Annotated in this window: 52 protein-coding genes and 1 pseudogene; 11 read left to right on the top strand and 42 right to left on the bottom strand. The window is 45.0% G+C overall.

The annotated features are described in order from the left end of the window. Positions 1 to 374: 374 nt before the first annotated feature. The 7 genes from ASL11_RS12260 to ASL11_RS12230 all read right to left on the bottom strand — a co-directional run bounded on the left by ASL11_RS12260 (position 375) and on the right by ASL11_RS12230 (position 13,166). Complete coding sequence (locus ASL11_RS12260; RefSeq protein ID WP_056614083.1) at positions 375 to 5,414, bottom strand: FN3 associated domain-containing protein; 5,040 nt, start codon at positions 5,412 to 5,414, stop codon at positions 375 to 377. 7 nt (positions 5,415 to 5,421) lie between these two features. After that, on the bottom strand, positions 5,422 to 7,683 hold the full coding sequence (locus ASL11_RS12255) for a helix-turn-helix domain-containing protein (protein WP_056614080.1): 2,262 nt from the start codon (positions 7,681 to 7,683) through the stop codon (positions 5,422 to 5,424). A 113-nt stretch (positions 7,684 to 7,796) separates the two neighbouring features. Next, the gene (locus tag ASL11_RS12250; protein WP_056614077.1) at positions 7,797 to 9,320 is read right to left on the bottom strand and encodes an extracellular solute-binding protein; all 1,524 of its coding nucleotides are present in this window, start codon (positions 9,318 to 9,320) and stop codon (positions 7,797 to 7,799) included. 35 nt (positions 9,321 to 9,355) lie between these two features. After that, a complete protein-coding gene (locus tag ASL11_RS12245; RefSeq protein WP_056614100.1) occupies positions 9,356 to 10,195 on the bottom strand; it encodes a carbohydrate ABC transporter permease in 840 nt (279 codons plus the stop codon). Positions 10,196 to 10,249: 54 nt separating this feature from the next. Next, complete coding sequence (locus ASL11_RS12240; RefSeq protein WP_442953063.1) at positions 10,250 to 11,107, bottom strand: ABC transporter permease; 858 nt, start codon at positions 11,105 to 11,107, stop codon at positions 10,250 to 10,252. Between the two features lie 194 nt (positions 11,108 to 11,301). Beyond that, positions 11,302 to 12,327, bottom strand: a complete 1,026-nt coding sequence (locus tag ASL11_RS12235; protein ID WP_056614071.1) for an alpha/beta hydrolase family protein — start codon at positions 12,325 to 12,327, stop codon at positions 11,302 to 11,304. A gap of 446 nt (positions 12,328 to 12,773) precedes the next feature. Beyond that, complete coding sequence (locus ASL11_RS12230; protein WP_056614068.1) at positions 12,774 to 13,166, bottom strand: winged helix-turn-helix transcriptional regulator; 393 nt, start codon at positions 13,164 to 13,166, stop codon at positions 12,774 to 12,776. 122 nt (positions 13,167 to 13,288) lie between these two features. Between ASL11_RS12230 and ASL11_RS12225 the strand changes: the two genes are divergently transcribed. The 4 genes from ASL11_RS12225 to pduL all read left to right on the top strand — a co-directional run bounded on the left by ASL11_RS12225 (position 13,289) and on the right by pduL (position 16,888). Further along, a complete protein-coding gene (locus ASL11_RS12225; protein WP_056614065.1) occupies positions 13,289 to 13,993 on the top strand; it encodes a metal-dependent hydrolase in 705 nt (234 codons plus the stop codon). Positions 13,994 to 14,235: 242 nt separating this feature from the next. Then, entirely contained in the window at positions 14,236 to 15,108 is an 873-nt protein-coding gene (locus tag ASL11_RS12220; RefSeq protein WP_056614062.1) for a 3-hydroxyacyl-CoA dehydrogenase family protein, read from the top strand. Then, complete coding sequence (locus tag ASL11_RS12215; RefSeq protein WP_056614059.1) at positions 15,105 to 16,310, top strand: acetate/propionate family kinase; 1,206 nt, start codon at positions 15,105 to 15,107, stop codon at positions 16,308 to 16,310. Before ASL11_RS12220 ends, ASL11_RS12215 begins: the two co-directional genes overlap by 4 nt. Then, the gene (pduL, locus tag ASL11_RS12210) at positions 16,310 to 16,888 is read left to right on the top strand and encodes a phosphate propanoyltransferase (protein ID WP_056614055.1); all 579 of its coding nucleotides are present in this window, start codon (positions 16,310 to 16,312) and stop codon (positions 16,886 to 16,888) included. Before ASL11_RS12215 ends, pduL begins: the two co-directional genes overlap by 1 nt. Before the next feature lie 84 nt (positions 16,889 to 16,972). Here the strand turns inward: pduL and ASL11_RS12205 are convergent, their stop codons facing one another. From ASL11_RS12205 to ASL11_RS12100, 21 genes are all read right to left on the bottom strand, one after another. Continuing rightward, a complete protein-coding gene (locus ASL11_RS12205; protein ID WP_056614052.1) occupies positions 16,973 to 17,671 on the bottom strand; it encodes a Crp/Fnr family transcriptional regulator in 699 nt (232 codons plus the stop codon). Between the two features lie 164 nt (positions 17,672 to 17,835). Beyond that, complete coding sequence (locus ASL11_RS12200) at positions 17,836 to 18,042, bottom strand: hypothetical protein (protein ID WP_056614048.1); 207 nt, start codon at positions 18,040 to 18,042, stop codon at positions 17,836 to 17,838. Positions 18,043 to 18,195: 153 nt separating this feature from the next. Continuing rightward, positions 18,196 to 18,564 carry a globin domain-containing protein gene (locus tag ASL11_RS12195; RefSeq protein ID WP_056614045.1) on the bottom strand — a complete coding sequence of 123 codons (369 nt, stop codon included), beginning with the start codon at positions 18,562 to 18,564 and terminating at the stop codon, positions 18,196 to 18,198. A gap of 415 nt (positions 18,565 to 18,979) precedes the next feature. Next, on the bottom strand, positions 18,980 to 19,270 hold the full coding sequence (locus tag ASL11_RS36455; protein WP_056614042.1) for a hypothetical protein: 291 nt from the start codon (positions 19,268 to 19,270) through the stop codon (positions 18,980 to 18,982). Then, positions 19,267 to 19,608 (bottom strand): hypothetical protein, encoded by a 342-nt coding sequence (locus ASL11_RS36450; protein ID WP_056614039.1) that lies wholly within the window; start codon positions 19,606 to 19,608, stop codon positions 19,267 to 19,269. Before ASL11_RS36450 ends, ASL11_RS36455 begins: the two co-directional genes overlap by 4 nt. 15 nt (positions 19,609 to 19,623) lie before the next feature. Continuing rightward, the gene (locus tag ASL11_RS12180) at positions 19,624 to 21,129 is read right to left on the bottom strand and encodes an MFS transporter (protein ID WP_056614036.1); all 1,506 of its coding nucleotides are present in this window, start codon (positions 21,127 to 21,129) and stop codon (positions 19,624 to 19,626) included. Beyond that, positions 21,126 to 21,314 carry a hypothetical protein gene (locus ASL11_RS12175; RefSeq protein WP_056614033.1) on the bottom strand — a complete coding sequence of 63 codons (189 nt, stop codon included), beginning with the start codon at positions 21,312 to 21,314 and terminating at the stop codon, positions 21,126 to 21,128. The genes ASL11_RS12180 and ASL11_RS12175 overlap by 4 nt, the downstream gene beginning before the upstream one ends. Further along, a complete protein-coding gene (locus ASL11_RS12170) occupies positions 21,304 to 21,828 on the bottom strand; it encodes a Rieske 2Fe-2S domain-containing protein (protein ID WP_056614030.1) in 525 nt (174 codons plus the stop codon). The genes ASL11_RS12175 and ASL11_RS12170 overlap by 11 nt, the downstream gene beginning before the upstream one ends. Before the next feature lie 24 nt (positions 21,829 to 21,852). Further along, positions 21,853 to 22,416 carry a 4Fe-4S dicluster domain-containing protein gene (locus ASL11_RS12165; protein WP_056614027.1) on the bottom strand — a complete coding sequence of 188 codons (564 nt, stop codon included), beginning with the start codon at positions 22,414 to 22,416 and terminating at the stop codon, positions 21,853 to 21,855. Then, positions 22,413 to 24,584, bottom strand: coding sequence for a molybdopterin oxidoreductase family protein (locus ASL11_RS12160; protein ID WP_056614024.1), 2,172 nt, complete (start codon positions 24,582 to 24,584; stop codon positions 22,413 to 22,415). The genes ASL11_RS12165 and ASL11_RS12160 overlap by 4 nt, the downstream gene beginning before the upstream one ends. Next, positions 24,571 to 25,611 carry a hypothetical protein gene (locus ASL11_RS12155; protein ID WP_056614018.1) on the bottom strand — a complete coding sequence of 347 codons (1,041 nt, stop codon included), beginning with the start codon at positions 25,609 to 25,611 and terminating at the stop codon, positions 24,571 to 24,573. The genes ASL11_RS12160 and ASL11_RS12155 overlap by 14 nt, the downstream gene beginning before the upstream one ends. A gap of 274 nt (positions 25,612 to 25,885) precedes the next feature. Next, on the bottom strand, positions 25,886 to 26,566 hold the full coding sequence (gene ric, locus ASL11_RS12145; protein ID WP_056614015.1) for an iron-sulfur cluster repair di-iron protein: 681 nt from the start codon (positions 26,564 to 26,566) through the stop codon (positions 25,886 to 25,888). Positions 26,567 to 26,667: 101 nt separating this feature from the next. Then, a complete protein-coding gene (locus tag ASL11_RS12140; protein WP_056614011.1) occupies positions 26,668 to 27,195 on the bottom strand; it encodes a hemerythrin domain-containing protein in 528 nt (175 codons plus the stop codon). Between the two features lie 181 nt (positions 27,196 to 27,376). Beyond that, positions 27,377 to 27,919 (bottom strand): hemerythrin domain-containing protein, encoded by a 543-nt coding sequence (locus ASL11_RS12135; protein ID WP_056614008.1) that lies wholly within the window; start codon positions 27,917 to 27,919, stop codon positions 27,377 to 27,379. An 88-nt stretch (positions 27,920 to 28,007) separates the two neighbouring features. Next, on the bottom strand, positions 28,008 to 29,036 hold the full coding sequence (gene moaA / locus ASL11_RS12130; RefSeq protein WP_327205098.1) for a GTP 3',8-cyclase MoaA: 1,029 nt from the start codon (positions 29,034 to 29,036) through the stop codon (positions 28,008 to 28,010). Positions 29,037 to 29,048: 12 nt separating this feature from the next. Beyond that, positions 29,049 to 30,332, bottom strand: coding sequence for a molybdopterin molybdotransferase MoeA (locus tag ASL11_RS12125; RefSeq protein ID WP_082595401.1), 1,284 nt, complete (start codon positions 30,330 to 30,332; stop codon positions 29,049 to 29,051). A 197-nt stretch (positions 30,333 to 30,529) separates the two neighbouring features. After that, positions 30,530 to 31,255 (bottom strand): pyruvate formate-lyase-activating protein, encoded by a 726-nt coding sequence (pflA, locus tag ASL11_RS12120; protein WP_056614002.1) that lies wholly within the window; start codon positions 31,253 to 31,255, stop codon positions 30,530 to 30,532. Between the two features lie 21 nt (positions 31,256 to 31,276). Continuing rightward, a complete protein-coding gene (gene pflB / locus ASL11_RS12115; protein WP_056613999.1) occupies positions 31,277 to 33,535 on the bottom strand; it encodes a formate C-acetyltransferase in 2,259 nt (752 codons plus the stop codon). 27 nt (positions 33,536 to 33,562) lie between these two features. Then, positions 33,563 to 36,169, bottom strand: a complete 2,607-nt coding sequence (adhE, locus tag ASL11_RS12110; protein ID WP_056613998.1) for a bifunctional acetaldehyde-CoA/alcohol dehydrogenase — start codon at positions 36,167 to 36,169, stop codon at positions 33,563 to 33,565. Between the two features lie 312 nt (positions 36,170 to 36,481). Then, on the bottom strand, positions 36,482 to 37,108 hold the full coding sequence (gene mobA / locus ASL11_RS12105) for a molybdenum cofactor guanylyltransferase (protein ID WP_056613992.1): 627 nt from the start codon (positions 37,106 to 37,108) through the stop codon (positions 36,482 to 36,484). 121 nt (positions 37,109 to 37,229) lie between these two features. Then, entirely contained in the window at positions 37,230 to 37,754 is a 525-nt protein-coding gene (locus ASL11_RS12100; RefSeq protein WP_056613989.1) for a DoxX family membrane protein, read from the bottom strand. 151 nt (positions 37,755 to 37,905) lie between these two features. On the opposite strand from ASL11_RS12100, the gene ASL11_RS12095 reads away from it, so the two are divergent. Next, positions 37,906 to 38,193, top strand: a complete 288-nt coding sequence (locus ASL11_RS12095; protein WP_056613987.1) for a hypothetical protein — start codon at positions 37,906 to 37,908, stop codon at positions 38,191 to 38,193. 46 nt (positions 38,194 to 38,239) lie between these two features. On the opposite strand, the gene ASL11_RS12090 is transcribed toward ASL11_RS12095, so the two are convergent. After that, positions 38,240 to 38,779, bottom strand: coding sequence for a Gfo/Idh/MocA family protein (locus ASL11_RS12090; protein WP_235550459.1), 540 nt, complete (start codon positions 38,777 to 38,779; stop codon positions 38,240 to 38,242). Further along, on the bottom strand, positions 38,740 to 38,949 hold the full coding sequence (locus ASL11_RS37445; RefSeq protein ID WP_056613981.1) for a hypothetical protein: 210 nt from the start codon (positions 38,947 to 38,949) through the stop codon (positions 38,740 to 38,742). The genes ASL11_RS12090 and ASL11_RS37445 overlap by 40 nt, the downstream gene beginning before the upstream one ends. A 23-nt stretch (positions 38,950 to 38,972) precedes the next feature. On the opposite strand from ASL11_RS37445, the gene ASL11_RS12080 reads away from it, so the two are divergent. Genes ASL11_RS12080 through ASL11_RS12070 form a run of 3 tightly spaced genes read left to right on the top strand, consistent with a single transcriptional unit; the run spans position 38,973 to position 40,954 of the window. Then, positions 38,973 to 39,332, top strand: coding sequence for a sensor histidine kinase (locus tag ASL11_RS12080; protein WP_056613978.1), 360 nt, complete (start codon positions 38,973 to 38,975; stop codon positions 39,330 to 39,332). A 14-nt stretch (positions 39,333 to 39,346) separates the two neighbouring features. Beyond that, positions 39,347 to 40,414, top strand: a complete 1,068-nt coding sequence (locus ASL11_RS12075; RefSeq protein WP_056613975.1) for a response regulator — start codon at positions 39,347 to 39,349, stop codon at positions 40,412 to 40,414. Between the two features lie 27 nt (positions 40,415 to 40,441). Further along, positions 40,442 to 40,954, top strand: a complete 513-nt coding sequence (locus ASL11_RS12070) for a helix-turn-helix domain-containing protein (RefSeq protein ID WP_056613972.1) — start codon at positions 40,442 to 40,444, stop codon at positions 40,952 to 40,954. Between the two features lie 169 nt (positions 40,955 to 41,123). On the opposite strand, the gene ASL11_RS12065 is transcribed toward ASL11_RS12070, so the two are convergent. Beyond that, positions 41,124 to 42,503, bottom strand: coding sequence for a DUF455 family protein (locus tag ASL11_RS12065; RefSeq protein ID WP_056613970.1), 1,380 nt, complete (start codon positions 42,501 to 42,503; stop codon positions 41,124 to 41,126). A 123-nt stretch (positions 42,504 to 42,626) separates the two neighbouring features. On the opposite strand from ASL11_RS12065, the gene ASL11_RS12060 reads away from it, so the two are divergent. After that, entirely contained in the window at positions 42,627 to 43,508 is an 882-nt protein-coding gene (locus tag ASL11_RS12060) for a helix-turn-helix transcriptional regulator (protein WP_056613968.1), read from the top strand. Positions 43,509 to 43,640: 132 nt separating this feature from the next. On the opposite strand, the gene ASL11_RS38130 is transcribed toward ASL11_RS12060, so the two are convergent. The 8 genes and pseudogenes from ASL11_RS38130 to ASL11_RS12020 form a co-directional block, all read right to left on the bottom strand. Next, the gene (locus ASL11_RS38130; protein ID WP_056613965.1) at positions 43,641 to 43,835 is read right to left on the bottom strand and encodes a Gfo/Idh/MocA family oxidoreductase; all 195 of its coding nucleotides are present in this window, start codon (positions 43,833 to 43,835) and stop codon (positions 43,641 to 43,643) included. 9 nt (positions 43,836 to 43,844) lie between these two features. Further along, a pseudogene (locus ASL11_RS37995) lies at positions 43,845 to 44,333 on the bottom strand (aminopeptidase P family N-terminal domain-containing protein); the annotation flags it as partial. 24 nt (positions 44,334 to 44,357) lie between these two features. Continuing rightward, positions 44,358 to 45,479: an ethanolamine utilization protein EutH gene (gene eutH / locus ASL11_RS12045; protein ID WP_056613959.1), complete on the bottom strand. Its 1,122-nt coding sequence runs from the start codon at positions 45,477 to 45,479 to the stop codon at positions 44,358 to 44,360. Between the two features lie 200 nt (positions 45,480 to 45,679). After that, positions 45,680 to 46,939, bottom strand: a complete 1,260-nt coding sequence (locus ASL11_RS12040; RefSeq protein WP_056613956.1) for a Gfo/Idh/MocA family protein — start codon at positions 46,937 to 46,939, stop codon at positions 45,680 to 45,682. A gap of 36 nt (positions 46,940 to 46,975) precedes the next feature. Next, on the bottom strand, positions 46,976 to 47,812 hold the full coding sequence (locus ASL11_RS12035; protein ID WP_056613953.1) for a carbohydrate ABC transporter permease: 837 nt from the start codon (positions 47,810 to 47,812) through the stop codon (positions 46,976 to 46,978). A 12-nt stretch (positions 47,813 to 47,824) separates the two neighbouring features. Then, on the bottom strand, positions 47,825 to 48,733 hold the full coding sequence (locus ASL11_RS12030; RefSeq protein WP_056613950.1) for a carbohydrate ABC transporter permease: 909 nt from the start codon (positions 48,731 to 48,733) through the stop codon (positions 47,825 to 47,827). A 102-nt stretch (positions 48,734 to 48,835) separates the two neighbouring features. Continuing rightward, positions 48,836 to 50,134: an ABC transporter substrate-binding protein gene (locus ASL11_RS12025; protein WP_056613946.1), complete on the bottom strand. Its 1,299-nt coding sequence runs from the start codon at positions 50,132 to 50,134 to the stop codon at positions 48,836 to 48,838. Positions 50,135 to 50,335: 201 nt separating this feature from the next. Next, positions 50,336 to 51,397: a LacI family DNA-binding transcriptional regulator gene (locus ASL11_RS12020; protein WP_056613942.1), complete on the bottom strand. Its 1,062-nt coding sequence runs from the start codon at positions 51,395 to 51,397 to the stop codon at positions 50,336 to 50,338. 244 nt (positions 51,398 to 51,641) lie between these two features. Here ASL11_RS12020 and ASL11_RS36445 point away from each other — a divergent pair, with 244 nt between their 5' ends. Next, positions 51,642 to 51,767, top strand: coding sequence for a CGNR zinc finger domain-containing protein (locus tag ASL11_RS36445; RefSeq protein ID WP_157256915.1), 126 nt, complete (start codon positions 51,642 to 51,644; stop codon positions 51,765 to 51,767). A gap of 147 nt (positions 51,768 to 51,914) precedes the next feature. Here the strand turns inward: ASL11_RS36445 and ASL11_RS12015 are convergent, their stop codons facing one another. Next, positions 51,915 to 52,415: a DUF4871 domain-containing protein gene (locus ASL11_RS12015; protein WP_056613939.1), complete on the bottom strand. Its 501-nt coding sequence runs from the start codon at positions 52,413 to 52,415 to the stop codon at positions 51,915 to 51,917. Between the two features lie 131 nt (positions 52,416 to 52,546). Next, complete coding sequence (locus ASL11_RS12010; protein WP_235550457.1) at positions 52,547 to 53,146, bottom strand: TetR/AcrR family transcriptional regulator; 600 nt, start codon at positions 53,144 to 53,146, stop codon at positions 52,547 to 52,549. A gap of 135 nt (positions 53,147 to 53,281) precedes the next feature. On the opposite strand from ASL11_RS12010, the gene ASL11_RS12005 reads away from it, so the two are divergent. Next, the gene (locus ASL11_RS12005; RefSeq protein WP_056613936.1) at positions 53,282 to 54,172 is read left to right on the top strand and encodes a ketopantoate reductase family protein; all 891 of its coding nucleotides are present in this window, start codon (positions 53,282 to 53,284) and stop codon (positions 54,170 to 54,172) included. On the opposite strand, the gene ASL11_RS12000 is transcribed toward ASL11_RS12005, so the two are convergent. Continuing rightward, on the bottom strand, positions 54,126 to 54,716 hold the full coding sequence (locus tag ASL11_RS12000; protein WP_056613933.1) for a CBM96 family carbohydrate-binding protein: 591 nt from the start codon (positions 54,714 to 54,716) through the stop codon (positions 54,126 to 54,128). The genes ASL11_RS12005 and ASL11_RS12000 overlap by 47 nt on opposite strands. Between the last annotated feature and the right edge of the window lie 281 nt (positions 54,717 to 54,997).

Here is a 54,997-nt window from a genome sequence, read left to right as displayed (position 1 = left end):
CAGTTTTCAAAGATCAATTTCTTTCGCTCACTGCCGTGTTACCGAAGCAGCGAGAAGTAATATACCATGTTTACTTTTAATGTGCAACTACTTTTTTTTGAGTTACTTTCAGTTGCTCTCACCAGCCTGTCTTGCGGCCGGATTGATAATATAGCATGGTTTCGACAAAGAATGCAATGTTTTATTTAATATTATTTTCCACACCAGTTTCGCAATCAGAAAGATAAAGAAAATTTGCCTACAGCGAACTACACCACTATTTATCTGTGAGAATACGTCCACTATAACACTTTCTTTAACGTAACGTCTTTTCTCACCGTTCAGCAAAAGGCATTCACCCGGTTAAGTGAATGCCTTTTTTGTAAGAATACAACTTACTTCCAAGTTACTGACGTGAGTCTCAGCACGGTTTCAGAACTCCCCTCAGCCACTACGCGGAGATGAATCTCCCCTAGCCCACTACCAGAACGGGCAGCGAATGAAACCATTTGAGCCGTACCTTCAACGACTGTGGCTCCGCCTATGACAGAAGTGCCTTGAACAAGTATCGTGTAGTCACCAGGCTCTTCAAAACCTAATTTAAGTTGTAGTTCATTCGTTTGAGGGGTCACTGACTTCACATCCGCCGCAGCGCTGACACGAATCTCTTTAGCGCCGAAGGTTGTTTTTACGGTCTGCGGGCTTGTTTTCGAACCAAGCAGCTTGCCAAGTAGTTCAGCGCCTTGGTAATTGGGATATAAATAATCGGACGTTTCCCATTTCAAAAGACTGGTCGCATCATATAGATGACGAGGATACTCAGCATCGGCTGCCGTTGTCTGGCGTGAGCCGCTGACGGATAGCCCCAGGCTAACTTTATGATAATCAACCCCGCCATTCTGTATATAGCTGTTCCAGCTTCCCTGCTGCTTCATCGCTGCTTCCAACTCTAACAGCGCAATCCCATAATCATGTCCTGACCACTGGACTGGACGGCCGAACCAAGTACCTGGCAGCGGCTTACCGTCGCTTCGATAAATCGACTGCCCGAAAGCGGCAAGAGCGCCATAGCGCATAAACGTATGACTCCCAAACTCCCCTCCTTCACCGTTGCTCTTACTGATTCCGTAGCTGCCATCATCCCATACATATATGAATGGCAATCCGCGATCGGCCCATTGTCTGGCGTACGCCAAGTATGCAGCAAGCCCTGTGATTTGATAGGCCTCAACGTTAGCGCGAACGGCGAAGGCAGCTGTTTCTAGCTCTGGAATCATGTTCCGCAGCTCCCAAGACTGTGAGCCCCGTGGCAAGGTGAAACTCGAGTTCATGTAATCAATCGCTGCCTTGCCATAAACCGAAGCATTGACATTTCCGGTCATACGGGCTTGACGCAGCATTTTGAAAGCAAACTCGGCGTTTGAGCCTGGCGTCACTTCATTAGGTGCACCCATATAGGCGCTGACAGGAAAGCCTTTTTTCTGGATATAGGTTTGATAATCCCAATATACGCCCGCTGTAACACTAGAGGGATTTACAAGTTTAGCCGAAGCGACTAATGAATCAACGTTTATGGTTTGAAGTGCTTCCATCGTTTTAACAGCGATACCATCCAAGTAAAACGGCAATATATATCCATATGTGGAATAATTCGTGCCGATTTGATTCATTGCGGTTTGTACACGCTGCTCAGCTAGTGTCCTCCTCTTGGCATCACCATAAGGCCCAAGCACCGCATATGGCATGACAAAAGCAGACGTAATGATAGGCGTGGCGGTTGGACCGATCCGGTTCATCCATTGATTCTGCTCAGGCAGCCATAAATTCTCGAAGCTGCCGAGCAGGGCTTTGCTTTCTTTCTGCATCGTTCCGCTTGCATACGCAAGAGGTTCAGGTAGTCCATACGTCCTGATCCATCGCCCCACTGTCGACGAAATTTCCGTATCATGCGACACGAACAACCTCGAATGCAGCGATATAGGTTGCGCTGCTGGCAAGGAGTACGGCTGACGCACTGGATTTTCGTTATTGGCATTAGCCGTCACCTGCTCGTAATAGGCAGGTATACCCGTGGCAATTGTGGCATTTTCGTTAACCCCGTTAAGAACAGACGGGATGAATAAGCTTAGCTTCGCAGACACCGTATCTTCCCCTCGCTCCAGACGGTTAGGCAGCGCGAAAAATGCCGCAGGTTGATCGTGTACACCGTCCCATGACTGCCGAGCGTCCCACATCAGCCCGAATGAAATGCCTCCTTTGCGCAGCGCCATCAATGGGACGGTAATTTTACGCGGATGAGGCACATAACGGAACGCATCTGACGAATTCAAAACCGCCTGTGTATCCGAAGAACGGTTGTTCAGATTGTGATCGTCAAGCCATTCCAAACCTGGGAACAAAGCTTCATTTACGTAATCCCCTGTTGTTGACGAGGTCGAGGTAATCACCTTCTGCTGCGGATCCACAGATGCAATTCCCGCTTCTCCTAACAATAACGTGGGACCGACGATTGCAGCAATTTGCCGCAGATAGTTAGCTTGCAATGTGTGGGTGAGCTGAAAGTCTCCATACACATCTGATGTAATGCTTATGCTGCCGCTCCATGCCGCTCCTTCTGGATCGGTGAATGACACCACGAAGTTGCCATCCGACTCTGGGTCCGGTGCTGGTGCATAAAGCTCTCGGACGGCCAACTGATCACCGTAAACGATCTGCTGCACGCTGCCAAGCGAAGGCAGTACGGCTATGCGTACCCAAGCTCCTGCACGTTTCGCTTCCAACCAACCGAAACCATAACCGCCAAGCCCTGTCGAAGCTGGCGACGGAAATACGAGCCGTTTGTCTGCATCGCCGAGGATGAGATCATCCGGCTGCCCGCTCTCCGGAAGCGAGTTCGCCACGCTGAACAATCGCGCCGTGTCCCTGGTTGTCGGGAGACCGCTGCCCGTCACTGTCAGCCCTATGCCTCCGGCGCCTGTGCCTGTAACCGTTACGTCATACACAAGTTGAAGCGTTTGCCCTGAAGCGAGCGTCGTCCCCGGTGCCGGAGATACCCTTGTCACCTCCACGAAGTCAGGGGCATCCAGTTGGATGGAGATCCCTGAAGCGTCCGCGCCAATATTTTCAAGCACCGCCTCAACCTGAAAATGGTCGCCTGGTGATACAATTTCGTGAGGAGAAGATTGAAACTTCGTCAGACGGATTTCAGCTGGAAGATCCTGCTTGCGAAGCAGCGAAATCTCCTTCACAACAATTTCAATGCCATTCTTCATGCTTGGATAAGTGGCCATCGGGTCGATGCGCAGCTTTGTAATATTTCCTGTCCAACCAGGATTATCCCCCATATCGATAATATAGCGCTGAAACTCCGGCGTCTCAGCCGCCGTATTACGAAACGCCACTTTACGTGATTCGCTCAACTTATTCGTATCTGCTCCTGCATCCGTGGCAAAATAAATAGCGGCATTCGCCGTATGATTCGCCTTCAGCCATACACTGACGTATCGGTAAGCCGATGGAATCGGCTGCAGGCCAGCATCATGCGTATCCAGATAAAAATTCGGATTGGATGTCGTAGACTGAATCGGCTCCGATGTCGTGAACAGATGCACGCCGTTCACATCGCGGTACACGTTGTCTGTAACAATATGATTGGCGTAGACGCCCTTATCAGAATTCACGTCCCAGCCAAGAAGGTTACTCCACGGAGCAGAGTTTTTGCCATACAGCTCATCCTGCTCCTCCGCATGGAGAACAGTATGGCTTGTAAAATCCCAAGACGTAACCAGTCCGCTATTCAAAGCGACTTTTGTATACGTAGCTGAACGAATCACAGCTCCGGCTACACCACCCCTGACCGCCAGTGCTTGCATATAGACGGAATCTGTTACGGTAATATTAGCTGCAGCACCGCTGACCATCATACCGTTGGCAGCCGTATCGGTCGCCGCATTGTATTGTGGAGTCGTTCCGTTTAGCGTATATATAATCGCATCGGCATAACTGGATGCTACTGAAACTGGGAGACTGTCATAAAAAACTTGGGAGGCAGACATGGTAACAGGATTCGCGCCAGCCACATACGTCTCTTGTTTGCTCGCCTTGATCTGACCGTCCTGAATGGCTACGGCTTTCAGCGTGGCAGTATGGTCGAGCGTCAGCGATCCGTTAAAAATGGTATCGCCAGTCACTTCCGTCCCATGGGTTAAATTCGGTTCAGAGCCGTCGAGAGTGTAGCGGATTGCATCTGCGCCAATGACCGAGTAATCAATCGATTTGGATGCTCCATAAAACGTTTCACCAGCTGACAGCGATAGCTGTGTCTGTAACGGATTGCCTACATGAACTGTTGCACCCTGGTACATGGTCAGCTCGGTATCGACAAGTGTACGATCACTTGTGTAAACCGGTAACAGCTCGACACTGTAATCTTTGCCGGCAGTCAAACCGCCAATCCGTGCATAGCTGCCGCGTTCGCCATTATAAACACTGAGCTGCGCAGCGGTTCCATCCGTTACATTGCGGTAGCGTATATTAAATTTGGAAACGCTCTCATTTAGTTCCGGAATAAAGATATAAAAGCCGTTTGTATCACCCACAAGTCTGACTTGCTCCCGATCTGATACAGGAAGAAGACGATTAAACACAAAATTATCCATGCGAAATCCGGTAGCAGCATTGGCAAACACACCGATAAATCCTTCACTTATTGCCGAGCCACGTGTTACATCGATAATCGGCACAGTTGCGTTGTTCACATAGGCGCGAATTCGATTCCCCTCAGCCGATAGCTTCATCCGGAATGTCCCCCACGGCAACGTATCCCGGTTCAATCCCGGCATCCCGTACTCCTTCAAGCCTCTGTATTTGTTCCCATCCGTATTAGCAATTGAAGTCGAGCCTTCGAACAAATTCATTTTGGCATCAAAGGTTACATGCGCTTTGAGCTGAGCATCCCAACCATCGCTCCAGCCATTCTTCTGGAATTGAACGCCAAGCTGACGGTTTAATTCGCGCTGAGTCACCGTCATATCGAATGAAGCTTCAAAGTCACTGTATTTATGCTCAGGGACATTCGTGAAGCCGTAGTCGAAAACACCCACTGTAGATGCGGTAACAGGACTGACTGCCAACTCTCCCCCCGACAAGGCTACATTCGCCGTGTCTCCAGCAAATTTGAACGCATTACGTACACCATCGTTATAGGTTCCGTTCGACATCGTGCCACTGTTGAAATCCAGCGCATATGTCGTTCCATCGCGAATAATAGCAGCACGAGGAGGTGTATCTGCCAATGCAGCAGGGGTTGAAACTCCAATGGCTACAAGACTCGACCAGAGCATAGAACAGATGGCCGTAAGTGCGAGACCCCTTTTAGCGGCCCGAGAGAACGTAGACATGTGAGCCTGGGGTTTGCCAATTCGTTTATTGATCATCAATTGATCACTCCTTTTTCCTTTGCAAATCACGGTATTGTCCAGGTGTCATTCCTTCCTGCTTGCGAAAATAGCGAATAAAATTTTGTGGATTCGTGTAGTGCAGTTTTTCTGCAATGTCGGTGATTTTCAACTCTGTATCGGTTAGCAGCTCTTTTGCCTGCTTAAGCCGATAATCAGATAAATATTCGCTGAAGTTAACACCAACCTCCTTACGGAACACACCACGGATATAGTCGGGATGATAGCCAAGCCTTGCAGCACAGACGTCGAGCGATAGCTCTGTTTCCGCCTCATTGTGAATCATAGCGAGCATTTGGTCGGATATACGAGCATATTGCTTTTTTCTCAGGCCTTCCAAACGGTTTATAAGGGGGTGGATCAGCGTTTGCCCAAACCACTGTTCCACCTCTCTCACCGTCTTCAAATTGTACAGCTCGTCTATCAATGATTTCTCGCCCTCAAATACAGCTTCTTTCTCGTCGCCTAACGTCTGTTTCAGACGTACAAGTGCAAGCAGCAGCGATGTTAGTGTCACGAAATATTCACGATGGCTGACTTTCTCTTGGAAGACACTCTGCAAATATGCGGACAACCGCTCATTGGCCAGTTCTTCATCGGCCAGCTTGATGGCATCGAGCAGCTCCCTTTCCAGCGTCACGGGAAACCGATCTAATTGTGTTCCCTCTGGCTCAGCATCTTCAATATAAATAACGGAGCCCGGCTCCATACGAATCGCATATTTCAGTGCTTCGTTGGCATCCTCATAAGCGGACCGGGCATCGCTAATCGTTCCATAAAACCGGCTGACTCCCAAGGTAACGCTCAACTCCAGAAATTGCGCCACCTTTTGCTTTATTTCAGCGCACAGATCATTGACTATCTGCTTAAAATTGTTCTCCTCACCTGCTGCACATCCAATCAGCATGACCTGCTTACGGTGCATGACGACAGGCTTCAATCTCCGCTGCAGCGGTATAAGCTCCTCCGCCATATTATTAATGGAGAAAAGCAGTAAATCCTCATCTATCTCTTCATAGCGTGTATCGCGTAACGCATCAATTTGTACTGCAATGACGCACACTTGCGTCCACTTCCGATCCCACTTGAAAGCGGTAAGTTTCTCACTGATTTCACGCTGTGCCAACTCGCCTTCGTAAAGCTTGATCATAAACAGCTCTTCCAATTGGACCCGCTGCCGCTCAACGATATTTTTCAAGTTGCTTTGCACACCCAGAATATTCCTCACCTGGCTGCCAATATAGCCAATTTCGTCGGAACTGCCAATTGGCTTAAGCTCCGGCTCAGCCTGTAAATCACGGTAAAGCCGGTTGATCGGACGGTACATCCGGCTCGCCCCAAGCCAAGACAAAGCTAACGTTATGACTAAAATAATGAAACAAATGGTGTAGGTGTACCACTCAATGGCCTTCGAATCTTGTGTGATAAGATCGACAGATGCAATAGATACATAAGCCCAACCCGTATATGCGGATTTCCGATAGACCACTGCGGAATGATTATTACCAGTCGTACGGAAACTTCCAACCGGTTCCTCGCTAGTACGCACAATCCGCAGCGCTTCCTCGTACCCGGCTGTCTGCGAAATCGCAGAGAGGTCGCTGTGAGCAAGCAACCCACCTGTTTCACTGACGATCATTGCCTCACCAAGCTCATTGCTGCCAGCTAGCAAGCGAGCAAGCTCTGCACTCCGAAATTTGACAATGAGCAACCCCGACGGATTCAGCGAATGTAAAGGCAGCTTTTTCACCAAATGTACTTGATCGCCAGACACCGACGGGGCCCAGAATGTGGATTTGCTATCCCGCTTATACCGCTCAATCAGCTCGGCATTGCGATAATCCGACAACGATAATACCTCTGTATTATTATCGAGCACCCACCCCTGATTGAAGCTGGCAAGCACGATATCATCGATCCCAAGCTCGAAGCTTTGCAACTGATGCAGCCCCTGAAGCAAGCCGTTAACCGTTTCGAACTGTTCCGGTGCAAGCTTCATATTTATCGCGCTGACGACCAGCGCTGAATTAATGAAATGAGTGGCCGAGGTGTCAGCTGCCCGGAGAATCTGTTCCACCCGTTGCTGTGTTTGCTGCAAATTCAGTTGGTTTCCTTTCGCCACTTTATCCTCGATCATAGCAGACGACTTATTGTACGACAGTACACCAAGCAAGAGGACAGGCAGTGTGCCCAAAGCCAAACTGAATAAGAACAGCTTTATCAAAAAACGGGGTGAACGGATTTTCATTAAAGATCAACCTCCATAAGACAGCAACTTGTTGTAAGCTCCCGCGTTCAGCTGGAGTCAGTGTTTCCATTGTAACGCAGATACGACTGTCTCGTCTTGCGATTCACTAACGCTTATTTTTTCTGCTTGTTATATTGTGCGGTATATTCTTCAATAACTTTATCACCGCCGCTTTTACGCCATTGCTCAACCGCCTGGTTCCAGCTAGCCTCGTCAATATTACCCATAATAAACTTGATTCGCGCATCTTGGACTATTTTTGTCAATTCAGAGCCCTTCTCCGCTAGCGTTGCTGATTCGAATGATTCCGCTGGATTGGCGACGGCAATTTCCGTGTTTTTCTGGAACATTTGCTTATACTTCTTGACAATTGGCACATCTTCTCCCGCATCGGTTTGGCTTCCATCATCATAGCGAAGCTGATAAATGGAGCTAATATCCGTTTCGTACGCCTTGCCGTCAAGACGAGCTGGTTTGCCATTTTCCACCTTATAATGCTTGCCTTCGATTCCCCATTCAAACAGGTTTTGCATTTTTTTGTCACCAAGCTTATCAAGAAAGCCAAGAATTTGTTTCAGCTCCTGCTCGGTTTTGATGCTCGTCTTTGGGAACATATAAACGCCGACATAACCCCCGTTGTACAGCATGAGCCGTTCGCCTTTAGGTCCATTAATCCGACTGGCTACGTCAAGCACCGCACTTGGGTTCGCCTTAACCAAATCGTTAAAGCCTGAGTTTACATCGTCCAGTGTGCTGATAATGAGTCCTGCTTTTCCCTGGTTAATCGACTCTTGACGTTTCGTACCAGGAACGACGGCGAAATCCAGATTGATTAGCTTCTCATCGTACATCCGTTTATACAGCTTGAGTGCGTCGATGTACTCTTTGGACATAAAATCAGGTACCACCTTGCCGTCCTGCACACCGTATAAATTTGGCCCGCCATACCAGCTCAGAATGGTCTGAAAGCCGTTCATCCCCCTACCCTCGTACATGCCGAAAGTGTCAGCTTTACCATTCTTGTCTGGATCTTTCGTTGCAAACGCCTTCACTACATTGTAAAAATCGTCAATCGTTTTGGGCTCAGTAAGACCTACTGCTTCCAGCCAGTCCTTACGATAAATAATGCCTTCTCGGGCAACAGGCCGACTGCGGTAAATACCATAAACCTTGCCATCTACTGATATATTGTTCAACACCAGCGGATTCAACTTGCTAAGATTCGGAAAGTCTTTTAAATAAGGCCCGACCTCCCAGAACATCCCGGACTTAACCGCATTAACAATACCCGAAGACTTATTGCTCGCAATCATCATAATTTTGGGCAGCTCGCCTCCCGCAATTGTGGCATTGATTTTATCGTTGTATGCGGAATTGGGCACCCACGTAATGTCGAGCTTCGTATTCGTATGAGCCTCGACTAGCTTGATCGCCTCGTTATCAGCCTTTGGAGGCTCAGCCGAGTAATACATATTCATCATCGATAGTTTGAGCGGCTCTTTTGCGGCCTCCGTGGCCGTTGGAGCTTTCGTTGACGGAGACGCACCTTGCTCCCCGCATCCCGCGAGGAAAGTCGTTAAAGCAAGAGATGCCAAACCCCATAGTCGCACTCTATTCCCAATCTTTTTTCTTTCCATCTTGTTTTTGCCTCCCTTTTATATGGTTCAATCATTTAACCCTTAACTGAGCCTAACAATACACCTTTGGCAAAATGCTTTTGTAAAAATGGATATACGATCAGAATAGGCAGTGTCGAAACGGTGATAACAGCCATTTTGAGTGATTGGGGCGGAAGCGCAACGGCTTCGTTCACTTGACTTGAATCACCGATACCCCCTTCAGACATAATGACTACCTGCCTCAACAGTACCTGAATAGGCCATTTCGTCGTATCGTTAATATATAGAATAGCTGAGAAGAATGAGTTCCAATGCCCAACCGCATAAAACAGAGAAAACGTGGCTATGGCAGGCATCGACAACGGCAATATGATTCTGAATAATATCATCATGTCATTGCAGCCGTCTATTTTGGCTGATTCCTCTAGCCCTTCAGGCATTTGTTGAAAAAAGTTTTTCAAAATAATGAGATTGAACGCGCTTATCGCACCTGGAAGCAGCAGCGACCATAAGGTATTCGTGAGCCCCAGCGCCTTGACAATCAGAAAAGTTGGGATCATCCCACCGCTGAACAACATTGAGAAAATTATGAGCAGCATAACCGGTCTGCGCCCAAGCAGCTCCTTGCGCGATAATGGATAAGCCATCAGAGACGTAAACACAATGTTGATAAATGTACCGGCAATCGTAATAATGACTGTGTTAAGTAGACTTCGCATTATTGTATCGGTTGAAAAAATATACGTATACGCCGACAGTGAGAACTGTGTTGGTATGAGAACAATTCCCTGTTTGGCATATTCCTCAGGCGCAGCGAACGAGCCGAGCACCATATAAAGAAACGGCACGACCGTCAACAACCCGAGCAGCAGCAAGAATGCATAGTTTGCCATATCGAACAATCGACTGCCTAGATTTCGGCCCACATAAATCCCCTCCTTTCGGCATTAATAAATGCCCTCTTCCCCGAATTTTTTGGCGAGCGCGTTCGTTACAAGAACGAGCACTAAGCCAACAAGCGATTTAAACAGACCCACCGCCGTGCTGTAGCTGAATTGAGACTGATTAATACCTACAGAATATACGTACGTATCGAAAACCTCGCCTACTTCGCGATTCAACGCATTTAGCATCAAAATAATTTGTTCGAAGCCCGTATCCAGAAAATGCCCGAGTCGCAAAATGAACAAAATAACGATTGTACTTCGAATCGCGGGCAGTGTAATATGCCACAGCTGTCGCCAACGGCCAGCACCGTCTATTTTCGATGCCTCATATAACTGCGGATCAACCCCTGCGAGTGCCGCTAGGAAAATAATCGTGCCCCAGCCGGTTTCCTTCCAGATCACTTCAGACATAATGAGCGTACGGAACCATTCGCTGCTGATCAAGAAATTGATTTTCTCGCCGCCTGCCTTAGCTATCAGTTCGTTAACAAGCCCACCTTCAACGGTAAACAGCATATAGACCATACCGACAACTACGACCCAGGAAAAAAAATGCGGGATGTAAATCATCGTTTGAACAAAACGTTTAAATGCTTCCTTGCGCACCTCATTCAGCAGGAGTGCGATAATGATCGGCAGCGGGAAGAAGAAAACCAAATTGTACATCGCCAGCACGATCGTATTGCGAAGCAGCATCCAGAACGTTGGCTCCCCGAAAAAACGGGTGAAATGCTGCATGCCCACCCAATCACTATGCCAGAATCCGAGAAATGGCTGATAATTTTGAAACGATATCAGGACACCCCACATTGGCAAATATTTGAACAAAATAAAATAAATAATGCCGGGCAGCAGCATGTAATATAGCCATTGGTCGCGAATGAGCAATTTGCCGATTCGTTTTCTTTCGGCCGCCGAAGGCCTAACTTTTGTTCCGGGGACAACCTTATGTGGTGCAAGCATGGTGCTCCTCCTCCTTCTGACATTTCGCCGCATGCATGATCAGCGGATTTCTATATTTTCTTTAACAACCTTATGCCTGATTAAACCATTCAGCCATACAGCTCCAACTTATATCCACATTCATCTCCTTGTACGGTTGTTACAATAAATTGGTTTTGAAACAAGTCATATTCGACCACGGCCATGTGATCGAGCGAATCGAGTACGATAGAGAAGCGCTTCGTAAATAAGTAGCCACCTATCATAAACCGTCCTCGTTCTGGAATATCAATTGATCTTACATGCCTTGCACGATGCTGCTCGCTCCGGCTATGTATTTCCACCAACTGTTGCTGTGTGGCGTTTCCCCAATGCTCGCGCGTTCCAACCCCTTCCAGTTCCCAATAATCCAACCTATCGCTCAAATTAAGCCTTTCCAAACGCTCCTTATACATCCTGGCATGATCAACAGGCACACGAATATCCGTATCTCCATGGCAAATAAATAAGGGAGTTAGCAGATTCGAAGCTAAGGCTAGCCCGCTTCTTGATGCGTAAGCCATTGGATTGGCTCGCGGAGGATGTCCAATCCAGACGTCCAACTCATCTTGAAATTCACCAATCGCGTCATTCTCATACCAGACCGCATAGTCAGCAATGCCGCACATCGCCGTCGCTGCCGTGAAGAAGTCGGGAAACTTGGCTATGATGGCGTAAGCATTCCCACCTCCACCACTTCCACCCTCAAAATAGACGAGCGAGATATCTTCAATAAAGCTTTCATATTTTTGCTGTACATAGGTGACTGCGTCAATCACATCGAACAGCTCCCAGCCGTTGCAATCCGGAGAACCATCAGAAAATGCTCGTCCTCGCATATCGACTTCAACAATTAATTCATCGACGCATGGTGTATCCATGGCCTCGAAAGGCGGTATGCTCATATGCCAGCCATGTGTCGTCACTACGAGCCTCGAGGGCTTTTCAGGCTTCAGCACCCGCATAGCTAATTGAAGTTCGGGATGGCGGGAAGAGTTATAATAAATAAAGTCACAGTAGGACGAATACTGATTCTCCCTAATCTCTACGGACTGCTTCTCGATCCGAACCAGATCCTCATATTTCTCGTATTCCACTTGTATCCTCCCTTATTTTTATTCCCCCAGAGGCCCTAACTGGATGGCCAGCTTATGGCTAGGCTCTCATTTGCAGCATATCGTAACATCGACTAACAACTCGCCGTCCGACTACACTGATCCTATCGAATCGACTTATTACCGTCTACAATCATTACCGAAGGGAATGTAAATTAGCAGCTGATAATCCAAGGCGAGTGAACAATCACAACCGAGTATTCCTACAGAAAAGCCTGTTGGAACGCAAAAAAAACCTTATTTCTCCGCAAAAGGCTGCGGAAAGCAAATGACGAAGGACTTCCTCCATACAAGAAAATAAATAGGCGTTCACCCCATAGAGTGAACGCCTATTTAACTTTCGATTGTCCTTATGAAAAATCCCCCTACCGAAGTAGGAGGAAGGGAATATGGAAGTATGGGAATTTTCGTGCTTTGTTATGTACACCTCAGTCATTCGAAAATTCAATTGCTTTCCCTTCCGACATTCTACTTTCGTTAAGTCTAATTTTATAAGTTCCCCCCCATGCCTTCATCGATAGGATGAGCGGTTCCAAGGTCCTTCCAAAATCGGTAAGAGAGTATTCTACTTTGGGCGGAACTTCTTTATAAACTTCTCTGTGAATGATGCCATCCCGTTCAAGCTCCCGTAACTGATGCGTAAGCATGAACTGCGTAATTCCCGGATTGAAACGTCGAAGTTCATTGAATCTTTTCGTCCCATCAATGAGATGATAAAGAATAATCCCTTTCCACTTCCCGCCGATGACACCAAGAGTTGTCTCCACAGGACATCCTTCTACGTTTGGATTTGAACCATATTTGCTTCTTCGATCGCCCACAATTCAATCCCCTTACAAAGGTATGATTTTTAATACTATATACGAAAATTCTGCGTACTTTCTTAAAGTAATTATACAATATATACTTCAAATGCACGAAAAAAATAAAGGAGCGCTATATTATGAAAATCAAATATCATGGTCATGCCTGCATTCAAATCCATACCGGTGAGAAATCCCTCATCATTGATCCTTTCCTAAGCGGTAACCCCACAGCCACAATCAAGCCAGAGGAAATCATTACCGACGCTGTGCTGTTAACCCATGCTCATATGGACCATATTCTCGACGCAGCGCCAATAGCGAGTGCCAACAACGATGCGCCAGTTGTCTCTATCGTCGAACTCGCGTCCTACATGTCTTGGCAGGGCGTAAAAAATTCAATCGGCATGAATATGGGAGGTACATTTGATCTTGGCTTTGCGAAGGCGAAGATGATCCAAGCTTTCCACAGCTCTGGTATCGTCATTGAGGAAACGAAACAGATTTTATATGCAGGTATGCCTGCCGGCTTCCTTGTGTTTGCCGAAGGCTTAACAATTCTGCATGCAGGCGATACATCCTTGTTCAGCGATATGAAAATGATCGGCGAGCGTCATCCAATCGACGTCGTTTTCCTTCCGATCGGCGACCATTACACGATGGGACCTGAAGATGCGCTCCAGGCGGCGGAGTGGTACAACGCGAAGCTAACTGTTCCGATTCACCACAGCACTTTCCCAGGCATCAAGCAGGATGAGAAACAGTTTATAAAGCAACTTGAAGAGCGAGGATTAAAGGGCAAAGCGATGGCCCCCGGCGACGTTCTTGAGATCGTAGGCCGCTAACATAATACGTCTGTATTTATCATCCCAAAATCGGTAATGTACTACTTTTTTAACTAGTACTCTGTGAGAAATGTCACAGAGTACTTTTTCTTTTAGTGACTAATCTCCGTATCAAGCCAATATGGAATGGCTGCAGTAAATAATATTTTCTATCTTGGTCACTTTCTGTGAGGATAATCACAGTCGTAATTGCTAATACATGTTTCAATAAGGAAGGATGTGGAGGAAGGGGAATCGTACAAATGGACATTAAAAAAGTCGGTGTAATTGGTGCTGGGACAATGGGACGTGGTATCTCTGAACTTCTTGCTGCTAAGGGCATAGATGTATATCTCATGGATAAATCCCCAGAAAAACTGAATGATGGATTACGATTGCTGGATGCCAGCTTAAATAAACAAATCGAACGCTGGGCTTTGACTCATCAAGAAAAGAAGCAAATAACTGCCAAGATCATTCCCATTTCAGATGTGCAGATGCTTCTTGAGTGTGACATGATTATTGAAGCTGTGTCGGAACAACTTGACGTGAAAAAGCAATTGTTCTGCAACTTGGAAAATAGTATTAGACCTGACGCCATTCTAGCAAGTAATACGGCAACACTTAGTTTGACAGAGCTAGCTGAGGCTATGGAACATAAGGAGCGTGTAATAGGTCTGCACTTTCTCTTCCCTGCAGGACAAGTGAGATTAGTAGAGATCGTTCGCGGTTTAAAAACATCCGATCTAACATTTCAAATTACGAAACAATTTGTTGAGCAGACTTTAGATAAGGCAAGTATTCAAGTCTATGAATCGCCTGGATATGTGACTACACGCATTATTTGTACACTGATTAACGAAGCACTTCACACCTTGTCTGAAGGAGTAGCAAAAGCTACAGATATTGATGAAGCAATCAGGATTGGTTATGGATTCCACTACGGGCCTTTAGAAATGGCTGATCGTTTTGGCCTTGATTCCGTGCTTGCTTCTATGGAGACGTTATTTCACGAATTAGGTGATATCAAATACAGACCGAATGTGTTATTGAAGAAAATGGTACGGGCTCGGCAACTTGGACTTAAAACTGGAAAGGGATTTTTTCATTATAATGAAGGAGGTGATCGTATATGAAGGTGCTTGTTATAAATTCCGGTAGTTCTTCATTGAAATATCAACTATATGAGATGACTAAAGAGATGATGTTGATCAAAGGACGTATTGAGCGAATTGGCTCTGAAACAGCCATCATTACTGTAGAACGAGACGAGCGAGACGAAATACGGTTAACACAAGAAATCATACACCATTCAGATGCTGTCCGTACGATGCTGAAGCTTCTTATTCATAAAGATTATGGCGTTCTTGAACACATCTCCGAGATTAAAGCAGTTGGACACCGCATTGTGCATGGAGGAGAATGGTTTCGTTCCGCAACATTAATTAACAGTGATGTAGAGCAAAAGATACGACAACTCTACGATCTTGCCCCACTGCATAATCCAGCACATATGGTTGGTATTCAGGCGGTCACCGGGCACATGCCGGATGTTCCGCAAGTCGCGGTATTCGATACAGCATTCCATCAATCCATTTCACAAAAAGCGTATCTATACCCGATACCACTATCTCTTTATAAAAAATACGGTATCCGGCGTTATGGTTTTCACGGTACCTCCCATGAATATGTAAGTCGAAGAGCGGCGCAGCTATTAAATAAACCAATTGAACATTTAAAGATTGTTACTTGCCATTTAGGTAACGGAGCCAGTTGTGCTGCGGTCTCAGGTGGACAATCCATGGATACTAGTATGGGAATGACTCCTTTAGAGGGTTTAATGATGGGGACGCGTTCAGGTGATATTGATTCGGCGATTATCCCATTTATTTTATCAAAGGAAGATCTGACAATTAACGAAGTGAATTCGATGCTTAATAAACATAGTGGACTTCTAGGTATCTCAGGTATAAGCAGTGATGTTCGAGAAGTTCAACAAGCTGCTACTGATGGAGATCCTCGGGCGATATTAGCCCTTGAAATGTACGAATATCGGATAAGAAAATATATAGGTGCCTATAGCGCAGTGATGAATGGGATTGATGCTTTGGTCTTCACAGGTGGAGTTGGAGAAAATTCAGTTTCTTTAAGACGTAACGTCTGTGAACAATTAACTTTTCTTGGTCTTATGCTTGACACTGAAAAAAATACCGAACGCACACAGACAGAGAGATTCATATCCACGGAGTCTTCTCCTGTAAGTATCTTGGTTATACCTACTAACGAAGAACTTCTCATTGCGCAAAAAACATTTTCATTGTTAGAGGAGACAAATTGATGAATATCCCCATTCCTGTAGGCGTTTCTGCCAGACATGTTCATTTAAATCAGAAAGATCTCGAAGCTTTATTCGGGATCGGATATGAATTGATTCCTTATCGCCCACTATCGCAACCTGGTCAGTTTGCCAGTGAAGAAATATTGAAAATTATTGGTCCAAAAGGGCAGTTTAACAAGGTTCGGGTTCTTGGCCCCTTACGAAAAAAAACACAAATAGAAATATCTATGACAGACTCTCTCGTACTAGGAATAAAGGCTCCTTTGCGCGAATCCGGCGATTTAAATGACACCCCCGGTATTGTTCTATCGGGTCCGAAGGGCTCTGTCACTCTAGACAGTGGCGTGATCATCGCTGCTCGGCACATTCATTTTCACTCTTCAGAGGCCGCTCGCTACGGAATTCTAGATAAGCAAGACTTGAGTGTACAAATTGAAGGGGAACGAGGCAGTATCCTTCATCATGTTAGTGCTCGAGTGTCCGATGACTACCAAATGGAACTTCATCTGGATACAGATGAAGCCAATGCATGTGGAGCTAAAAATGGAGACACCGCAACAATTATAATGAATCGGTAGAACCCGAATTGGTGATCTTCCTCACTTTCGAACATTCTAAACTTCAATATAATGAAGAAGTGCTTATATGGATATTTAACAGCATTAATTGTCTCTCCAGTGCTGGAGCGCCTCGATATCATGAATCACAAACCCTGAACGATCAGCTTCTACAATGCCCTCCTTGCGAAGCTGATTTAATAGACGGTTAACCGTTTCCCTAGTCGTACCAATTGCATTAGCGATATCTTGGTGGGTCATAGGTATTTCAATAAGAAGTTTCCCGCTTTTTTCCCTGCCGTTCGTCTCTGCGAGCTTTAGTAGAAATAGCTGCCCTCTGTTTTGCACATCTTGTCCTGTCAGTTCCTGCAGCTTCCCCTGCAGTTCAAGGATTTTCTCGCTCATCACCCTTAACAGTTTAACCGCTATACCGGGAGTATTACTAAGAAAAACCTCAAAGGGCTTGATGGGCATCGCAAGCAGCGTCGTGGGCACAATCGTCTCTGCCGTAGCTGGATATTGATTCGTATGGAACAACCCGGTATGCGGAAACATATCACCGGTTTTCAGAAAAGATACGATTTGTTGATGTCCATTTTCATCCGTCTTGTACGTTTTGATTAGCCCGCTTTGGATAAAATATACAGCTTCTTTTTCACTGCCTTCCGTAAATACGATCGTTTTTTTACGATAGGAACGCTGAATCATCATCCTGCAAAGACCTTCCATTTCTCCGTCGGACAAATCGCGAAACAACGGAACTTGGCGAAGAAGTACTCCGGGATCCATAGTTTTTTCATTCATTGTCATTCCCCTTCCCTTTAGCAGATTCAGACATATCCTCTGGCGTCCACCGCGGCTCCCAGCGATTCAAATTACCCTCATCGAGAAGGCAAGAAGGTCGCTGTGTAGCATAAAAAAACAGGAGTGCCCACTGGTTGGATAACACTTCTGTTTTCTCACGTATATCACTGAAAATACATTAAATAAACAACCAAAACAACGACCAGAATAACGACATACAACGCATTCAAAAGCGTTAATCTGAACATATTGTTTTTCGTTTTCTTCGTATATTGGTCATCTTCATTTTGATTTTCTTTGGAAAACCCTACTGCAAATGTTGCTAGAATGGAGATGATTGAAATAGAAGCAATGAAAATGTAAGATACCATGGAGATCTCCCCTTTTCGTTAAAAAATCTGACTCAGGTGCTCTTACATTCTAATCCCTTTTGAGGCTAAACCTGTGTGATTTAAGTCACACCTCTTTAAATAAATAAAAACAGACTCAGCATTTTGTGCCAAGTCTGCGTGTTGAAATACTCTCTACGCTTCTTTATTTACAAAAAAGTAGGCCGGACCTTTCAATCGGTCTAAAATAATTGCACGCACCTCATTTGAAGGAACAACTTCCTCAAGTGCTCTTTGCATGCACGCAAGCCAAGCATCTGCCTGTTCCCTAGTAATATGGAAAGGAGCATGTCTGGCTCTCATCATTGGATTACCATGTTCGTCTGTATATAAGGAAGGCCCGCCAAAAAATTGAGTTAAAAATTGAAACTGCTTTTCAATTAATGGCTCCATATCCTCTGGAAATATAGGTGCAAGCAAAGGATGTGCCAGAACTTTTGGATAAAAAGCGTCCACAATATTTCGTATTGTCGTTTCTCCACCGATATAATCATACAGTTCCATACCTGCAATTGCCTCCCTTTCGAATCATCTAGAAATATTATACCTCCTTAGTTTACACGATACCTTTAACCTAAGATGTTATCTAAATCACACTTTTCAAGAGCTAATCCAAAAAGGACGTGCCACCCTACTCAGGGAGTCACGTCCTCTAACAAACAGTGCTGCTACAACAATCATTTCATGGGAAGCTATCCAGTTTTACCCGTATACCGTAATGATCCGTGAAATTCATTCTGTATCTGCATCAAGCGGGTGATTTATTCGGTCAGATGGATCCCTTTCAGAACTCTGCGCAGAGCGCTCTGTTCTTTATTAATCAGGTTAAGTAATTCATACGGCGTACCCAAAGGGGAACATATCCACATTAACTATAAGATCAACAATTCCGAAATGGCTGATATGATTAGTCGGCTTTCTATGAACCGAAATGGACTTTATATACCAATTGCGCCGCAATGTCAGATGATCGGAGAACTGTTCCATGCTCTGAATTTATTAAGCTCGTCAGCTCTTCTCCCCTTAAAGGTATGGCTAGAAACTGATGTTCATTCATATACATTTGCATATAATCTTGGTCTTCGGAAATGCGTATCTTCTCAAGCGTCATCTTTTTCGGAGGTGCTACAGGGTCGAGTCCAGCCTGATCCTCGATATGCACTTCAATCTGAGTGCCAAGCCACCGTGATAATTGTTCTTCCCATTTCATACCCGTGCCTCCTTCTTCAAGCGGCAGCAGCCCGCATCTGCTTTGGGCGATACCTTCACTTGATATCCTTGGAGATGGTTCCAGCAATCGTGTTCCGAAGGCTCACCGCTAATTGTGTACTTTTCTATATAATTCAGGATTTCTTCTTCGCTTTCCCAAATCGCCAAACCTTTGACTTCGGCAACAGCGATATCGAGCCCCTCTTGTTCGCGCAGATCAATATACCAGGTTCCCTTTCCTGCGAAAAGCTCATTCAATTGCTGTTCGATAATCGTATAGAAAGGAGACTGCGCATGTTCACGGATAAAGCATAAATCCAATGCAAACTCACTCGGCATGTCACATCCCCCCTCCTATTTCGCGCTTCTTAGTTTGGTGATATCGCTAAACATCCCCGAATAATAGACGACATCTCCGGCATCATTCTTGACTGCACTTATCGTCAGCCATTCCAGATACACATCGCCATTCTTCTTACGATTCCAAATCTCACCCTGCCAGAAACCGTGACCGCGAATATCATCCCACATCGCATCGTAAAAAGCGCGATTCTGTTTCCCAGATTTCAATACACTCGGCGTCAGCCCCATGACTTCCTTGGCTTCATAGCCTGTCAGTTGCGTGAAGGCCGCATTCACCGAATGAATTTTCCCAGTCTTATCCGTCACCATAATACCTTCGACCGTATTTTCAATAATCCGCGAGGATAACCCTAATTTCTCGTTATAGAACATCCAAAGAATGAGAATTAAGCTGGCCAACGCCACCTGAGATAAGGCCATGAATCCAATGGCATAATGACCTGTCAGTTTGAAGAGAAAGGTAAGCAGCAGCGGCGGGAAAAATCCACCCAAACCACCCATTGCCGAGATGATACCATTCGCAATACCAGCTTGCTTGATGAAATACATCGGAACCAATTTGAAAATGGTACCATTACCTGTTCCTGCACACAGTGCAATGGTTAAGCAACCGACTGTGTACCACGTCATCGACGGAGCAAATGAAAGTAAAATACCAGAAGCCGTTAAGCCAGCAAAAACAAACATAAGAATTTTGAATGGGTTAAACTTATCTCCTAGGTAGCCCCCGATCGGCCTCATAGCCGTTGCCAGTACGATAAATCCGCCCGTACGCATCCCGGCATCTACTTTGGACAGGTGAAAGCTGCTGACCATGAAATTTGGTAAATATACGGTGAAAGCAACAAAAGAACCGAATGTAAGAAAGTAGAACAAGCATAATAACCATAGCTTCGAATTGCCGGCAACTCCTTTGATTTGCTCAACAAGAGAGGTCTGTACAGAAGGCTCTTTGCGATCCCCGGCAACGAAGTTCAATCCTGCCATGACGATCAGTAGAATGCTGTAGAGCATGACCGTTTTGGACCAACCTATTTGGTTGGCTATGACAGGCGCGCCAAAGGTGGATAGCGCTGTTCCGAGATTACCAATCCCGTAAATTCCGTTCACGAAGCCATGACGTTCTTTCGGATAATATTTAGGCAAGGAAGTCACACCCACTGAGAATACAGCCCCACCAATGCCAAGGAAGAACCCTCCAATAATGAGATCCCCGAAGGAATTCGCTTGGCTGACCCAGTAAACAGGCGCAAGCAATAGTATAAAGGAGATCGCAAACAGCTTTCTTGCCCCGTAACGATTCGTCCAATATCCCACAGGCACCCGCATGACGGAACCAAACAAGATAGGAATAGCGGTGACCCAGGTGAGCTGTGAAGGGGTTAGCTTGATCGTCTCTTTAATAAATGGCATTAACGATGATAGGATGACCCATACCATAAAGCCTAGAACCAGACTGATAGTTTGAAGCGGCAGTTGTACTTTTTTGATATTCATTCGACATCACGCTCCCGACGATAGATCATAATAGCAGTAGGGAATAACAACATATTTAACACAGAATAGATAATAACCGAACGATAATGGTCGAAATAGTACGCATTCACGGCCTTTTGAGTAAACACGATACAGAGAAACAAGATGATACATAATAAAATAACGCCGACATAGCTACGTTTCATATCGTTTCACTCCTGTCGCATAAATCGCGCCTTGCTCTTGCTTCAGAAGAACTTCTGGCAGTGGTCTCTTGGGCGGCCCCGCTGTTGGTGACCCCGTTCTGGCATCGAAAATGCCGTGATGGCAAGGACAGACCATTTCATCCTTCTCTTTACTCCAAAATACGGGACATTTGAGGTGCGTACACGCATTTTGATAAGCTTTATACTCGTTCTCGCCAAGGCGAATCAATAGTGCGGAATCATGCTCGCCCGGATAAGCGAACTGGACTGCATCTCCTACCTCCAGCGAGGAGATATCCGTAATTTTCAGCTGCGGGTAAGACTTCTTCGTTAGTCCTGTCAGTTCTTTCGCGGCGAGTGCTCCCCACGGCATCGTCGATACAGCGAACACGCCTGCTGCACCAACCAGCGTCTTCATAAAGCCTCGGCGATCCAATTTTCTCTCATCATTTTTTCTTATATTGTGCGTATAGTTATCTTCTTTAAAAGGACTATGGTTATTGTCCTGCTTCATAAAGTCCACCTCATCACAAGCAGATTAGAACAACTTTTGTTTTCCTTGCAGAATACCAGGAAGGGAAATCTTCACATTCGTTTCTCCTTCCAATGGATCCCATGGCTCATGACTTGCCGTCCATTTCCCTAGCTTATGCTGGGCTTTCTTCTGAGCTAACTCATCCTCAGTCAACCACTGCAGCGTATTCGTCGGACAAACGGATGCACACATAGGAGGGATACCTTCTTTGGTCCGATCGTAGCAAAGATCACATTTGTACATCAGATTCTGCTCTTCATCGAATTTAGGGATGCCATACGGGCATGCGATGGTACAATTCTGACAACCGATACATTTCTCAACCAATGCCGAAAGCACTGCGCCCTCTTCGGTGATCTGAATGGCCTGGGCCGGACAGCTTCTGGCGCAAGCCGGATTCACACAGTGAAGACACATCAAAGGAATCGTTTGGCGGGAGACTAGCGGATTCACATCATACACATAATTACGATTTCTTTCATCGTGGCCTCCGCATTGTGTACAAGCAGCCAAACAGCTCCGACAGCCGATACAATTATCCATTTCAATGTATAGATGTTGTTTCATCGGATGCTCATCCTCTCTGGTTGCTTTGCGATCTGTGCTGCGCATGCCTTAAACTCCGGCATGCGTGACATCGGGTCCAGCGCCGCTATGGTTAGCAGATTAATCGACTGCTCATGGCCGAAATGATAAGGAACGAACACGGTATCCTTACGAATCGCTTCGATAATTTTCACTTTATACAAAGCTTCCCCGCGACGTGTAAACAATCGGATGACTTCGTCATATGCGATATTGTAGCGCTCCGCTGTTTCCGGATGAACTTCAACGTACGGCTCCGGACACATATCCCGAAGGAAAGGAATTCTTCTTGTTTGATTTCCGGACAAGTAATGGTAAACAACTCGACCTGTGGTAAGACGAAGTGGATATTGCTCACAAGGCTCTTCGGCCGGCGGTCTGTAAGGAAGCGCGCATAGCTTCGCTCTGCCGTCCGCATGGTAGAACTTGTGATCCAGGAACATATGCGGCGTTCCCGGGTCTTCCTCACTTTTACATGGCCAGAACACACCGTCTTGCTTGTCGATCTTCTCCCAAGTGGCTCCATAATAGTCGGCATATCCGCCTTTGGAGGCCAAACGGAATTCATCCGCTACATCCCTGGCTGTCTTCAGATGGCCAAAATACTGTCCTCTGCCTAGTCGCTCCGCAAGCTCTACCTCGATCAACCAGTCAGGCTTCGACTCGCCAACGGGCTCTTGCGCTTTATTAATCTTGATAATCCGTCCTTCTAGATTCGTTACTGTGCCTTCATCCTCCGACCAGGTGACGGAAGGCAGTACGACATCGGCAAACTCTGCCGATTCGGACAAGTAAATATCTGCACAAACCATGAAGTCCAGATTTTTTAAAGCAGCACGGACAAAGTTCTGATTCGGCGCCGAGACAGCTGGATTCGAGCAGAGCAGGTACAAGCCGCGAATCGTTTTCTCTTGCATAAGCTCAAACATTTCATAGGCCGAGACACCCGGCTGCGGCATCTCTTCCGGCTTGATCCCCCACACCTTGCACACCTCTTCGACGTGCTTGGGATTCGTGATTTTGCGGTAGCCCGGAAGGGCATCAGCTTTTTGTCCGTGCTCTCTGCCGCCTTGACCATTCCCTTGTCCGGTAAAAGTAGCAACGCCAGACTTCGGACGGCCGATCTTCCCAGTCACCAAGCACATATTCGTGTAGGCTGATACATTATCAGACCCTTTAATTTGTTGTTCAATGCCCCGAGCGAACATGACGATGGCATTCGGTGCTTTGCCATAAATCTCAGCGGCACGAATCAATTTTTCAGGAGCAACGCCAGTTATTTCACTCGTGTACTCGGGTGTGAATTCTTTCACAACCTCTCTCATTTCCTCGAAGCCGTTGGTGTGATTCGCTATAAACTCAGCATCGATGTGGTTATTTTGAATGAGTAGATGAATCATGCAATTGGCAAGCGCCAAGTCCGTCCCCGGACGTAAATCAAGATGTATGTCTGCCCGCCTGGCGATTGGCGTTTCCCGGGGATCTGCTACAATCAAGTAACCACCGCGGTTCTGTACTTCCCATATTCGGAACATCGAGGTAGGATGGCACTCGGCTGTATTGCTGCCTGCGATGAACAAGCAATCCGTCTCATGCAGATCGGTCCAAGGTAAGGTTGATCCTCTATCCACGCCAAAGCTGCGAAGGAAGCCTGCGGCTGCGCTTGACATACAGAATCGGCCGTTGTAATCAATGTAACGAGTTTGCAAGGCAACTCTGGCGAATTTCCCTGTCAGATAGCATTTCTCATTGGTCATCGACACACCGCTGAATACAGAAAGCGAATCCTTACCGTACTTGCCTTGCATCTCTTGAAATCTTTGAACGATCAACGAATAGGCCTCTTCCCAACTGGCTTCGCGGAAGCCTTCCTTCGTTCCTTTGAGCGACGCATCGTCACGGATTAACGGTCGCAGCAGGCGATCATTGTGATTCGTTTGCTGATAAGCCGTCACACCTTTCGGACACATCTTGCCTAACGTCACAGGCCAATCATATCGCGGTTCGACGCCAATAATGGTATTGGAAGAAGTATCCACCCGCAAATTCATCCCGCACTGCATACCACAATAAGAGCAATGGGTTTTAACCAATTTTTCATTCGGGTGTGTTTTATTCGCGATAACTTTAAAGAATTTATCCCTTTGCATTTTGGTTGGCCTCCTTCACGCGAATCTGGTGGGTCGGTATCCCTGTAAATCGGGACATTCTATATTTTCGGCGGCATGGCAGGCACAGCTCTGCCAAGTGGAAGCCTTCCTCCGTTTTGAATTCAATTTCATTCACTTTAAGCACAGCGATGACATCCTTGGATTGCTCGACAGAAACAAAGCCTGTTCCGCAAACCTTACAGCTTTTCGTCTCTTGCTCTGCATAATGTTCTCTGTAATTTCGGGCAAACACGCTCATAGGACGGAATGGGATATGAGCAAGTTTACCAAAAGGGATATAAATCAGCGTCACGATAACGGACCATTGGTGGACTAACGTTACAACCGGATGTCCATAGCCGTGCAGGACTATATTGCAGAAGGTGAGCAGCAGCCCAGTCAAGCTTACGAATAGCAGCATATATAGCGGAAGAAAATCATAGACAAATGTCTGTTCCGCACGAGCCTGCATGTTCTTAATCCTGCGATATAAGGCCATACAAACACCACCGATTACCATGAAAGCTGTAATATTCAGCGCATTGTAGAACAGAAATCCGAGAGCACCATCTGCTTTAATCTTCATAAGATCGATCCCGAAACCAACAACTGTGTACCTTCCGTTCTCGGCCATTGTGAAGTACATCCAACCGAACACTAGCGGGAACGTAACGAAGGCGGATAAAATGCAGCCCCAACCAAGGAGTACGTGCTGGGTCCAACGATACCATCCGCGATTCCAGATAAAGCGGTACGTGAGTAGATGCTCTGTAGTCGTCTGAGGCGTACTTTTTCGGAATAACAACTTTAACCCTTTTTTCAAAATAATTTTCGTAGGCGGGCGTTCTCCCCACATAATAAAGCGATAAAAGAATCCGCAAATGAAAACTACGGTTCCTACCATATACCCGTATAAAGCCAAGTCAATATGTGTAAAAAACCTTGAACCGACTCCCATTAGAATAATTAATCCGCAAACAACCACAAAGACACATTTGGCGAATTTTGATGCGAACGCTCGATCCATGATTATCATTGCCCCTTCACTTGTGATTCTTATAGTTGAATTAAAACATGAGACCGCCCTACAGCACTGTGAGAAAAATCACTGTGTACCCCATCTCGATCACATTTTTTTGGTTATCACTATATGGGCAAAAAAATGGCCTTCCATCGATCTTTTGAGATCCAAGGGAAGGCTGCAGCCTTAGCGTGTAAAGACACGGGCGATTAAGCTCATATACAAAAGGGAACATACGGAAAGCAGGCAACCGCCGAAGCCTGAACATAGGCACTTCCCCCTAGGCGCGATTAAACAAAATATTGTTCTCCAAATGGATGTGCTGGAACATATCTGCTTCTAACTCCTCTAGCTTCAAGTAAGTGAGCCGAAACGTTGTGCAGGCATCCTCTGGTAACTCGTAGTTTTTGGTGATTTCCCTAATTTGTCTAAGCAGATCACCCGAGCCCTCATGCTCCTGCTCGAGTGTATCCAGAATTCTAAGCAGCCGTTCTCTTTTCACATCCGTAGGATCTTTCTCAAAATCAATGACAGCCGGGAATGCTTCTTCTTCTTCTTTCTCCATATGATGTTCCATGTCACTTTTCAATGCTTCAAACCATTGATCGACTTGAAGGAGTTCAAGATGATGCGGCCCATGCACACGTGCCACTTTCTTCACATATTCACTTAAGTGCGGCAGTGATGTTTTCAAATAGCCATGATGGATGCGAATAATATAATCGATTAATTCGCTTGAGCTTAATTCACTCCAATTCAAGCCGTCAAATTTAGGAGCTATTGCCGCTTCAGCAAGACTTTTTAACAAATCCTCTTCCGCGATATTCTGGTCTTGAATGACTTGAAGGAGTGATTTATTGCCTCCGCAGCAGAAATCAATGCGGTATTCCTTAAATACCTCTGCCGTCTTGGGATAGGCCGTTACAATATCTCCCACACGATCGGTTAATTGAATGTTCATTTTGTCAAATCCTCCTGTTCAGCTGTGATCTGAATCAACTATACCGAAAAAACAGGCAAGCTAGTGTGACAGCCGTCACACTATTTGAACATACTTCTCAATTAGATTTGTCGTAAACATCGCTCCAGCATTCGATTCGCAATCGGGAAAACCATCTCCTCTTCAGATATCAGATGCTCGGATAAGACAGAACAAGCCACACTAAGCAGCGTGATAGCTTTCTTCAGCTTTATACTGTCGGCACCTTCACATTGGTCTGCATAATCAAGAAATGAGCGAACAAACCGTTCCGCTTGTTTATGATCCTCTTCCAGAACCCAAGTTGAGGTGAGAAAGGTGGGCTCCATCCCCTGATTCGCATATTCGGTAAGGAGGGGGAGAACCTCCACTTCCTCCCAGTGTTCATGAGCCTCAAGCTGCTGCATGAAGGTAACCATTTGCTTTCGAATTTCTTGAAGTAAACGCTTTGACTCATCTGTGCCAAGCACGCCAACCATATGACTTGTCATTTCTTGGACATGATCAAGCTCTTTTTTTAACGCCCCATGTTCGTCCTTTAACCGCCCCAGAACCTGCCCAAGACTTGAAGTCTGAGCGTCATCTAACGGCATCCCAAGATCAATAACCATATATGATTCCTCCTCTTATTGCTGTAATCACATTGTATGCCTTTCTCTCAGCATTCTCTGTGAGGAGAATCACAGCTCTTGTTACTATTTCGTGACTTTATGAAAATAGTTCTAGATGCAAAAAAGAGGCATGGTAGACTAACCCATACCTCCTTCTATCATGCAGTTTTCGGCTCATCTCCTATGAGAAAAAGGACTCCAAATCTGTCAGTACTTTCTCTGTTAGTGGAAAAATAAGTTGTTCTTCCATGGTAAAGTGATCATTTAATATCAGACATGCCTGTAAGAGATGCGCTGCTGCCTCGGCTAATTGCTTCTTCACAACGAGAGGTGTTACCTCAATAACAGCTTCTTGAAAAGATTGGATAAACGACATGCCAAGTTGATGGTCTTTCTCCAATACCCAGAAAGAAGGCGTCATGGAGGGAGCCGGTTGATGATGAAAATAGGTTAACAGGAACGGAAACAACTCCTGTTCCTCCCATTCCGAATGTTGGTTTATCTCATCTACAAATTGATTGGTCTGTATCCTGAGTTCTTGGACAAGCTGTATGCCTTTCACCGAATCGTCCAATAGTATCAGTTCCTTGGCACTCGTTTCGAGTATCCTTAGCTTTTCTCTCAATTTTTCATGCTCTACCATTAAACGATCGGTAGCAAAAGCAATTTCCTCTGGGTTTGAAGAAGCAATCCCCGAGATATAGCCTGTGGAATGTATCGCCATACTAAGTCCCTCCCAAGGTAATCGTTTCGTTCGATATCTGTGTTCAGTATAGCTTCACGAGCGGACTCTCTCTGTGCGATACATCACACTAACCGCCGATATGAGACATTTCAACCTTATACACGGGAGTCGTGTGTGCTAGTCTCGTTTCGGAATAACGATCCTGACGCTCACCCCAAACTTGTTTGATTACTGATCTTACCTCATCATCGCTTGCACCGTCCCTGATCACACTTAGCAGGTCTGTTTTGTTTGAAGCAAACAAACATGTATACAAATGCCCTTCTGCAGATAACCGAGCTCGCGTACAAGTGCTGCAAAATGCCTGCGTTACAGATGAGATCAAACCGATCTCTGTCTGAGAATCCAGATAACGATAACGCGTCGCAACCTCGCCCTTATAATTCGATTCCACCTGTTCCAACGGAAACTCTTTATGAATCATATCGATAATCTCTTGACTAGGAACAACGTGCTTTAAATTCCATCCGTTACTATTCCCAACGTCCATAAACTCAACAAATCTCAAAATGTGTCCGCGCTCTCGGAAGTATTTGGCCATTGGAACAATATCCTGATCATTAACCCCCTTTTGCACGACCATATTTACCTTCACCGATAATCCCGCCGAAGCTGCGGCATCGATGCCTTCCAGCACTCCTCTTGCCGAAAATCCTCTCCCGTTCATAGCACCAAATCGCTCATCATCCAAACTATCCAGGCTTACAGTGATCCGCTCTAGCCCAGAGTCTCTTAGCTCTTTCGCCTTAAGTTTCAATAATGAACCATTGGTTGTAACGGCAATATCTTTGACGCCTTCTATTTGACGAATTCGAGCAATGATTTCGCAAACATCTTTGTTTAAAAGCGGTTCACCGCCTGTAATCCGTACTTTCTCTACGCCTAGAGAAACAAATATTCGCGTTAACCGCTCTAATTCTTGAAGGCTAAGCAGTTTTTCTTGCGGAAGAAACCGATAATTGGGACCAAACACCTCTTCAGGCATACAATATCGGCAGCGGAAATTGCAGCGATCCGTTACCGAAATGCGCAAATCGCGAAGCGGTCTTTGAAGGGCGTCTCTCATTGTAGGAACTTGCTTAGCAGGATTTTCCATATTCCGCCTCTCTCAGTACATGGTAATTTCATAGGGAAGAGGAATAACCTCTACTTGTTGGCCGGCTGCAATTACTTTGGAACCCGCTGGTATCATAATGATACAATTAGCTTCTTGTATGGATATCAGCATACTCGAGTTATTTTTTTCTAATACACTTACCTTCACTTGGTCATTAAAATACGTCATTCTTCCTCTTATATATCGATCGTGTGGACACCCTTTATCATAATCATCCGTCATAATCGCTTGGAGGTGATGATAGGTGCTTTTCTCTATTCCTTGCATGGCAAGCAACGCCTGCCGTACAAGCAGTTCAAATCCCACGAAGCAGGCGCCAGGATTCCCGGAAAGACCAAATACGAGTTTATTGTTGATGACCGCTGCTGAAGTTGGACTGCCGGGCCGCATTGCAATCTTATTGAAAAGCAGCGTCGTATCATTCCCGCCTATTGTAGTAAAGAAGTCCGCCATTACGTCATAATCCCCGACGGAGACCCCTCCGCTAACAATGAGCATATCACATTTTTCCATGGCATCATTAATCATTCTTACGACTTCATCTCCATCATCGGGGGCAGTTCCAAACATAACAGCCAACCCGCCGTATTGTTCGATTTGTGCCGCAAGCATGTAGGCATTACTATTACGAATTCTCCCTGGTTGAAGCAGTTCCCCTACAGCGATTAATTCACTTCCGGTCGTTAATACGCCCACGATAGGCCGATGGAAAACTGGGACTTCTTCATATCCCATCGAGGCAAGCAGTGCAATTTGGCCTGGACCTATTCGGGTGCCTGCGCCCATGAGCAGCTGTCCTGATGTTATTTCATCCCCCACCTTGGCAATGTTTTGTCCAGGGTTGACCTTATGTTTAATACGGACAGAAATTTGCCCTTCCTCCTGGTACTCTTCTGTCTGCTCGAACATGATAACAGCATCCGCTCCATCCGGAACCGCAGAGCCTGTCATGATTCGAATTGCTGTACCAGGAACCACTTGTTTATTCGAAGTATACCCAGCAGGCACTTCATCAATCACCGTTAGACAAGTAGGATTTTGCGGAGTAGCAAATAAGGCTTCTGCACTCAAAACCGCGTACCCGTCTAACCCGGAGCGACGAAAATGAGGCATACATTCCTTCGCATATAAAGGTTCGGAAATTCTTCTATGTAAACAAGAATCAATCGATGTGTACTCGCACTTCAGCTGCAGGACATGCTGCATAATCATGTTCTGGGCATGATCAACTTTGACTGCCTTGCGAGCATATCTCTGGCTCCGATTTATCATCATCAATCGTCCTTTCCAACTACGCTTATTATTTGAATCATAAGTCTTTATGGTATAAGTAGATGTGATATTAATCACATCGGATAGTGTGACCAAACAAACTAAGAAAAGAGGTAAACACCAAGTTACACTAGTGTTTACCTCTTTTTGCCTCCTGAAGTCGTGGGCATGCCATGAACCCCGATTCCGTTATCATTTGTTTAATGTGCAAGAACGCCCATCTCAATGAGTCTCCTTGCTCGCGTAACTTCCTGATCTGTTGGCGCAGGACAATGTTCGAGCGGGTATTCCTTCCCCATTTGCTGCCATTTGTAGACGCCCATTCTGTGATAGGGCAGGAGCTCAATTTTATTAACATTACGCAAGGAGCCAATGAACATGCCGAGATCGACGAGATCCTTGTGATCATCCGTCCATCCGGGTACTAGGACATGACGAATCCAAACAGGTTTATCGATCTCACTCAGATGTTCAGCAAAGCGCTTAATTCGATCATTAGGTTGTGCAGTAAGGGCAACGTGCTTAGCAGAATCAATCTGTTTCAAATCGAGCAGTACTAAATCGGTCACATCCAAAAGCTCCTGCGCATGACTCGCCTCACAAAAGCCGTTCGTATCCAGCACGGTATGAAGACCCCAGCGCCGTTTGCACTCAGCGAACAAACGGGCTAGGAAAGGAGCCTGCAAAGTCGGCTCCCCACCTGTTACTGTAATCCCACCGCCTGAATGACGATAATACGTTAGATAAGGCTCAATCTCATTCAGAATCTCCTCGATATCCATCTGCCTGCCCGTATTCATCTCCCATGAATCCGGATTATGACAGTACTTACACTGTAGGGCGCAGCCCTGCATGAAGAGAACAAAGCGGATGCCCGGACCGTCAACGGTGCCAAAGGTGTCGAAGGAATGTATGCGTCCTTTCATCGGTCTGCCCCCTTTCTATCGTTACATCGTGCCGTGGAAAGTACGATGGATCACATCAAGCTGCTGTTCCTTGGTCAGCTTGATGAAGTTCACCGCGTAGCCGGAAACACGGATCGTCAATTGTGGATAAAGCTCTGGATGCTCCATCGCATCCAACAGCTTGGATCGGTCAAATACATTTATATTCAAATGATGTCCTAGATTCGCCATGTAGCCATCGAGCAACGCGACCAGATTGGAGATGCGTGTCTCTTCTTCACGACCGAGAGCCTTCGGTACGATGGAGAACGTGTTGGATATGCCATCAAGGCAATGCTCGTAAGGGAGCTTGGCGACAGATGCCAATGAAGCCAACGCACCTTTGCGGTCACGTCCATGCATAGGATTGGCGCCTGGTGCGAAGGGCTCGCCGGCTTTGCGGCCGTCTGGCGTGCTTCCTGTCTTTTTCCCATACACGACATTGGATGTAATCGTTAGAACGGACATGGTTGGCACAGAACCGCGATACGTCTTGTGCTTCCTGATCTTATTCATGAATGCTTCCGTTACTTGCACGGCAATCGCATCGACACGCTCATCATTATTGCCGTACTGCGGATATTCGCCTTCAATTTGGAAATCGACGGCAATGCCCTTCTCATCGCGGATCGGGCGGACCTTCGCATACTTAATGGCGCTAAGAGAGTCAGCTACTACGGATAATCCTGCGATACCGGTAGCCATCGTACGTACAATTTCACGGTCGTGAAGAGCCATCTCCAGCCGCTCATAGCAATATTTATCATGCATATAATGAATGACGTTAAGTGTGTTCACATACAGCTTAGCCAGCCACTCCATGACCGTATCGAATCTCTCCGCCACTTCTTCGTAATTCAGAACCTCGGAGGTTAATGGTGTTAACTGTGGGCCTACCTGTATCCCTAGCTTCTCATCCACTCCACCATTAATCGCATAGAGCAACGCTTTGGCTAAATTGGCACGGGCGCCAAAGAATTGCATCTGCTTGCCGACCCGCATAGCGGATACACAGCAAGCAATGCCGTAATCATCCCCATAATAAGGTCGCATCAGGTCGTCATTCTCATATTGAATCGAACTGGTTTCAACCGATACCTTGGCACAATAAGCCTTGAAGCCCTCCGGCAGCTGAGTCGACCACAGGACAGTCAGGTTAGGTTCAGGGGCAGGGCCCAAGTTATATAAAGTATGCAGGAAACGGAACGAATTTTTCGTGACACGCGCTCTGCCATCCATGCCCATGCCGCCAATCGATTCTGTCACCCAGGTAGGGTCGCCGCTGAAAAGCTCGTTGTAATCTGGGGTGCGCAGAAATTTAACGATACGAAGCTTCATGACAAAATGGTCAACAAGCTCTTGCGCCTCTACTTCCGTCAACGTCCCCTCGCGTAAATCCCGTTCGATATAAATATCAAGAAAGCTTGATACGCGTCCAAGGCTCATCGCCGCGCCATTCTGTTCCTTAATGGCTGCCAAATAAGCAAAGTACAGCCATTGCACCGCTTCAGCGGCGTTCACTGCCGGCTTTGCAATATCATAGCCGTAGGTTTTGGCCATCTGCTTTAGTTCACCCAAGCTGCGCATTTGTTCGGAAAGTTCTTCGCGCAGCCGAATAATATCCTCGGTGATCGCGTCCACTTCCAATTGCAGAAGATCGTTCTTCTTCTCTTGGATTAGCCGGTCTACACCATACAGAGCAACACGGCGGTAATCGCCAATAATGCGACCGCGACCGTAAGCATCGGGAAGACCAGTGATGATAGCAGCCTTACGCGCGGTCTTCATCTCTGAGGTGTACGCATCGAACACACCTTGGTTATGCGTTTTGCGAATATCGGTAAACACCTGAACAATTTCTTCCGGCAGCTTAAAGCCATAAGCCTCACAAGCGTCGATCACCATCCGAATACCGCCGAAAGGTTGTACGGAACGCTTCAAAGGAGCATCGGTTTGCAGACCGACGATTTTCTCCTTATGCTGTGCGATATAACCTGGCGCATGGGAGGTAATCGTGGAGATCGTCTGGACATCAATGTCCAGCACGCCTCCGTTCTCTCGCTCTTGCTGGGTTAGCGTACTCACCATCCGCCATAGCTCATTTGTCGCTTCTGTTGGACCTGCCAGGAAGGCATGATCTCCTGGATACACGGTTATATTTTTATCAATAAAGTCGTTCACATCAATGGAACTTTCCCAGTTGCCTTGGATAAACTCTCTCCAGCCATTCTCTATCCTAATCTCTTTTTCTCGTGTCGCCATGATAAAGCCTCCTTAGGTAATGCACGATTAAAACTTACCGTAAAATGCATTTCGATATACATCAGCCAGCTCCGTTACTAGCGGCATCCGAGGATTGGCCGTTGTACACTGATCTTCGAAAGCTCGATCCGCCAAGTAATCTACACGCGTCTCGAATTGTTCCGCCTGGAACCCAAGATCCTGAAATTTCTCCGGAATTCCGAGAATTTTGTTCAGCTTGCGGATCGCCTCGATAAGGCTGTTCACGCCTTCTTCCGTTGTCTTAGCTGGAAGCCCCAGCATGCGCGCGATTTCAGCATAGCGTTGGTCGGCTACGAAGTGATCGTATTTCGGGAACGAAGTAAACTTCGTCGGCTTTTGAGCATTATAGCGAATGACATGCGGCATCAAAATCGCGTTGGTACGTCCATGTGCGGTGTGATACTCGCCGCCCCATTTATGCGCCAAGCTGTGATTAATACCCAGGAAAGCATTCGCAAAGGCCATACCGGCAATGGTTGAGGCATTATGCATTTTCTCACGGGCAATAGGATCTGCTGTGGCATACGATTTCTCTAAATTTTGGAATACCAATTGGATTGCTTTCATCGCCAAACCATCAGAATAATCATTCGCCATCACAGACACATACGATTCAATGGCATGCGTTAGGACATCCATACCGGTGTCGGCTACCGCTGTCTTCGGCAAGCTGTACACGTAATCAGGATCAATGATGGCAACATCCGGTGTAAGCTCGTAATCAGCAAGCGGATACTTTGTATTGCCTTTTTCTTTATCTGTAATTACAGCGAAAGACGTCACTTCCGAGCCTGTACCCGAAGTCGTAGGAATCGCGACAAATTTCGCTTTGCATCCCAGACGCGGATATTTGTAAACCCGTTTACGGATATCCATGAATTTTTGCTTTAAGGCATCAAAGCTAGTATCTGGGTATTCATAGAACAGCCACATCGCTTTAGCCGCATCCATCGGTGACCCGCCGCCCAAGGCGATTATGCAATCCGGCTGGAAGCTTGCCATCTGTGCCCGGCCGCGTTCTACGGTTTCAACAGACGGATCAGGCTCCACATCCGAGAACACTTCGATATAGACGGGAAGCTGCCGCTTACGGAGGTAATATTCTACACGCTCTACATAACCGAGCTTCACCATCATCGGATCCGTGACAATCATGACGCGCGTAATGTCTGGCATTTTTTCTAAATATTGAGTAGCTCCCTTTTCAAAATAAATCTTCGGCGGTATCTTGAACCACTGCATATTGACGGTGCGGTAAGCAACCCGCTTCACATTGATCAGATTCACCGCGCTCACGTTAGAGGTCGTGGAATTATGTCCGTATGAACCGCAGCCTAGTGTCAAGGATGGCAAATTCGTATTATAAATGTCCCCAATAGCGCCATGTGTGGAAGGTGAATTAACAATCACACGTCCCGTTTGAAGCTTGTTGGAGAATGCCTGTATGACCTCTGTATTCTGTGAGTGAATGACAGAGGAATGTCCCATACCTCCGAATTTCACCACTTCCACAGCCCGGTCAATGCCTTGCTCCGCGTTCTTCACTTTGTAACAAGCGAGTACGGGGCTTAGCTTCTCAGCTGACAATGGGTAGGCCTCACCGACACCCGTTAGTTCCGCGACTAGTATTTTCGTGTTCACAGGCACCTGAATACCAGCCATTTCAGCAATTTTCACAGCAGATTGACCTACGATAACCGCGTTCACCGCACATTTCTCACTGTTAATTACCAGTTTGGAGACCGCTTCTGTTTCTTCTTTATTTAAAAAGTAACAGCCCTGATCCACCATCATTTTTTTTGTTTCCGTGTATACCGGTTCCTCAATAATGACTGCCTGTTCGGAGGCGCAAATCATGCCGTTATCAAAGGTCTTGGATAGGATCAAGTCATTCACAGCCTGCGGCAAATTCGCTGTCTTCTCTATGAAGCAAGGAACATTACCAGGTCCAACACCCAAAGCTGGCTTACCGGTGCTATAGGCTGCCTTCACCATGGAAGAGCCTCCCGTAGCTAGAACTAGGGCCACATCGGGATGATTCATCAGCAACTGCGTAGCTTCCACAGATGGATGCTTCACCCATTGAATACAATGCTCTGGCGCGCCGGCCTTAACTGCCGCATCCAGTAATGTTGCTGCTGCCGCAGCACTTGATTGTTGCGCAGACGGGTGGAAGGCGAATATGATCGGATTACGGGTTTTTGTTGCAATCAATGATTTGAACATCGTCGTCGAAGTCGGATTGGTTACAGGCGTAACACCAGCGATAATGCCCACGGGCTCAGCCACCATTCGGTAGTTCTCATACGTATTTTCCTCAATCACACCGACCGTCTTGTTATTTTTAATGCTGTGGTAAATATATTCAGTAGCAAATAGATTCTTGGTGATTTTATCTTCATACACGCCACGACCGGTTTCCTCCACAGCAAGCTTGGCAAGAACCATATGCCTATCGATGCCGGCTAATGCCATTTGCTGAATGACATGGTCTACCTGATCTTGATCCAGCTTTAGAAATTGCTGCTGTGCTTCTTTCGCTCTGGCCACCAGTTGGTTGACTTCCTCTTGCGCTGAAATCCGTTCATTCATCTTCGCTTCTTTGGTTGTCATGGTTTATTCACTCCTTTATTTACATTCCATGTAAAGCCGTTACCTTGTTGTTCTACTCTTAGATTAAGCTTAATCAGGAACCCTAACTATGATAAAAATCACATAACGAGAGGTTAAAGCGATTTCTTCTTTGAACTTCTTGTGAATAATTTCACATTATAATTTATAGAAAAGGCAGCAGTTCTATTTTCATAAAATTGCTGCCTTGCTCCCGCCGATTCCATAGCTTCTCCTATCGGATACTCCGTCTTCCCTGTAGGCGCACACAGCAAAGCAATGACGTTATAGACTTCTCACTATCTCAAATAGTAATCATGAACCATCCGTTACTTCCGTTGGTTTTCCATGTTCTACAAAGCCCATGGCCTCGTATTCCTCAAACGTTTTGATATTGGAAACAAAATTCAAATCAACGCCGTTCTCAAGTAAGAAACGATCCCCTAGTTCGCTCCAAAAAACATGGTTTAGCAAGGCAGAAACTTTGGTTTCCCCTTGATTTAATAAATGCACGATGTGGGACGCACAGGCTCGGTCATAAATGCCATGCAATGGATAAAGCTCGCTGGCCACCAAAGGAACAACAGCCTCAAATCCATCCAGCTTTCTTTGCATCAACAACTGCGCTGCTTTACTAGAAATAAAGGGCATATCGCACCCGACTACCCAGACGGAAGTATGTATAGCTAGAGATAATGCGGCGTGCATACCACCAAGAGGGCCATGACCTGCAAAAAAATCCGTAATAATACGAACTGAACGATCAACTTTGTTTAGGTAGGGCTTGGGATCATTGGTAACAATAATCAACTCATCGCATATTTCCCTCATACACTCTATCTGTCGGACAATAAGAGGCTTTCCGCCAAACGGAAGTAATGCCTTCAGTTCTCCGTTCATTCGACGGTTTGCTCCACCAGCCAAAATAACTCCTGAAAGCATACCCATCACGTCCCTTTCAAATTAATATATAGTTAATGAAAAAACACCCACTCTTACTCTCAGATTACGGAGTAGGAAGAGCAGGTGTTATCACTATTTATCATTGGATTAGGCCCTCATCTTATCTGAATTTTGCTTTTAAATGGAATAGTTCTAAGATCTTATCCAACCACCTGTGTAAGTAGGGAAGGATCATATGGTCCACACCAAATTTACCTGCATTAGCGCCTGCCGCTAATATGAAAAATCCCAGAAGCATTAACCATGGATTACTGCTGACAGTACCAGCAAACATATACATAAAATTCATCATTAAGCCGAAGAAAATTGCTACAGTAGTCAACGCACCTAACAGTAGACCCAAACCAACCAATAATTCCCCCCAAGGAACCATAACGTTAAACCAACCAACATGCGGTAGAGCAAAATTTTTCAAGAAAGCAACATAATTCGCATAAACCATATCTGTCGTTCCGCTTTCAAGAACTGGTTTAGCAATTGCACCTTTTAGATATCCTGTAGCGTCGAAAGCTTTTTCACCTGTGATTTTGTGCCATCCTGCTATCATCCATTCCCAACCGACATACAAACGAATGATCGTCAAGAGCATTGCAGCGTAGTTATTTTCCCTTAACCATTTCATCATTTGAACCATCTCCTTCGTCCTTTATGATTTTATTGTAGATCGAAGAGAGTGGCGTGTAAGTGATAATAATCACAGCTTCCTACATTTATCTTATTTATAATGAATTTAATTAATCTTTGATCATGTACGAGAACAGGAGCTGATCCAATTTATGAAAAGAGAATTTACAGTGCATTTTAAAGTAATTCACCATGATAAAAGTTCCTTATTAAGGGGTATTATTTTCTTGGAGGAGAATCAAAAGCCTAGCTTGATAGATTATGAACAATGCCTTAGGGATTGTGGCCATGACGTAATTCTTGAAGATAAAGAACACGTAATTTTCAGAGCTTTTAAACCGGATGAAGATTACATCATTCACATTTTAGAAGAGGAAAACTACACTACTAGAGATATAATCGTCGAAAGTCTAGTTAGAAATCTTATTAATGTAAAATAACTTAAATAAGTTAAGACAAGTAATCATAAAAATGTTGAGTGACAATTTAAGTTTTGAGGTGCAAGAAGCCAGCAAACGCAAGTGTTTGCTGGCTTCTTCGCAGTAAACTAGGCTCCACCCGCTGCTGCAGCACGTCGATAAAATGCCGGATATGCTCGCCATGAGCATCGACTTGCTTTTTGCTCAACACTGGCGATATATTCGTTAACTGCCCCGAAGTCTCTGTAAAAATTTGCAGCTCGCCCTTCTTGATACTAGAACCAGATCGCGCTCCTCTCAGTTCAACGAAGTTCATTTCTTCGCCGATATTGGAAGCCCAGCTGAACTCGATCTGCAGTGAGGCTCCATTCTCAAATCGAATGAACCCGATCGCTAAATCCTCGACATCGAAAGTTCCGTTCTCTTGTTTTTCGCCGAATTGACTGTGAACGGAATCGGAAATATCATTGTTAGCGAATTTGGTGTACGTGGCACCGGTGACAGCAATCGGCTTCGGATTACCCATCAGCCATACGGCAAGGTCAATCATGTGCACGCCCAAGTCGATCAACGGTCCGCCTCCGGAAAGCTCCTTGGTTGTAACCATCCGCCTTTACCGGGAATCCCGCGCCGGCGAATCCAACCGCAACGGCCCGTGTACACTTCTCCCATATGGCCTTCACGGATATATTGCTTGAGAAACTGAGAGGCCGCTGTAAACCTGTTATTCCTCATCACCATTAGTGTTTTTCCACTTTGCTTGGCCGTGTCTGCCATGAGTCGATCCTCTTCTGGAAAATATGAAGATACTCAAGCTGCTGCTGCAACCGCTCATTGAAAATGCGCTGCTGCATGGCATCTTGGCTAATGAGACGGATGCAGAAGGGATCATTCGTATCGAAGCTGGTTACTCAGTGGATCGCGAAACGATCTATTTGCTTATAAGTGACAATGGTAGTGGGATGGAATCGGCACGCTTAGAGAAGATCCGTATGCTTCTGCAACACAGTGGAACCAACGAAAATATCGGGATTAAAAATGTGTGGGAACGCATTAAATTGGTTTATGGACCAATGTCTACTCTGGATATGAATAGCCTTACAGGGAATGGAACACATATTCGCATCACTTTTCCCGCTGTGCAGGTTTCCATAGAGTGAGGAGAAGAATAACGATGACGTATAAGGTGCTGATTATCGAAGATGAGAAACCCGCACGTGAAGTATTCAGACAAATGGTCGAAGCAGGAGGGGAACGCTATGAAATCGTCGGGGAAGCCGCTAACGGAAAGCAAGGATACGCATTGATTCAGAGCGAGCAACCCGATTTCATCATTACCGATATTACAATGCCCATCTGGAGTGGGATCGATTTATTAAACGAAATAAAAAGGTCGTTAAATAAAATGCCCCAAACCATTATTTTAAGCTGTCATCAGGATTTCCATTACGCCCAACAAGCGATCCAGCTCGGTGCATCTGCTTATTTGTTAAAAGACGATTGCCTTACGGACACTTCTCTGCTGGTTCATACATTGGACACATTGATTCCTAACATTATCGATACACACGCAAAGGTCAAAAAACAAACTGAACTGGAGCAGAAACTCCGAACCAACGATCTCAGTATTTCGCGAAACCTTTTCCTTGAGATGATACGTCTGCGGGAATCAGATTGGAATGATTATTTAACCTCCATATGTTTTCCTCATAGTATGTCTGTCCATGCTATAGCCTTAGTTGAGTTAGATCGCAAGTCACTGCGTATTCCTGTAACAAACGATACATCCGAATCAGAACTGCAACTCTGGCAGTTTACTGGCGTAAATGTCCTGCAGGAATTATTACAAAAATACGGCTTCGGCAAAGTGATTTCTTTGGACTCGAGCCGTTTTCTTGGCATTTGTGCCTTGAATCATTTGCCACCTGATTTGACAAGAGAGATTACTCAGGCATTCCACACATTTTTGAAGCTTAATGCCTTTGTTCATTTTCAGCCACTTAACAAGCCCATAATTGAAGAGTTGTCCATGATTAGAAACCTCTATCATGAAAAACAGCTATTCTTTTATGAATCCTACCAAACAGCAAATGGTGCCATGCCGAATGGGCCATTCTTCACTTCTCTTCCGAGCGATAAAGCCATTTATTGGATGAAAACATTGAAAGATGCATGGATCGGACTCCCTTTCGATGCGGATAAGCTGATCCTGTTTACGCAAGAGGCCGCATGTAACCACTGAAAGCCTGATGACGTCAGAAACGTCTTCATGGAAGCTATGTTTGGGATCAAACTTATTGATAACGAGTTTTCCCGCCAGTCAGGAATCAATCAAGCCTTGCTGAAAGAAATAAACAGCTGCCAGACCTTGTATCAAATCAACGAATGGCTGAGTGACCTGATGAATGGCCGCCAGCGTGCGAAACATCCCCTAACAGGGAGTGACAAAATTGTTTCGCACATCGTCGAAATCGTTAATTCCGATTTAACCCGCCACTATAGCCTAGAAGAAATGGCAAATATTGTTGGGTACAGTCCACCTTATCTTAGCCAAGTTTTCAAAAAAGCAGTAGGCCAAACCTTTACCAACTACTTGATGAATTTACGTATTCACCGTGCCAAGCACCTATTGCTAACAACCGATCTGAAAACGTTCGAAATCTCTGATCAGGTTGGACTCGAAAACTATCGTCACTTTAATAAAATATTCAAACGGATCGTAGGTATGAATCCTACCAAATATCGCTCACAGCATGTAAATCCTACCCAAAAACAATCATAAAAAAGCATTCACCGAATGGAGTGAACGCCTTTTTTTAAGATACGGAGGTTACTCTGGTTGGCGACTTTGGCTTTTCCGATGGACTCTGATAACTTTTCTCGAGAGGTGATTCTGCTTAATTCCCTCTTTGCATCCTGCTAACTCGGTAATAGATGTAGTGGTTCGTTCCTTAATAACGCTTATAATTCAACTCGATGGTTGATAATCCGCAAAAACCTGGGAAGTTCTTGGCGATCTTTTTCGCTTCATCCGGCGTTGCGGCCGCTCCCAATTCCTCGATCCGATTGATCCGAGCTCGTTCGGACATCTCCGCAGCGGTTACGATATGATTAATCTGCTTATAGAGCTCGGGGCCCCATGTTTTACCGAAGTCGACATGCATCCGCTCATCCACCATATCGAATTCACATTGTATGGCTGACAGCGCATCGCCGAATTCCCAGAATTGCTCCGCGCTTTTGCGCTTTTTAATAAAAGAACACGGCTCAGCCACCATCGTTAGACTCGAATACATATTGGGGAACCATTCATTAGCCAGTTCCTTCAGTCCTTTGCCTGGAGAGCCCTTAAAGTACTTGAACTCGTGAGTTGCATAGCCCATTTGCTGCAACCGGCGAAAGCCCATCTGGCTATGTCGAATTTCGTCCCATAGATGGCGAGCCAAATCAAAGTAAAACGCTTTCGGCATATTTTGCGCACCGTAATACAAGTAACACAGCGTCTCTGCCGCTCCAATCTCCGTACTATTGATGTAATGCATTTGCTTTATGCTGTCATTTAGCGGCGACATGGATGGATCTGAGTAGGCCATTTTGAACGCACTGTTCTGCTTATAGATCGGGAAACGCTCCTCATTCCAAGCCGAATCGGAAGGTAACGGACCAGCTGGCTCGAAATCCGACATCTGTGGCCAAGCCATTTGTTCTGCGTCTGATCCATCCGACGACTGCCGATAGGCATGCCACACATCTCTAATGTAGCTGCTCCACTGATTACATGCCTCGGTTAGATCAGGATCATCCGTACCCGCAAACTGTACCTGCGCATGAACGAAATTCATCATGTCTTGACGATCGATCAAGATGTATCTCAGCTTATCGAAAGTCGGCGCATCCAAGAGCGGGTCCAAGCGAAGCTGCAGCTGTTCATACTCTTCATAGAGCCTGCCAAGCAAGAAAGCGTAACTAACGAAGAAAGCTGCCTCCGATGGCGCTAACGACATACGCTCATAAGCTTCGCGAAGAAGAGCTGGCGTTCCCTGCCGATCACCGACGGACCCAGGAAGCTCGGCGATACGATCGAATACATGCTTCGCGTGCTGGCTATGAACATAGCCGAGGCGTCCCATTTGGCCTTTTGTTTCTATTTCTTTTACGCCCGGCAGCCATCCGAAGGCCATCCTGGATAGCTCCATCTCCTGCCAGAATAGTGAGGAAAGCAGTTTAGCTGTATCCTTAGGTCGCAAATAGCGGCCCTGTTGGTGCGAAGCCTTCATTTTAATTTCTGAGTCATCCTGATCTAGCACGTTCACAGCGCGATGTTCATTCATCTTTTTTCCTCCTAAAGTCATTGAATATAAGTTAATTATAGCAACTGAAGGAGATAAAAAGTTTCCGTGCTTTATGCTAAAATATCGTTATATTGCTCTTTCGAAGAGAGGCAGGCGCGACGGATGAAGTTGGTCGAAAATGTAATGCCCAATAAAGCTTATCTATTTAAACATCGCACGGTTACGCCAGATAGACACGGATATTCCGTGTACCATGCGCATCAGGGATTGGAGCTGCTGTATGTTGAACAGGGTGAAGGACATGTCATCATTGAGCAGCAGCTTGTGCCTATACGGCCAGGAACGATCTACTGCTTTCAGCCGTACCAGTTGCACCGCGTTCATGCCTTGACGAGTCCAGAGCAGCCGTATATTCGGAGCATTCTTGTGTTTGAGCCGATCGTTTTTGAGCCATTCTTGTCTTCGTTTCCTGAAATGCGGGCATTCTTGCATAAGCTTTGGAAAGAAAAATTGCCTTTTCAGGCATTTGAGGTCGGCGACATTCGGGAACTGTACACGGTGTTGCAGAATGAGGTGAATGCTGCGAACGGGGAAGGACTTGTTGAAACCCACGCATTGGGCATAGTAGCGCTGCTCCGAAGACTGCGCATTGTCTTGGCTGCGGACGGCGGATCTCCTCAGAAGTTACCCTACAGAGAGATTCGTCTGGCCGAAAAAGCGATGGCATGGCTGGAAGTTCATTATAAAGAAGAATTTTCTCTGCAGCGGCTTGCTGCGGAACTGCACATCTCCCCTTATTATTTATCCCACATGTTCAAGGTGGATACCGGAGGCAGTCTAACCGAATATGTGACGGCCAAACGCCTTCGAGAAGCGTGCCTCCTGCTGCAAAACACCGATCTTTCCGTTGCTGAAATCGCACTGCGCATCGGACTTGCCACTGCTTCGCATTTCATCCATACATTTAAAAAGCATATGGGCACTACTCCACTCAAATTTAGACAGCTGTCTCAGAAGCTATACATGCCTCCAGATGGTTTTTAAGTGGGTTCTTCGTTATGTTTCCGATAATTTAAGGGAGATAAGCCCTCATGATTGGAGAAAAATGTACTAAAATGTGCTGGAGAGGAGAAATTCAACGTTTCTGAAATCTCCGAATTAAGTTTTGAAGTACTTTTAACAAATCATTTTAAGCCCCCCTTCTTGCGCAAACTTCTTTAAAAACTGCACGTTCGGATGGAAGTGATTATTCCGAATCGATTCACAAATGACATGAACACCGGCTTCCAAAGCAGCAATCGCAATTTCGGAATGATAGAGGTTCGGCGTACAAATATCAACAATATCAAGATTTAGCGTCGAAAATGGCAACGATTTCTACCTCTGCTCATCGGTAAGTTTTCCCAAAGCAATCGTTCGTGTAATATCTGTTGTTCCATCATAATACTGTCCGCCTGAATCAATTAAAAAAAGACCTTCGTTCTTAAGAGTAAATTGCGTTTCTTTATTGGCTTTATAATGCATCATCGCAGCATGTTCTTTATAACCTGCTATCGTATCAAAGCTAGGTCCAACAAATCCTTCCTGCCCTTGTTTTATCCGTATCAAAAATAATGGCATCCCCGCTTGAAAGATTTTGTAATAATTTTTGTATTTCATGATTCGCTTTTAACTCGATTCCTTCAGCCTCCAGTTCTAATTTAACCAAAGAGGGAACCTTGCAAGAATCAATAAATAAATAACATTTATGTTCTTCTACGATTACATTAGCTATTACAACTGGATTGTTAGGCACATCGGCCCTCTTATATTCAAAAGCCATGCAATGCAAAACTGGGAATTATATAAGCATCCATTTGATTTTCTTTCATTAGCCGTCTTAACTTTTCGACCCTATCCCTGATATTCATTACTAATACCTCCATTTTCCTTAAGACTAAATTCTTTATTTTCACGATCATATAGCCATGCAGCTAGTACTATACTAATTATTCCGGCTGTAAGCTTTGATATGATAAACGCTCCTAACATTCCTGGGGCTACTCCTGACACAAATCCAAATTGACCTCCAAAAACAAATGCTCCACTTACTCCAAAGGCAGTACATACCACTTTTCCTTTAGGATTCATTTCCTTAAATGTTCCAAATATCAACAGATTACTAGCCAAACTTCCTAGAATGCCTGCTACTGACACTGAATTAATTCCAAATTTCTCTCCTATTTCTTTAAAACTTTTTTTAAAAATTCGATTGATAAGCGCTAGCATAGGATATGCTCCACCTAAAACAAATGCGATCTTGCCTACTATTACAGTAGATTCAGATAGTGGTGCTAATCCTGAGACAAGCCTTACACCAAATATCACATCTATACCTTGTAAAAGTAATCCAACAGTGCTCAAACTCATTATAAGCTTTCCAAATACATTAAAAACTTTTATAAAAACATGAGGAGCTTTTAATAATCCTGCTCCTAAAATAATGGCAAAAACAAATATAGGTACCAGATTCCATACTAATATATTGATATTTATTTTTAGCCATAAGCCTGCTGCAAGACATCCTATTGGTATAGTAATAATTCCAACCAATACACCCTTAGAAAAATATTTTTCATCCTCTTTAGAAAGCATCCCTAACGCGACAGGTATTGAAAAACTAATTGTGGCTCCTAATGTAGATGCGATGATAATTCCTGAGAATGCCCCCATTTCCTCTGTCAATGCTAGCTCATTAGCCATTTGATAGCCCCCCATATCTACAGCTAAAAATGCTGCAGGAACGATAGAAGGATCTAGATGAAAAACTCTAAAGATTGGAATAATATCAGCGGATAAAAAATTTGTAAATATAGGGACTAAAGAAAGTATTCCTATCATGCCAAGCCCTAAAGCTCCCATGGCCTTTATGCCTTCCTCAAATTTCCCACCCAGTTTCAAATGATTTCCGGTAATATAATCAATAGCTCCGATTACAAAAAAAGAACCGATTAGATATAATACGAATTTATCCATTGTTATGATCACTTTCTATTTACTATATATCTCCTAGGGTATTAAAAAGATGAATGCTCGTTCGTTGAGCTTATGAATCAAGAATAAGGGGCTAACCCAAACGGTCTGAAAAGACCCGAGAGATAGCCCCTTCTCTTTTACTCACAAGTGTTCGTTGTTTATAAAAGGGCAAGAAACGATAGAATGATTGCAAAATCTGATTAAGAAATCACACGCTTATAAAAATCTTCGATCTCAACTGACTGGCCTTTGTTTAAGCGCGACTCCTCCGCGGCAAACGCCATCAAATGGCTTCTCACGGAAACTGAGGCGGAACTTAAGCTCTCCCCACCGTCATACTCGCGAACTTCCTTCAAAAATTGACGAACGATACCGGAGTCGCCACCGCCATGTCCTTCAATGGTAGAATTCACGCGAATCGTCGTTTCTTCTTTCGATACAAAATCATTGACTGTAAACTGGTTGTCTTCCATATTGCCGCGAATGTCGCCTTTTGTCCCCATGATTTGAACGATTCGCGTGTTGTCATGCGTAAATCCGCACATACTGAACGTAGCTGTTGATCCACTTTCAAACTCCATATTGACCACTTGATGGTCAACAACATTGTTATTGCTGCGGTATACGCATTTCCCATAAGGGGTCGTGCGCAATGCCTCCAGAACGCCTTCGCGGCTCGTATCTTGCGTAAACTTCCGCGCCCATCCTTTACCTTCTCCCAAATAGTAACGAGGAGCAAAGTATTGGCAGCTCGCCTCAGCCGGACACCCGTCCAAGCATCGATCGGGTGCCCCTTCCGGTGCATTGGCAGCGTTAAAATGCATCAACGATCCGAAGGAGCTAACACGTACACATGGCTCATCCATCAGATAAGACAAGATGTCCATGTCGTGGCATGATTTCTGAAGGATCATGGGACTCGACTCGTCGGAATTATTCCAATTCCCGCGCACAAAGCTGTGTGCCATATGCAAGTTCCCAACATTTTCATTTAATTGAATAGAAGCGATCTGTCCGATCCGTCCCTCGTCTATTACGCGTTTAACAGCCTTCCAAAACTCCGTATAACGAAGTACATGGCAAATGGTGAGCAGTCGGTTATGTTTCTTCGCCGCCAGCTCCATCTCCACACACTCTTTCGGGTCCGGTGACATGGGCTTCTCCAGCATGACATGATAGCCCACTTCAAGCGCTTTAAGCGTCGGATGATAGTGCATGCGATCCATCGTACAGATGATGGCGATATCCGCCATTACAGACTTTGACAACAGCTCTTCCCACGATCCAAAACAATTCTCTGACGCTATGCCATGAGCTTCAGCGAACGCATTTCTCCGTCCCTCGCTCGGTTCGGCAACAGCGACGATTTCCAGCTCATGCGGGTAATTGATCGCATAGGGCGCATAAGCGCGCGCTCCTCGGTCTCCTGCACCCAACAAGATAGCTTTTAATTTCTTCATGGTTTCTCCCTCTCTCTATAGAAATACTTATATCTATTATTTCGAACCCGATAGTGCAATCCCCTCAATGAAGGAGCGCTGGAACCCAAGGAATATAGCAATCATTGGCCATATGGCTAACATCGAACCCGCCATCACAATCGTGTAGTTCGTTCTATGTTCGCCTTCAAGCGATGCTAATCCGGCCGAAAGCACCATTTTATCCGGGGAAGTGTTGACGATCAGCGGCCACATTAAGTCGTTCCATGACCAAAGAATCGTGAAAATCGCAAGCGCAACCATCCCAGACTTGGCAAGGGGCACCATGATCTGCCAGTAAATGCGGAACTGGGTGCAGCCGTCAAGCTTGGCCGCTTCCTCCAGTTCTTTGGGCAGCGTCATGAAAAACTGACGCAGCAAGAAGGTCCCAAATGCGCTAAATAAACCGGGAACGATAAGTGCTTGGATTGAATTAAGCCACCCGAGCTCCTTCATAATCATGTACTGCGGAATAAGAAACACCTGTCCTGGAACCATGAGCACGGACAGTGTCAGCAGGAAGCAAAAGTTGCGTCCTGGAAAGTCAATGCGCGCGAATGCGTAAGCAGCTAACGAACAAACGATAAGTTGACCTACTGTCTTCGCCACAGTCGTAATTATGGTATTCCAATAAAATGTTAAAAACGGCAAGCTTTCAAATACCTTTGTATAGTTGCTCCACTGGAAATCCTTCGGCACCATAACCGGCGGTATGGCTGTCGATTCGCCCAACGTTTTGACCGAGGTCATAAACATCCAGATGAAAGGGATCACCATGGCAGCAGCCCCAAGGATAAGAATGGTATGGATTACCACCGCTTGGCCCGGTCTCTTCTTATGAACATTCGCACTCATCGGGTAGCCTCCTTATTCATAATGAACCCACTTCTTCTGCAGCTTCATCTGGATATAAGTCACAATTAAAATAATGACAAACAACAAGACTGCGATGGACGCCGCATACCCTTTCATATTTTGCATAAACCCGTATTTGTAGAATAAGTAGACGACCGACTCCGTAGATTCAATGACGATATCGCGAACCATCATGAAGATCAAGTCGAACGCCTGAAAGGCACTGATCAATGACATCACAGAAACGAAGAAAATCGTTGGTGTCAGGAGCGGCATCGTTATGCGAAAAAACACGTAAAACGTTCCAGCCCCGTCAATCGATGCAGCTTCATAATACGAAGGCGAAATGCCTTGAAGTCCAGATAAGAAAATAATCATATTATTTCCAATCGAGCTCCAGATCGCCACAAGAATGACAGAGTAAAGCGCAAGGTGCGGATCTGTCAGCCAGTGCGGGCCGTTGATGCCAAATATGCTCAGTACGTAGTTCAGCAAACCGTAGTCTGCGTTATATAGCCACTTCCAGACCATCGCTACCGCCGCAGGCATCGTAATAACAGGCAGAAAATATAACAGTCGGTAAATACTAAGCCCGCGAATTTTTTGATTGAGAAGAACAGCTACGAAAATAGAGATAAAAATAGTTGCTGGGACCGTTAAAACAATATAAATTGCCGTATTACGGAACGCTCGATGCAGCTCCGTGTCCGTCAACATCTTTTTGTAGTTATCAAATCCTGCCCAGGTATAATTGCCAAAAGCTCCCCAGTTCATAAACGAGTAATAAATGGTTTGAAATACCGGAAACACGTAGAATATAATCAACCCCACCATCAGGGGGGCAATCATTAAGTAAGCCCACATGAGATCAGAACGACGACTTAAACTTACTTTAGATTTCTTCTTTACGAAAGAACTCATGTCTATTCCACTCCCAAGAAATGAAATGTGATGCGTTGGAGACACGGCCCTGCTTCGTATTTTCAGGGCCGTGTCTACACCTATTTTGCTTGGATAATATACTTATTTCTCTGCAGCTAATTTTTCATTCATTAAGGCTGCCATTTGCTTGCCTGCCTCTTCGGCACTGATCGCACCAGCCCAAGCCTTCGTAAATATTTTCGCTTCTTCGCTTGCCCAAGCAGACGTATTCTTGGAAACTGGATACGGTACGGCAATTTTTAACTGATCAATAAACACTTGTAAATTTACGCCTGGAATCGATTTAACCCATGTGTCTTGCGTTCCTTCATAGGCAGGAATAACAGTTCCCTGACTTGCATACACTTCAGCAGCTTCCTTAGAACCAAGGAATTTTAAAAATTCCGCCGCTTCTTTCGGGTGCTTGGTTTTAGCGGATATCACATTGCCCAGACCATGAATAATAACGGCGCTCTTCTTATTTTTTGGAAGCGGAGCAACATCAAACTTACCTTTCAGATAGTCCGTTGCTGCAAAATCTGCTGCATTCCAATCCCCTTCTGCGATCATAGCGACTTTACCAGCTTTGAACATATCAAGTCCTTCTGTATCCGTCATTTGCGCCATGGTTGGAGAAACTTTCTGAACGTTAATCAAATCCGTCCAAAACTTCAGACCTGCAATCGCTTCTGGCTTATCATAACCAGAGCTCTTCTTATCTTCAGAGATAATATAACCGCCTGCTTGCAGGATGGTATCGTAATAACCGCTCTGGTTATCCAGTGTTGCCGCAATTCCCCATACGCCTTTTGCAGGATCTGTCAATTTCTTAGCCGCCTCAGCTACGGAATTCCAATCCCAAGTAGCGTCTGGATACTTAACGCCTGCTGCATCAAACAAAGCCTTGTTGTACCAGAGACCAGGTGTATCAAAATCTTTTGGAACTCCGTAGTTTTTACCGTTTACTGTGTATAGGTCAACAAGCGCTTTTGGATATTTGCTCATATCCAGAGCATTCGATTTGATGAGATCTGTAATCGGCATCAAAATGCCGTTGGAACCGTATTTCACGATGTTCGGTCCATTCATCCAGAACAGGTCCGGCAACGTTTCTCCGATCGCTGCAGTCTCAAGCTTTTGCCAATACTGCTTATTAGGAGTCGTCTCCAACTTAACCTCAATATTCGGGTGTGCACTATTAAACATTTCGATCACTTTCGTCGTACTCTTGTCGGCTGCCGCACCCCATGTACCGTAAGTTAGGGTCACTTTCTCCTTCGTGCCGGCATCCGGTTTCGCCGTGCCTTTGTCAGTAGTTTGAACCGCCGTACCGTCCCCTCCGCATGCGGACACAACGACCATCATTCCTAGCACCATAGATAAACCCATTTTCTTAACCATTTTCTTTCCCCCTCATAAGATGTTTTGAAATAAAAACTATAACTCCAATTTCAAAATAAAAATGAATGAAGCCTTACAGTCATATCCAAAAAGAAAGGGCTTTCACCTCCTTCAATAGTAAACCTAATATTTGGGCCCAATCAGGATAACGTTTTCCAAGAAAGCAAAAAAAATTTGTTTTTTTGTTTTTTTATTATACTCTTACGGCCTGGGAGAACCCGCCCTGGAAAAAATCGAAGATTGACGCAGTATCATTTCATGAGGCAATAGTATTTTGGTAGTTAATATAGACTCGCCTTGTAATTGATCAAGCAGCGCTTTGGCCGCAACCATGCCAATTTCTGCTTTGGGCACATGAACAGAGGATAATGGTGGTGACGTATACTGTGCAAGATCGATATTATCCATGGCAATAAATGCGATATCTTCAGGAATCCGTAAATTGCACTCGATGACTGCTCGCATAGCTGGAATCGCCAATAAATCACTTGCTGCAAACATAGCAGTAGGAGCTTCACCTTGATGTTTCTCTAGTAAATCCGTCATACATTCATAGCTTTTGTCCACTTGCCATCTCGTATTAATGATCCATGTTGGATCCAGTGGAATACCTGCTTCATACAAGGCGAATTCATACCCTTGATATCTCTCTTCGCTTTTCAATTCCCCTGTATGACCCTGACCGCCCACAAAACCAATTTTGCGGTGCCCTTGGGCAATCAGATGATGAACAGCAGCTTTCGCCGCGGATATTCGATCATAATCAACCAGAGGGATGCCGGATCCAGAGGCACTGATGCCAACGACAGCCAGACTCGTTGCTTTAATGTAATCAAGAAGGGCTTGATCCATCTCATCACCAATGATAACAAGGCCATCGATGTAATGATTATGAATCATTTGGTGCAGCACCATCTCTGTATTTACTTCCTCAGGCGTATGAATAAAAGCAAGAGAATAGCCCGACTCCACTAACTTCCTATTGAGACCTGTAAGGATAGGAGAGAAATAAGGATGGTCATCCCGCAATTGTGTACTTGCCACGATACATCCAATTTTTTTGGACATAATGGGTCCTTCTTTTTGATTTCTGACCAAGCGCCTTGCCGATTCGTTCGGCTCATATCCTAATTCCCTAGCCGCATTCCAAACTTTAATTTTGGTGTCTGGATTCACATGCCTACTCGTATCATTATTAATAACTCGGGAAACGGTAGAAACGGATACACCAACCAGTTCCGCGATATCCTTTAAGGTAGACAATCCGTTGACAACCCCTTTCCCCAACCACTTACTCGAAAAGCATCCTGTTATCCAAACGTTTTCCTGAAGTCATTTTACTACCCTTCACATAGAAATGTCAACGCTTTCATTTGAACATGATAAAAGTCCCCCCCCCCCTTTAAAATATAAATACCTCATGACCCGCAGCCCGTTGCTGTGGGTCTCTTTTTTATAACCCCTAAAAAAACTATTTACAAGTTATAAAAATGGTACACGCTCTGATATAACCTTTCATTTCGTCGACACATCCAAAAGCGGCAAAAGACGGTGGTGCAGCATGGAAAAGTGCGGAAACCGATATAAAACCGCTGAGTTCTTCGTAAGAAAAAGAAACAGCACGCGCCTTTGAGTTGAATAATAAGCCTAAACGGATCAGTTCATTCATAAATACGCTGCTTCGTTTAGGCTTATCTTAGGAGTATCGCCATATAGAAAATAATAAGAGGCTGTCCCATGGTCATGAAGAATAGGGTGCTTGTAGGTTACCATAGCAGTATTAGTGTACTTCTACAACCACGCTACCGAATAGCTTCTCATCTACATAAGCTTCTAATCTCCATAAACCTTTTGAAGGTAAAGTCATCGTTGAAGGCATTTTACCTGCCTTATCATTATCTTTTATATTTGTATTTGGAATACCAACACTACCTTCAAATACATTTACTTTCTCACCAGTTTGTTTGCTAACTCCAACAATCTTCACTTTTTTACCAAATAAATTTTGCGTTTCTTGTGGTGTATCAGCCCAAAAATGCCACATATACTTTTGTTTTTTCCCAGGATAAAAACGAACTACCTCTTGATCGTTATAAATGAATCCTATTTTTCCTTGTTCACCTAACAGCATATAATCATCGACTTTAAACATACTGCTTATTTTCCATGATTTGTCTTCGTCTGATACTTTTGGGCTTTCCTTGGTCATTACGCTGGTATCAGTTTTAGAACAACCGATTAAGAATAACATTAAAACTATATATCCTAATTTTAATCTCATAATACCACCCCCTGTAATTGGATGAATTTTACACACTGTATGCTCTAAATTTATCTCAATTACCACTTTTTAACAATTTTAGCTGGAGGACGAACAGTAATTGGATCGAGCTCGTTGGATTATAATATTCATCACTTGTGATACAAACCCAGACCATTCATCACATAAGGACGAACAATCTTTAGGAGTAAATCAGTTCGATCATTTTCCCCGTCCGTAAACCAACGATATGCAGCACCATAGATCGTTGAGCTTGTCATGGCTGAAATGATCTTAATATATTCGTAGGTTGGCAATTGGTGGTTTTCTTCTTTTAAAAATATGCTCTCAATTGTTTGCTCCAACATTTTCTTTATTTTTTCATCGACAAGCTTAGCAATAGATTTGGAATCCATTCTGCATATTCGATAAAAGTCTACAATATAGCTATGTGTCATCAAGATCAATTGATCGCATATTTCTCCTGTGAATTCCCTCGATAACATCACTTCTTCAGGGATCATCCCGTGAAAAGCCTGTTCAATTGTCTCGTCAAGCAAAGCATATTTATCTACATAATGGTCATAAAAGGTAGCTCGGTTAATCGTAGCATTCTGAGCGATATCCTTTATGGATATTGCATCAAATCCTTTACTCCGCAACAATTCACTGAATGCTTCCCTTATTAACTGTCGTGTACGCAATACCCTTGGATCCTGCAAATTCACCAAATCAAATCCCTTCTTAAACATCAAATTTCCTAGAGTGTTGTTTAAGCTACTTTCCACATCATCTGCTGGTTGAAATCATAAGAGTGCAGTAATAATATTTTAAACAGCAGGTGTTGCTTAAGCAAACTCTGACTATTTAGTGAAGGAAGGATCATAATGGGCTATAGACAAAATAGGCTCTTGATATTTGGTGCTGGTGTGATTGGCAGTGTCTACGCTCTCCGATTTGCACAGTACGGACTGGACGTAACAGTGTTGGCACGCGGAAAGAGATTGGATGAGCTGAAAAGGAACGGACTGCGATACAACGATAATGGAACGATAAAGCAAATACCGATCAAGACGATAGATAAGTTAGAAGATGATGACGTTTATGATTACATTTTTGTTCCCGTACGATATGATCAGGCCGAATCTGCCTTAACTGTTATTAAGAATAATCAGAGCAAGACCATAGTCACCTTGACCAACACCATGGGATATGATCACTGGCTTGAAATCGTGGGTGATCGGTTACTCCCAGGATTCCCGGGTGCCGGGGGAGACATTAAAGAGGAAGTTCTATACGCCCAATTCGGATCCGAAAAACATAAAGGAACCATTTTTGGTGAAATAAATGGACTGGTAACCGAAAGAGTAAAAAATCTTGCCCAAATATTTGAAACGGTGGATTTGCATTATGAAATCCAAAAAAACATTTTGGCATTCCATATCTCTCATACTGCCTTGGCTATCGTCAACAAGCATTTCTACACAGAAGATGGAATGGTGGATGTAGAGACAGCAAAAAGTGAAAGCATTCTATGTAAGATCGCAGCTGATATTAAACAAAACATTCAACTGGTAGAACACGCTGGAATACCGGTAATCCCACCCGAAACGAAGGTGATGGGAGAATTACCAGACAACGATATTATTTCTCGTTACCGTCAGATGTTGAGTAATGACTTTATCATTGATGTTAAGCTTGGAATTCATGCCGTAAATCAAAAAGCAGAAATCATGTTGTTGGATGAGACGTTTCACAAAGAGATGTCACAACGATGATATTAAAGCTTTTCATTGGGGTCTCAATAAGCAGGTAGCCGACCCTGTTGAAATCTCCAGAAGAATTCTTGATGTCCATTTGCGATTCGGATCCATAGTTATTTCCTGCATATGCGCCGCTGCGAACGTAAGCATCTGAGACTGGCTGCAAGAGTGCTGTGGCAGTTTCAGCTTGAATCGTACGATAATTTCCGTTGGAAGTAAACGTGATAGCGTTTCGATTATAGGTCATGCTCGTTACCCCTGGGGCATACAGGGTGATCGTTTGGTTTAACTTTTTACTGCTGTACAAGTTCAATGTGCTGCCATTATATTTCACTTCCAAATTGTCTATGGCAGAAGCCGACTGAATCAGATTGGTCGTACCTTCTTTCAGAACCTTACCGTTCTTAATGATTGCCAATTCGTTGCTGTCATCTGCCTTCTTCTGTACGTAGGACAGTTCGCCGTCAAAGTTATAAAAACCGAATGTTCTCGCTGTAGCCGGGTTCGCTTCATGGGAAATATAATAGAAGCCGTCTACCCCGTTCGAAAAATCAAACACAAGGCAGATGCCACATCCTGATTCACCCCGATATTATATCTGCTGACAGATGCCGTCAGGCTGCTTCCCGACTGCTGCGGCAATAACATCGTATCAAAGGCTGCAGAACCGCTTTTATTTTTGACATAGCTTGCATATTTAGCTGTCTGAATTATTCAAAAAAGATGAATTTATAGCAAGGGTTAGAAGTAACAAAAACATAGTTATACTGCCAACCCTCAACAACATTTTACTTAACATAAGACAAGCCTCCGTTCATTGAATGAAATGTATCGCTATAT

This window comes from Paenibacillus sp. Soil750, assembly GCF_001428045.1.
GTDB classification, from domain to species: domain Bacteria; phylum Bacillota; class Bacilli; order Paenibacillales; family NBRC-103111; genus Paenibacillus_E; species Paenibacillus_E allorhizoplanae.
Note: the sequence above shows the minus strand (reverse complement) of the source record. Positions and strands in the feature narration are given on the sequence as shown.

What these genes read in the sequence shown, in the direction of transcription:
- ASL11_RS12260 (WP_056614083.1), bottom strand. Translation starts at nt 5,414, where the DNA reads ATGATCAATAAACGAATTGGCAAACCCCAGGCTCACATGTCTACGTTC.
- ASL11_RS12255 (WP_056614080.1), bottom strand. Translation starts at nt 7,683, where the DNA reads ATGAAAATCCGTTCACCCCGTTTTTTGATAAAGCTGTTCTTATTCAGT.
- ASL11_RS12250 (WP_056614077.1), bottom strand. Translation starts at nt 9,320, where the DNA reads ATGGAAAGAAAAAAGATTGGGAATAGAGTGCGACTATGGGGTTTGGCA.
- ASL11_RS12245 (WP_056614100.1), bottom strand. Translation starts at nt 10,195, where the DNA reads ATGGCAAACTATGCATTCTTGCTGCTGCTCGGGTTGTTGACGGTCGTG.
- ASL11_RS12240 (WP_442953063.1), bottom strand. Translation starts at nt 11,107, where the DNA reads ATGCTGCTGCCCGGCATTATTTATTTTATTTTGTTCAAATATTTGCCA.
- ASL11_RS12225 (WP_056614065.1), top strand. Translation starts at nt 13,289, where the DNA reads ATGAAAATCAAATATCATGGTCATGCCTGCATTCAAATCCATACCGGT.
- ASL11_RS12220 (WP_056614062.1), top strand. Translation starts at nt 14,236, where the DNA reads ATGGACATTAAAAAAGTCGGTGTAATTGGTGCTGGGACAATGGGACGT.
- ASL11_RS12215 (WP_056614059.1), top strand. Translation starts at nt 15,105, where the DNA reads ATGAAGGTGCTTGTTATAAATTCCGGTAGTTCTTCATTGAAATATCAA.
- pduL (WP_056614055.1), top strand. Translation starts at nt 16,310, where the DNA reads ATGAATATCCCCATTCCTGTAGGCGTTTCTGCCAGACATGTTCATTTA.
- ASL11_RS12205 (WP_056614052.1), bottom strand. Translation starts at nt 17,671, where the DNA reads ATGAATGAAAAAACTATGGATCCCGGAGTACTTCTTCGCCAAGTTCCG.
- ASL11_RS12200 (WP_056614048.1), bottom strand. Translation starts at nt 18,042, where the DNA reads ATGGTATCTTACATTTTCATTGCTTCTATTTCAATCATCTCCATTCTA.
- ASL11_RS12195 (WP_056614045.1), bottom strand. Translation starts at nt 18,564, where the DNA reads ATGGAACTGTATGATTATATCGGTGGAGAAACGACAATACGAAATATT.
- ASL11_RS36455 (WP_056614042.1), bottom strand. Translation starts at nt 19,270, where the DNA reads ATGAAATGGGAAGAACAATTATCACGGTGGCTTGGCACTCAGATTGAA.
- ASL11_RS36450 (WP_056614039.1), bottom strand. Translation starts at nt 19,608, where the DNA reads ATGCCGAGTGAGTTTGCATTGGATTTATGCTTTATCCGTGAACATGCG.
- ASL11_RS12180 (WP_056614036.1), bottom strand. Translation starts at nt 21,129, where the DNA reads ATGAATATCAAAAAAGTACAACTGCCGCTTCAAACTATCAGTCTGGTT.
- ASL11_RS12175 (WP_056614033.1), bottom strand. Translation starts at nt 21,314, where the DNA reads ATGAAACGTAGCTATGTCGGCGTTATTTTATTATGTATCATCTTGTTT.
- ASL11_RS12170 (WP_056614030.1), bottom strand. Translation starts at nt 21,828, where the DNA reads ATGAAGCAGGACAATAACCATAGTCCTTTTAAAGAAGATAACTATACG.
- ASL11_RS12165 (WP_056614027.1), bottom strand. Translation starts at nt 22,416, where the DNA reads ATGAAACAACATCTATACATTGAAATGGATAATTGTATCGGCTGTCGG.
- ASL11_RS12160 (WP_056614024.1), bottom strand. Translation starts at nt 24,584, where the DNA reads ATGCAAAGGGATAAATTCTTTAAAGTTATCGCGAATAAAACACACCCG.
- ASL11_RS12155 (WP_056614018.1), bottom strand. Translation starts at nt 25,611, where the DNA reads ATGGATCGAGCGTTCGCATCAAAATTCGCCAAATGTGTCTTTGTGGTT.
- ric (WP_056614015.1), bottom strand. Translation starts at nt 26,566, where the DNA reads ATGAACATTCAATTAACCGATCGTGTGGGAGATATTGTAACGGCCTAT.
- ASL11_RS12140 (WP_056614011.1), bottom strand. Translation starts at nt 27,195, where the DNA reads ATGGTTATTGATCTTGGGATGCCGTTAGATGACGCTCAGACTTCAAGT.
- ASL11_RS12135 (WP_056614008.1), bottom strand. Translation starts at nt 27,919, where the DNA reads ATGGCGATACATTCCACAGGCTATATCTCGGGGATTGCTTCTTCAAAC.
- moaA (WP_327205098.1), bottom strand. Translation starts at nt 29,036, where the DNA reads ATGGAAAATCCTGCTAAGCAAGTTCCTACAATGAGAGACGCCCTTCAA.
- ASL11_RS12125 (WP_082595401.1), bottom strand. Translation starts at nt 30,332, where the DNA reads ATGATGATAAATCGGAGCCAGAGATATGCTCGCAAGGCAGTCAAAGTT.
- pflA (WP_056614002.1), bottom strand. Translation starts at nt 31,255, where the DNA reads ATGAAAGGACGCATACATTCCTTCGACACCTTTGGCACCGTTGACGGT.
- pflB (WP_056613999.1), bottom strand. Translation starts at nt 33,535, where the DNA reads ATGGCGACACGAGAAAAAGAGATTAGGATAGAGAATGGCTGGAGAGAG.
- adhE (WP_056613998.1), bottom strand. Translation starts at nt 36,169, where the DNA reads ATGACAACCAAAGAAGCGAAGATGAATGAACGGATTTCAGCGCAAGAG.
- mobA (WP_056613992.1), bottom strand. Translation starts at nt 37,108, where the DNA reads ATGCTTTCAGGAGTTATTTTGGCTGGTGGAGCAAACCGTCGAATGAAC.
- ASL11_RS12100 (WP_056613989.1), bottom strand. Translation starts at nt 37,754, where the DNA reads ATGATGAAATGGTTAAGGGAAAATAACTACGCTGCAATGCTCTTGACG.
- ASL11_RS12095 (WP_056613987.1), top strand. Translation starts at nt 37,906, where the DNA reads ATGAAAAGAGAATTTACAGTGCATTTTAAAGTAATTCACCATGATAAA.
- ASL11_RS12090 (WP_235550459.1), bottom strand. Translation starts at nt 38,779, where the DNA reads ATGGTTACAACCAAGGAGCTTTCCGGAGGCGGACCGTTGATCGACTTG.
- ASL11_RS37445 (WP_056613981.1), bottom strand. Translation starts at nt 38,949, where the DNA reads ATGGCAGACACGGCCAAGCAAAGTGGAAAAACACTAATGGTGATGAGG.
- ASL11_RS12080 (WP_056613978.1), top strand. Translation starts at nt 38,973, where the DNA reads ATGAAGATACTCAAGCTGCTGCTGCAACCGCTCATTGAAAATGCGCTG.
- ASL11_RS12075 (WP_056613975.1), top strand. Translation starts at nt 39,347, where the DNA reads ATGACGTATAAGGTGCTGATTATCGAAGATGAGAAACCCGCACGTGAA.
- ASL11_RS12070 (WP_056613972.1), top strand. Translation starts at nt 40,442, where the DNA reads ATGGAAGCTATGTTTGGGATCAAACTTATTGATAACGAGTTTTCCCGC.
- ASL11_RS12065 (WP_056613970.1), bottom strand. Translation starts at nt 42,503, where the DNA reads ATGAATGAACATCGCGCTGTGAACGTGCTAGATCAGGATGACTCAGAA.
- ASL11_RS12060 (WP_056613968.1), top strand. Translation starts at nt 42,627, where the DNA reads ATGAAGTTGGTCGAAAATGTAATGCCCAATAAAGCTTATCTATTTAAA.
- eutH (WP_056613959.1), bottom strand. Translation starts at nt 45,479, where the DNA reads ATGGATAAATTCGTATTATATCTAATCGGTTCTTTTTTTGTAATCGGA.
- ASL11_RS12040 (WP_056613956.1), bottom strand. Translation starts at nt 46,939, where the DNA reads ATGAAGAAATTAAAAGCTATCTTGTTGGGTGCAGGAGACCGAGGAGCG.
- ASL11_RS12035 (WP_056613953.1), bottom strand. Translation starts at nt 47,812, where the DNA reads ATGAGTGCGAATGTTCATAAGAAGAGACCGGGCCAAGCGGTGGTAATC.
- ASL11_RS12030 (WP_056613950.1), bottom strand. Translation starts at nt 48,733, where the DNA reads ATGAGTTCTTTCGTAAAGAAGAAATCTAAAGTAAGTTTAAGTCGTCGT.
- ASL11_RS12025 (WP_056613946.1), bottom strand. Translation starts at nt 50,134, where the DNA reads ATGGTTAAGAAAATGGGTTTATCTATGGTGCTAGGAATGATGGTCGTT.
- ASL11_RS12015 (WP_056613939.1), bottom strand. Translation starts at nt 52,415, where the DNA reads ATGAGATTAAAATTAGGATATATAGTTTTAATGTTATTCTTAATCGGT.
- ASL11_RS12010 (WP_235550457.1), bottom strand. Translation starts at nt 53,146, where the DNA reads ATGTTTAAGAAGGGATTTGATTTGGTGAATTTGCAGGATCCAAGGGTA.
- ASL11_RS12005 (WP_056613936.1), top strand. Translation starts at nt 53,282, where the DNA reads ATGGGCTATAGACAAAATAGGCTCTTGATATTTGGTGCTGGTGTGATT.